General features: G+C 56.4%; 54 protein-coding genes, 2 tRNA genes and 1 riboswitch (2 of these 57 running past the window's edge). Of the genes, 37 read left to right on the forward strand and 19 right to left on the reverse strand.

What is annotated here, in order from left to right; genetic code table 11:
• The 3 genes from nrdI to KCQ76_RS06140 form a co-directional block, all read left to right on the forward strand.
• A protein-coding gene (nrdI, locus tag KCQ76_RS06130) for a class Ib ribonucleoside-diphosphate reductase assembly flavoprotein NrdI (RefSeq protein ID WP_046203662.1) crosses the window boundary here: on the forward strand, positions 1 to 257 show its 3' portion. Its footprint begins 187 nt before the window's first position; 257 of the gene's 444 nt are visible here — the last part of the coding sequence; its start codon lies off the left edge, out of view; the stop codon is at positions 255 to 257.
• 13 nt (positions 258 to 270) lie between these two features.
• Positions 271 to 1,323, forward strand: coding sequence for a class 1b ribonucleoside-diphosphate reductase subunit beta (gene nrdF / locus KCQ76_RS06135; RefSeq protein ID WP_082089941.1), 1,053 nt, complete (start codon positions 271 to 273; stop codon positions 1,321 to 1,323).
• A 288-nt stretch (positions 1,324 to 1,611) separates the two neighbouring features.
• The gene (locus KCQ76_RS06140) at positions 1,612 to 2,643 is read left to right on the forward strand and encodes an ABC transporter substrate-binding protein (protein WP_082716649.1); all 1,032 of its coding nucleotides are present in this window, start codon (positions 1,612 to 1,614) and stop codon (positions 2,641 to 2,643) included.
• A gap of 159 nt (positions 2,644 to 2,802) precedes the next feature.
• Here the strand turns inward: KCQ76_RS06140 and KCQ76_RS06145 are convergent, their stop codons facing one another.
• From KCQ76_RS06145 to gyrA, 8 genes are all read right to left on the reverse strand, one after another.
• A complete protein-coding gene (locus tag KCQ76_RS06145) occupies positions 2,803 to 3,183 on the reverse strand; it encodes a hypothetical protein (protein ID WP_046203661.1) in 381 nt (126 codons plus the stop codon).
• Between the two features lie 686 nt (positions 3,184 to 3,869).
• Positions 3,870 to 4,202: a hypothetical protein gene (locus tag KCQ76_RS06150; RefSeq protein ID WP_046203660.1), complete on the reverse strand. Its 333-nt coding sequence runs from the start codon at positions 4,200 to 4,202 to the stop codon at positions 3,870 to 3,872.
• A gap of 104 nt (positions 4,203 to 4,306) precedes the next feature.
• The gene (locus KCQ76_RS06155; RefSeq protein ID WP_082089939.1) at positions 4,307 to 4,465 is read right to left on the reverse strand and encodes a methionine/alanine import family NSS transporter small subunit; all 159 of its coding nucleotides are present in this window, start codon (positions 4,463 to 4,465) and stop codon (positions 4,307 to 4,309) included.
• A gap of 3 nt (positions 4,466 to 4,468) precedes the next feature.
• Positions 4,469 to 6,193 carry a sodium-dependent transporter gene (locus KCQ76_RS06160; protein ID WP_052722386.1) on the reverse strand — a complete coding sequence of 575 codons (1,725 nt, stop codon included), beginning with the start codon at positions 6,191 to 6,193 and terminating at the stop codon, positions 4,469 to 4,471.
• A 372-nt stretch (positions 6,194 to 6,565) separates the two neighbouring features.
• Positions 6,566 to 6,638, reverse strand: a tRNA-Ala gene (locus tag KCQ76_RS06165).
• Between the two features lie 41 nt (positions 6,639 to 6,679).
• Positions 6,680 to 6,756, reverse strand: a tRNA-Ile gene (locus tag KCQ76_RS06170).
• A gap of 150 nt (positions 6,757 to 6,906) precedes the next feature.
• A complete protein-coding gene (locus KCQ76_RS06175) occupies positions 6,907 to 7,389 on the reverse strand; it encodes a DUF3566 domain-containing protein (protein WP_046203657.1) in 483 nt (160 codons plus the stop codon).
• Entirely contained in the window at positions 7,389 to 10,001 is a 2,613-nt protein-coding gene (gene gyrA / locus KCQ76_RS06180) for a DNA gyrase subunit A (RefSeq protein ID WP_046205270.1), read from the reverse strand. Before gyrA ends, KCQ76_RS06175 begins: the two co-directional genes overlap by 1 nt.
• Before the next feature lie 179 nt (positions 10,002 to 10,180).
• Here gyrA and KCQ76_RS06185 point away from each other — a divergent pair, with 179 nt between their 5' ends.
• Positions 10,181 to 10,399, forward strand: coding sequence for a CopG family transcriptional regulator (locus tag KCQ76_RS06185; RefSeq protein ID WP_046203655.1), 219 nt, complete (start codon positions 10,181 to 10,183; stop codon positions 10,397 to 10,399).
• A complete protein-coding gene (locus KCQ76_RS06190; protein WP_046203654.1) occupies positions 10,396 to 10,731 on the forward strand; it encodes a hypothetical protein in 336 nt (111 codons plus the stop codon). Before KCQ76_RS06185 ends, KCQ76_RS06190 begins: the two co-directional genes overlap by 4 nt.
• A gap of 56 nt (positions 10,732 to 10,787) precedes the next feature.
• Here the strand turns inward: KCQ76_RS06190 and KCQ76_RS06195 are convergent, their stop codons facing one another.
• Both KCQ76_RS06195 and KCQ76_RS06200 read right to left on the reverse strand, forming a co-directional pair.
• On the reverse strand, positions 10,788 to 11,153 hold the full coding sequence (locus KCQ76_RS06195; protein ID WP_046203653.1) for a hypothetical protein: 366 nt from the start codon (positions 11,151 to 11,153) through the stop codon (positions 10,788 to 10,790).
• A gap of 118 nt (positions 11,154 to 11,271) precedes the next feature.
• Positions 11,272 to 11,640, reverse strand: coding sequence for a hypothetical protein (locus tag KCQ76_RS06200; RefSeq protein ID WP_046203652.1), 369 nt, complete (start codon positions 11,638 to 11,640; stop codon positions 11,272 to 11,274).
• A 373-nt stretch (positions 11,641 to 12,013) separates the two neighbouring features.
• Between KCQ76_RS06200 and mvk the strand changes: the two genes are divergently transcribed.
• The 6 genes from mvk (at position 12,014) to KCQ76_RS06230 (ending at position 19,184) form a co-directional block, all read left to right on the forward strand.
• Positions 12,014 to 13,087 (forward strand): mevalonate kinase, encoded by a 1,074-nt coding sequence (gene mvk, locus KCQ76_RS06205; RefSeq protein WP_052722385.1) that lies wholly within the window; start codon positions 12,014 to 12,016, stop codon positions 13,085 to 13,087.
• Positions 13,054 to 14,226 carry a diphosphomevalonate decarboxylase gene (gene mvaD, locus KCQ76_RS06210; protein ID WP_231725438.1) on the forward strand — a complete coding sequence of 391 codons (1,173 nt, stop codon included), beginning with the start codon at positions 13,054 to 13,056 and terminating at the stop codon, positions 14,224 to 14,226. The genes mvk and mvaD overlap by 34 nt, the downstream gene beginning before the upstream one ends.
• A gap of 5 nt (positions 14,227 to 14,231) precedes the next feature.
• Complete coding sequence (locus KCQ76_RS11085) at positions 14,232 to 15,461, forward strand: phosphomevalonate kinase (RefSeq protein ID WP_046203651.1); 1,230 nt, start codon at positions 14,232 to 14,234, stop codon at positions 15,459 to 15,461.
• On the forward strand, positions 15,458 to 16,744 hold the full coding sequence (locus tag KCQ76_RS06220) for an alpha-hydroxy-acid oxidizing protein (RefSeq protein ID WP_046205269.1): 1,287 nt from the start codon (positions 15,458 to 15,460) through the stop codon (positions 16,742 to 16,744). Before KCQ76_RS11085 ends, KCQ76_RS06220 begins: the two co-directional genes overlap by 4 nt.
• A gap of 140 nt (positions 16,745 to 16,884) precedes the next feature.
• A complete protein-coding gene (locus KCQ76_RS06225; RefSeq protein ID WP_046203650.1) occupies positions 16,885 to 17,994 on the forward strand; it encodes a hydroxymethylglutaryl-coenzyme A reductase family protein in 1,110 nt (369 codons plus the stop codon).
• Between the two features lie 20 nt (positions 17,995 to 18,014).
• On the forward strand, positions 18,015 to 19,184 hold the full coding sequence (locus KCQ76_RS06230; RefSeq protein ID WP_046203696.1) for a hydroxymethylglutaryl-CoA synthase: 1,170 nt from the start codon (positions 18,015 to 18,017) through the stop codon (positions 19,182 to 19,184).
• Here KCQ76_RS06230 and KCQ76_RS06235 read toward each other — a convergent pair.
• Entirely contained in the window at positions 19,181 to 20,272 is a 1,092-nt protein-coding gene (locus KCQ76_RS06235) for a phosphatase PAP2 family protein (protein ID WP_046203649.1), read from the reverse strand. The two genes, KCQ76_RS06230 and KCQ76_RS06235, sit on opposite strands and share 4 nt — an antisense overlap.
• A 250-nt stretch (positions 20,273 to 20,522) precedes the next feature.
• Positions 20,523 to 22,121, reverse strand: a complete 1,599-nt coding sequence (locus KCQ76_RS06240) for a hypothetical protein (RefSeq protein WP_052722383.1) — start codon at positions 22,119 to 22,121, stop codon at positions 20,523 to 20,525.
• Between the two features lie 101 nt (positions 22,122 to 22,222).
• Here KCQ76_RS06240 and KCQ76_RS06245 point away from each other — a divergent pair, with 101 nt between their 5' ends.
• The 4 genes from KCQ76_RS06245 to KCQ76_RS06260 all read left to right on the forward strand — a co-directional run bounded on the left by KCQ76_RS06245 (position 22,223) and on the right by KCQ76_RS06260 (position 25,476).
• Positions 22,223 to 22,762 (forward strand): peptidylprolyl isomerase, encoded by a 540-nt coding sequence (locus tag KCQ76_RS06245; RefSeq protein ID WP_012730722.1) that lies wholly within the window; start codon positions 22,223 to 22,225, stop codon positions 22,760 to 22,762.
• A 131-nt stretch (positions 22,763 to 22,893) separates the two neighbouring features.
• Entirely contained in the window at positions 22,894 to 23,733 is an 840-nt protein-coding gene (locus KCQ76_RS06250; protein ID WP_052722382.1) for a rhomboid family intramembrane serine protease, read from the forward strand.
• Between the two features lie 89 nt (positions 23,734 to 23,822).
• Positions 23,823 to 24,056: riboswitch (cobalamin riboswitch) on the forward strand.
• A 265-nt stretch (positions 24,057 to 24,321) separates the two neighbouring features.
• Complete coding sequence (locus tag KCQ76_RS06255; RefSeq protein WP_046203693.1) at positions 24,322 to 24,567, forward strand: CbtB domain-containing protein; 246 nt, start codon at positions 24,322 to 24,324, stop codon at positions 24,565 to 24,567.
• Positions 24,568 to 24,621: 54 nt separating this feature from the next.
• Complete coding sequence (locus KCQ76_RS06260) at positions 24,622 to 25,476, forward strand: CbtA family protein (RefSeq protein WP_046203648.1); 855 nt, start codon at positions 24,622 to 24,624, stop codon at positions 25,474 to 25,476.
• Between the two features lie 293 nt (positions 25,477 to 25,769).
• Here the strand turns inward: KCQ76_RS06260 and KCQ76_RS06265 are convergent, their stop codons facing one another.
• On the reverse strand, positions 25,770 to 25,928 hold the full coding sequence (locus KCQ76_RS06265; RefSeq protein WP_156441648.1) for a hypothetical protein: 159 nt from the start codon (positions 25,926 to 25,928) through the stop codon (positions 25,770 to 25,772).
• A 459-nt stretch (positions 25,929 to 26,387) separates the two neighbouring features.
• Here KCQ76_RS06265 and KCQ76_RS06270 point away from each other — a divergent pair, with 459 nt between their 5' ends.
• Positions 26,388 to 26,996 (forward strand): histidine phosphatase family protein, encoded by a 609-nt coding sequence (locus tag KCQ76_RS06270; RefSeq protein ID WP_146003252.1) that lies wholly within the window; start codon positions 26,388 to 26,390, stop codon positions 26,994 to 26,996.
• Positions 26,997 to 27,036: 40 nt separating this feature from the next.
• On the opposite strand, the gene crgA is transcribed toward KCQ76_RS06270, so the two are convergent.
• Together crgA and KCQ76_RS06280 are read right to left on the reverse strand one after the other, a co-directional pair.
• Positions 27,037 to 27,309 (reverse strand): cell division protein CrgA, encoded by a 273-nt coding sequence (gene crgA / locus KCQ76_RS06275; protein ID WP_046203692.1) that lies wholly within the window; start codon positions 27,307 to 27,309, stop codon positions 27,037 to 27,039.
• Positions 27,310 to 27,570: 261 nt separating this feature from the next.
• Positions 27,571 to 29,241, reverse strand: coding sequence for an LssY C-terminal domain-containing protein (locus KCQ76_RS06280; RefSeq protein ID WP_231725437.1), 1,671 nt, complete (start codon positions 29,239 to 29,241; stop codon positions 27,571 to 27,573).
• 409 nt (positions 29,242 to 29,650) lie between these two features.
• Between KCQ76_RS06280 and KCQ76_RS06285 the strand changes: the two genes are divergently transcribed.
• The 9 genes from KCQ76_RS06285 to KCQ76_RS06325 all read left to right on the forward strand — a co-directional run bounded on the left by KCQ76_RS06285 (position 29,651) and on the right by KCQ76_RS06325 (position 44,621).
• Complete coding sequence (locus KCQ76_RS06285; RefSeq protein ID WP_046203647.1) at positions 29,651 to 31,147, forward strand: methylmalonyl-CoA carboxytransferase subunit 5S; 1,497 nt, start codon at positions 29,651 to 29,653, stop codon at positions 31,145 to 31,147.
• Positions 31,148 to 31,190: 43 nt separating this feature from the next.
• Entirely contained in the window at positions 31,191 to 32,774 is a 1,584-nt protein-coding gene (locus tag KCQ76_RS06290; protein ID WP_046203646.1) for an acyl-CoA carboxylase subunit beta, read from the forward strand.
• Between the two features lie 10 nt (positions 32,775 to 32,784).
• A complete protein-coding gene (locus tag KCQ76_RS06295; RefSeq protein WP_082089806.1) occupies positions 32,785 to 33,072 on the forward strand; it encodes a hypothetical protein in 288 nt (95 codons plus the stop codon).
• Positions 33,073 to 33,099: 27 nt separating this feature from the next.
• Positions 33,100 to 33,471, forward strand: a complete 372-nt coding sequence (locus KCQ76_RS06300) for a biotin/lipoyl-containing protein (protein WP_046203645.1) — start codon at positions 33,100 to 33,102, stop codon at positions 33,469 to 33,471.
• Positions 33,472 to 33,795: 324 nt separating this feature from the next.
• The gene (locus KCQ76_RS06305) at positions 33,796 to 33,987 is read left to right on the forward strand and encodes a CsbD family protein (RefSeq protein WP_046203644.1); all 192 of its coding nucleotides are present in this window, start codon (positions 33,796 to 33,798) and stop codon (positions 33,985 to 33,987) included.
• Positions 33,988 to 34,089: 102 nt separating this feature from the next.
• Entirely contained in the window at positions 34,090 to 34,743 is a 654-nt protein-coding gene (locus tag KCQ76_RS06310; RefSeq protein ID WP_060942032.1) for a methylated-DNA--[protein]-cysteine S-methyltransferase, read from the forward strand.
• 84 nt (positions 34,744 to 34,827) lie between these two features.
• On the forward strand, positions 34,828 to 38,166 hold the full coding sequence (gene lysX / locus KCQ76_RS06315; RefSeq protein WP_082089805.1) for a bifunctional lysylphosphatidylglycerol synthetase/lysine--tRNA ligase LysX: 3,339 nt from the start codon (positions 34,828 to 34,830) through the stop codon (positions 38,164 to 38,166).
• 303 nt (positions 38,167 to 38,469) lie between these two features.
• A complete protein-coding gene (gene gltB / locus KCQ76_RS06320) occupies positions 38,470 to 43,083 on the forward strand; it encodes a glutamate synthase large subunit (RefSeq protein ID WP_046203643.1) in 4,614 nt (1,537 codons plus the stop codon).
• Complete coding sequence (locus KCQ76_RS06325; protein ID WP_046203642.1) at positions 43,083 to 44,621, forward strand: glutamate synthase subunit beta; 1,539 nt, start codon at positions 43,083 to 43,085, stop codon at positions 44,619 to 44,621. Before gltB ends, KCQ76_RS06325 begins: the two co-directional genes overlap by 1 nt.
• Before the next feature lie 77 nt (positions 44,622 to 44,698).
• Here the strand turns inward: KCQ76_RS06325 and KCQ76_RS06330 are convergent, their stop codons facing one another.
• On the reverse strand, positions 44,699 to 45,307 hold the full coding sequence (locus KCQ76_RS06330; RefSeq protein WP_046203641.1) for a malonic semialdehyde reductase: 609 nt from the start codon (positions 45,305 to 45,307) through the stop codon (positions 44,699 to 44,701).
• A 372-nt stretch (positions 45,308 to 45,679) separates the two neighbouring features.
• Here KCQ76_RS06330 and KCQ76_RS06335 point away from each other — a divergent pair, with 372 nt between their 5' ends.
• Positions 45,680 to 45,856, forward strand: a complete 177-nt coding sequence (locus KCQ76_RS06335) for a hypothetical protein (RefSeq protein WP_221914815.1) — start codon at positions 45,680 to 45,682, stop codon at positions 45,854 to 45,856.
• Between the two features lie 19 nt (positions 45,857 to 45,875).
• On the opposite strand, the gene KCQ76_RS06340 is transcribed toward KCQ76_RS06335, so the two are convergent.
• Positions 45,876 to 47,110 (reverse strand): IS3 family transposase gene (locus KCQ76_RS06340; protein WP_172953431.1). Its coding sequence is split into 2 segments (ribosomal slippage): positions 45,876 to 46,822 and positions 46,822 to 47,110, totalling 1,236 coding nucleotides; the frame shifts between segments, so codons are not numbered across the junction.
• Between the two features lie 56 nt (positions 47,111 to 47,166).
• Here KCQ76_RS06340 and KCQ76_RS06345 point away from each other — a divergent pair.
• The 7 genes from KCQ76_RS06345 to KCQ76_RS06370 all read left to right on the forward strand — a co-directional run bounded on the left by KCQ76_RS06345 (position 47,167) and on the right by KCQ76_RS06370 (position 53,026).
• Complete coding sequence (locus tag KCQ76_RS06345; protein WP_221914816.1) at positions 47,167 to 48,333, forward strand: FtsX-like permease family protein; 1,167 nt, start codon at positions 47,167 to 47,169, stop codon at positions 48,331 to 48,333.
• A gap of 8 nt (positions 48,334 to 48,341) precedes the next feature.
• Positions 48,342 to 49,061, forward strand: a complete 720-nt coding sequence (locus tag KCQ76_RS06350; RefSeq protein WP_046203639.1) for an ABC transporter ATP-binding protein — start codon at positions 48,342 to 48,344, stop codon at positions 49,059 to 49,061.
• A 27-nt stretch (positions 49,062 to 49,088) separates the two neighbouring features.
• Positions 49,089 to 49,478 (forward strand): SdpI family protein, encoded by a 390-nt coding sequence (locus tag KCQ76_RS06355; RefSeq protein ID WP_046203638.1) that lies wholly within the window; start codon positions 49,089 to 49,091, stop codon positions 49,476 to 49,478.
• 1,017 nt (positions 49,479 to 50,495) lie between these two features.
• Positions 50,496 to 50,726, forward strand: coding sequence for a hypothetical protein (locus KCQ76_RS06360; protein WP_046203636.1), 231 nt, complete (start codon positions 50,496 to 50,498; stop codon positions 50,724 to 50,726).
• Between the two features lie 508 nt (positions 50,727 to 51,234).
• Positions 51,235 to 51,363 (forward strand): hypothetical protein, encoded by a 129-nt coding sequence (locus KCQ76_RS10995; RefSeq protein WP_257994329.1) that lies wholly within the window; start codon positions 51,235 to 51,237, stop codon positions 51,361 to 51,363.
• Between the two features lie 1,006 nt (positions 51,364 to 52,369).
• Positions 52,370 to 52,825, forward strand: coding sequence for a hypothetical protein (locus KCQ76_RS06365; protein WP_221914817.1), 456 nt, complete (start codon positions 52,370 to 52,372; stop codon positions 52,823 to 52,825).
• A 3-nt stretch (positions 52,826 to 52,828) separates the two neighbouring features.
• The gene (locus KCQ76_RS06370; RefSeq protein ID WP_046203634.1) at positions 52,829 to 53,026 is read left to right on the forward strand and encodes a type II toxin-antitoxin system RelB family anti-toxin; all 198 of its coding nucleotides are present in this window, start codon (positions 52,829 to 52,831) and stop codon (positions 53,024 to 53,026) included.
• 418 nt (positions 53,027 to 53,444) lie between these two features.
• On the opposite strand, the gene KCQ76_RS06375 is transcribed toward KCQ76_RS06370, so the two are convergent.
• Entirely contained in the window at positions 53,445 to 53,969 is a 525-nt protein-coding gene (locus KCQ76_RS06375; protein WP_221914818.1) for a VOC family protein, read from the reverse strand.
• On the opposite strand from KCQ76_RS06375, the gene KCQ76_RS06380 reads away from it, so the two are divergent.
• The 4 genes from KCQ76_RS06380 (at position 53,968) to KCQ76_RS06395 (ending at position 55,997) form a co-directional block, all read left to right on the forward strand.
• Entirely contained in the window at positions 53,968 to 54,453 is a 486-nt protein-coding gene (locus KCQ76_RS06380; protein WP_046203633.1) for a MarR family winged helix-turn-helix transcriptional regulator, read from the forward strand. The two genes, KCQ76_RS06375 and KCQ76_RS06380, sit on opposite strands and share 2 nt — an antisense overlap.
• A gap of 121 nt (positions 54,454 to 54,574) precedes the next feature.
• The gene (locus KCQ76_RS06385; RefSeq protein WP_046203632.1) at positions 54,575 to 54,802 is read left to right on the forward strand and encodes a hypothetical protein; all 228 of its coding nucleotides are present in this window, start codon (positions 54,575 to 54,577) and stop codon (positions 54,800 to 54,802) included.
• A 71-nt stretch (positions 54,803 to 54,873) separates the two neighbouring features.
• Positions 54,874 to 55,167, forward strand: coding sequence for an RNA-binding S4 domain-containing protein (locus KCQ76_RS06390; RefSeq protein ID WP_046203686.1), 294 nt, complete (start codon positions 54,874 to 54,876; stop codon positions 55,165 to 55,167).
• Complete coding sequence (locus tag KCQ76_RS06395) at positions 55,167 to 55,997, forward strand: VOC family protein (protein WP_052722236.1); 831 nt, start codon at positions 55,167 to 55,169, stop codon at positions 55,995 to 55,997. The genes KCQ76_RS06390 and KCQ76_RS06395 overlap by 1 nt, the downstream gene beginning before the upstream one ends.
• A 1,589-nt stretch (positions 55,998 to 57,586) precedes the next feature.
• On the opposite strand, the gene KCQ76_RS06400 is transcribed toward KCQ76_RS06395, so the two are convergent.
• A protein-coding gene (locus tag KCQ76_RS06400; RefSeq protein WP_052722235.1) for a sugar transferase crosses the window boundary here: on the reverse strand, positions 57,587 to 57,671 show its 3' end. The gene runs 1,568 nt beyond the window's last position; only the last 85 of its 1,653 coding nucleotides appear in the window; its start codon lies off the right edge, out of view; its stop codon occupies positions 57,587 to 57,589.

Consider the following 57,671-nt stretch of genomic DNA (forward strand, 5'->3'; position numbering starts at 1 on the left):
TCGCCCGAGCGGTTCCGCGTCAGGTTATTCGCTTTCTCAACGACGAACAGAACCGACGCCTGTTACGCGGAGTAATAACCAGCGGGAACACAAACTTCGGAGCCGCGTTTTGTTGCGCAGGCCCTGTGATCGCGTCGAAATGCCATGTTCCGGAGCTCTATCGATTCGAGTTATTAGGGACGAGTCGTGACGTTGAAAAAGTTCGGAATGGATTGACGGAGTTCTGGAAGCGCATTAAAGAAAAAGAAACCCTTTAGAGAGGAAAATGGTTTGTCTTATATCGATGATTCGATAACCCCGGCTGAATGGCCCAAATGTGCCAAAAAGCCATTGCGGCCGGTGAATTGGAATCGCCTACAAGATCCGAAGGACTTGGAAGTGTGGCAGCGGTTGACGGGAAACTTTTGGCTTCCTGAAAAGGTGCCTTTGTCTAATGATATTTCCAGTTGGAATTCGCTACCTGACGATCTACGCCAACTTACCGTGAAAATCTTTACCGGGTTAACGTTGCTTGACACGGTTCAGGCGACGGTGGGTGAGGTGAGTCAGATACCGGATGGCAGAACCGAGCATGAACAGGCGGTATATACCAACATCGCGTTCATGCAGTCCGTACATGCCAGGAGTTATAGCAGTGTTTTTAGTACGTTGTGCAGTACTCCCGAGATCACGGAAGCCTACCGGTGGGCAACTCAAAACACTGTCCTCCAACAACGTGCCACGACGGTGATGAAACACTACTATGGTCGGGATCCTTTAAAGCGGAAAGTAGCGGCCACGCTGTTGAGTTCACTGCTCTTATACGCAGGGTTTTATTTGCCATTGTGGTTGAGCTGTCGAGCTAAACTCATGAACACTGCTGACATGATTCGTCTTATCCTTCGCGACAAAGCTGTTCACGGTTATTATTCCGGGTATAAATTTCAGCGGGGGCTCGATGCCCATCTGGAGAGGAAAAATGAGCTCCAAGAGTTTACGTATTCCCTTGTGGATGAGCTTTTAAGTTTGGAAAAAGCTTACTCTGGTGAGTTGTATGGTGGCATCAATGTGCCCGATGACTCTCACCGGAGTTCAGAATCCTCATTCACCTCGCGTCCGAAATTTGCGGGTGTTATGGCTTTTGTCTATTACAACGCGAACAAAGCTCTCATGAATCTTGGTTATCCAGCCCTGTACGAGGATGAAGCGGAGCGGACGGAACCAGATATTTTGGCTGCACTCACGCCTGAGGCATCAGAAACTCATGATTTCTTCAGCGGTTCCGGGGCCTCCTATGTGATTGGGAAAACCGAAGCGACAGAGGAATCTGACTGGGATTTTTAGCAGACTCGCCGGGCGTGACCGAAGGGCAGTACATTGTCTATTTTCAATTATTTTTAGTGAAAGTGCTCTAGACTCACGTTGTATGTGAGCCGTCACGGAGAGGATTTTTTGGGGGGCTTTCATCGTTCGATCGAAGAAACCAGTGTTTAACGGATTTTTCTACCTTGTAGATATTTACCTTTTGTCACGTTAAGGCTAGCCTTAACGTAGGTAAACTCAGGTAGCACTGGTCAGCACGCAATGGGCAACAGAATACTTGTGGGCGAGCAAAATTTTCCAAGGAGAACGATGAAAATTCAACGTTTCACATCATTTGGTCATTATAAGCGTAAGTACACTTTCGGGCTTGCAGTGCTTACGTCTGCCTCGCTTCTGTTTGTTGGTTGCTCTAGTGATAGTAGTGACGCTTCGAACCGCAAAAGTCAGACTTCGTCCTCCGAAGCCACGCAGACTGGCGAGATCACACTGAAGAACTCGTGGGGCGAAGCGAACTACCCGGTGAAACCTGAACGTGTAGTTGCGACAGGCACGGCTGTGGATAACTTGCTCGCTCTAGGAATTAAACCAACTGCCGTTATTCACACCCCTACTGACAAAGAACGGCCATGGCAAAAAGATAAGCTTGACGGGGTTGAAGTCATCGATGCAACAAATGATGGTGAGTTGCCCGTCGAGAAGATCGCAGCTGTACACCCAGATTTCATTGTCGGTGATTACTGGCGAATTACCGAACAAAGTTACGGGGTTTTGAAGGACATTGCGCCTACTTTAGGTGCCACCGGTACCCAGGGTGAAGAAATAGGTTGGGCTTCACAATTAAAGCAGCTGGGTAAGCTCTACGGTAAGGAAGAAAAAGCCAAAGAGATTATTGATGCCGATCACAAGCGCTTTGAGGAAATGAAAAAAGCTATCCCGGGTTTGAAAGGAAAGACTGGGATTGTGGCTCAGTTCGTTGGGGATAGTCATCAGTTCGGCGTCGTGACAGATCCGAAGGAACCGGGCAACGCTTTCGTCTATGACTTGGGAATGTCTGTTCCTGAATCAGTCCAAAAGCTACCGTCAAACAGCTCAGGGCGTGCAATGGTGGCAAGTGAAAACATCAGCGCTTTAAATGCAGACTTCATGGCAATTTACGCCCAGTCTGGTTCAGATGAGGAGATGCGACAGATTCCCGGGTACATCGACTTGACCCAGGTTAAGAAAAAGGCGACGAAAGTCGGGGATAGCGCTCTTGTGCAGGGACTTAACGTCCCGAGTTCATTAAGTCGTGAATGGTTGCTCAAAGAGCTACGGCCAGAGTTAGAAAACGCCGCTAAGTAGTCCGCCTCACCCAACCTCTTATAGCGGGGTGCAAAACAAAATCCGATAGGCGATGGCTCTATCCTCAGTTGAGGGTAGAGCCATCGCAGTAAGGACAAGGAACATCTGCCCAGCTTGCAGGCCCTTAAACCAGGATGAGAATCTGTGCCCCAAAGCGAACTAGCGATCATTCCGAGATTTGATTAACGGATGTATAACGCACATGATCACTAGACCCAGAGCTGGATACACCAGAAGCGCTGGAGAAAAGATCTCTGGCGAGTCTTGTTGCTGGTCCATCACCGACTGACAAAAAAGCGTTGCGGCTAACCCCACAATACCTAGCACTGATTTAACTTGTGCTGATGTTTTTCGAAAGATGCCGGCAAAGATAGCGCCGAAAATGGCGCCCACACCCCCGACAAAGAGCATGTCTAACAAGGTAGAAGATGCAGTCGTAGCGTTATCTGTGCCGATGATTGCGCCTACTACAAAAGCCACAATAATCATGAGAATTCCGGCCACGCCTACGCTCAGAATTCGTTTTGTCGCTGAACTCACGAATTAAACTCCTGTCCTTGGGTTGGGGAAAATGATTTTTCCTTGTCGCCACACCTGTGTGAGTGCATTAGCCATGTAGCCGCTCTCTACGAAGGTCGTAAATATGCCGGGTGGAACCTGGACTCTTCCTACATAGGGAAACGAATATCGATAGTGTTAAGAACACTGAACATAGTTCACCATGTTCAATTCCAGATGTCTATAGAAAAAGAAAAGTTACCCTTATAGAGGTAGGTAGTAGGATGACGTGTGTGAGTAGTAGAAGGTGTTTTCTGAGAGTTTCAGCTGGGTCCTTTAGACTTGGCCACTTAGCGTCGCCTTTTAATCATCGTTGATGGCATCACTGTCTTTAGCTGCATGCATCAACTGCCTGAGGACCCGCGTGAGACTGCCAGGCAGTGCAATTTCAGCAACGACCATTTACCTCCGGGCGTGCATACATGTCGGTAAGAAAAGGAATCCCCGCCGTGGTGGCGGGGATTGGTGGGGCGTGTGGTTACCAGACGGGTCGCCAGAAGTTAATCATTTTTCTCCACAGTGGTGGCTGCTGGTATTCGTCCGTGGCTTTCTCGGGCACGGGCAGGTTGGCGCGTTTATAGGCCGTCCGTGATGGGATTATTCCCATCTTTTCACAACCTCTGATTGCTTTTTTGAGGTTGCGTATATTGCGGGCTCGCGGTGTTTCGTCAGTCCACGTTGTTGTCATCATTCCCACCATCCTTTTCCCCAATAATATTGGATTCATTATCATCCATCTCGTAGAACTGTGCAATCAGACTCTGTTCCGATGACCTGGCTAGCGGGCTTTCTGATAAGCAGTCTAATTGAATTTCCGCCGCTCTCCGGCACTGTTCGGTGGCCTTATCGTTGTCTACGGTCTCTACCGCCCAGGTGAATCGTCTCCACCATTCACTGCGGTTGTCACTGTTTGTCTTTTGTTGCAGCGTCAAGATAACAGCAATCAGGCCGCCACCGGCAATGATCAGTTGCACTAGTCGAAGCCACGCTTCTGTATCCATGCCGTTTACCCCCTGTCTACTCGGTGAGTGTTGTTGGACATGGAGTACTGACGCGTTTTTAGAGCGATGGTTCCGGAGTGGCCACACAATTCCGCGGTTATCGTCTACGCCTTGGTGTACTGCGGCAAGTCGTCGAGATCCGTCGTCCCCAACTTTCCGCTGTTTTCATCCGGGTGCTTGGTTAAGTGAATTGCAGCAATGATTAACAATCCCCACACCAGAGCTAAATAGAGGATCATAACGATGATAGTGACAGCATCCATGTCTTAGACCTCCTTCAGACCGGCAGCCTCAAGCCGACGCTCACGGTCGCGAATAGATTCATAGGGGTTATCCAGATGCTGGCCGAAGGGCGCTCCCTTCCCAGTCAGCGGCACTCCATAATCGCTGACCGGTGGGCCGTCGAGAATCGTTCTGCGTGGCCACGGCACCAGCGACATCAGGAGAGCGCCACCATAGAAGAGCACGGCCAAGCCCCAGCCAAAGATAGCCACCTTGGCCGTCGGATAGCCTTCGTATCCATCTCGCACCAATGTGATGATCTCCAGCACAAACGTCGTCCCCAATACCAGCGGGGTAAGCACCAAAAGGCAGAAATCCCACCATCGCCCAAGCTGCAGGCTGCTGATCTGGTTGACGTGTTGCCGCAGCTCCGGCAAGCGGCGAAGCACCCAGCCGATGACAATGATCGCCACCACGGCGATGACCACAATGCCGATGACGTTCACGAACTTATCGACGATATCCAGCGTGGCAAGGCCCGTCGACACTGGGAAAAATACGAGCGACGGGACTGAGCAGGCCACACAGACATAAACGGCAGCGCGACGTCGGGAAAGTGCGAATTTTTCCTGCACTGAGGACAACACAACTTCCACGATGGTGACTAGCGACGTAAAGCCCGCGATCAACAGCGAACCGAAGAAGAGGACGCCGAAGATCGGGCCACCGGTCATGTTGTTGATGATCGTCGGGAAGGCGATAAATGCCAGGCCGATGCCGTTGGTGGCAACATCTGCGACGGCCACATGCTGGGTGACAGCCATAAAACCCAAGGTTGCGAACACGCCGATGCTGGCGAGAACCTCAAAGGCGCTATTGGATAGGCCGACCACAGCGCCGAGACCCGAAAGGTTTGCTCGTTTCTGCAGGTAGGAAGCCTGGGTCATCATGATGCCGAAGGCGATAGCCAGGGAATAGAAGATCTGACCATAGGCGGCAATCCAGACTTGGGGATCGAGCAGAGCGCTCCACTGCGGGGTGAAGAAGGCCTCGAGCCCCTCAGCCGCACCCGGCAAAAACAAGGCACGAATAACCAAAATGATGAACATGATGATGAGCAGCGGGACGAAGATCGAAGAGAGCAGCCCGGTGCCTTTACGAACACCCAGCACCATGACCGCCGTGATCGCTGCCCATACCAGGGCTAGCACGATCGCGATCGGCCACACCACATTCGCGCTGGTCAAGCTTGTGGTATCAGCGTGCAGGAACTCACCGGTAAAGAACTTCTCCGGGTCTGTTCCCCATGCCAGTTTCAACGAAAACCAGGTGTACATGGCCGCCCAGGCGAGGATCACGCAATAGTAGACGGCGATGATGTAGGTAATGCCGGTCTGCACCCAGCCGATGGCCTCGGTTTTCCGGGAGATGCGGCGCCACACCAGCGGTGCGGAGCCGCGGAAGCGGTGGCCGAGGACGTAATCGAGAATCAGGACCGGCACCCCTGCGGTCAGCAGGGCGATGACGTACGGGAAGAGGAAGGCTCCTCCGCCATTATCGTAGGAAATGTAGGGGAATCGCCAGATGTTGCCGAGCCCGATGGCGGAACCGATGGCAGCGGAGATAAACATGGTCCGGCCACCGAAGGTCGCTCTTTTTGCTGGTTTGTTTGCCGGGGCCACACCGCCGTGTCTGGGCGCGGGTCCCGCAGGGGAGTTAGCAGCAGAGGTGGGTTCGTCCCCGCTGGATACTGATGTCTTCTGGGGCATGGGTTGCTCCGTGATGTTCGTGCCTGCTCCTCGGGGTTTCCGGTGGCCGCAGGCGAGGGTTTTCGATTTTCCTTTCCGACGCCAACCGGGCCTGTGAAACCTGGATGTAGGCTGCGGCCCTCTGTTAGCGGGTCTGAATAGCAGAAGTCCCCGGTGCGGTTTTTCCGCAGGCCGGGGCAGCGTCTGGTTTAGGGTAGCCAGACGCTCAGTTAATAATTCGGTTGAAGTTTACTTGTGCGCTCACGGGTACAGAGCATACCGCATGGTCTAGGAGAGACTCCCATGGGATGGGTCATGCAGGAGTACCTGCGGGATGATGGTGGGAGATACGACAAAATCCCTGGCCACTAAAGTGTAACCAGGGATTTCCTGTGGAGCGTACGAGAATCGAACTCGTGACCTCTTGCTTGCAAAGCAAGTGCTCTACCAATTGAGCTAACGCCCCCTGTGGTTTTCACCACCCGAACCCCACCGGAGTGGTTTTCGTGGTGGGCCTAGGAGGACTTGAACCTCCGACCCCTTCGTTATCAGCGAAGTGCTCTAACCGCCTGAGCTATAGGCCCATGAACCGTGCAGAACTTTACCCAGGAAAACGGGGTTTACCAAATCTGCAGGTCACAGTGTGAATAGGTCGAATAAAAGTCGGCCCGCTGGGATTGATGTGGGGTCCGAGTGATGCGCACACGGGCCCAGGTCGTACGGACCGCGGATCGTTAGTCCCGTATCACCATTCTCACTCCACCAACGGCGCTCATCCGAGCTAACCCGTTGTAAATGGCTGCGGCAACAACGCCCAATAGTGTGCCGATGATGGCTTCGAAGACAGCGAGCGCGATGATCGCAATAATCACCATGCCCGTCGGAACTGAGGTGTCTGCGACGTCGTTAAGGGCGTCGTTCATGTTTCCCCATGCCCCCATCCCCGCCAAGAGGCAGAACATGAGAAGGGCAGCGAGTATCCAGACGAGGGCGATTATCGCGCTGACCGCCCCCGAGATCCGGGCAGCTCGGTGGAGATCAATATGGGTCACCTCCACAACGCGCTCGCCTTGAGGCGCGCCGGGCGTGCTGGGAGAGCTGGGCGCCGGACTGGCGGTCGGCTCGTCGGCTAAGTTGCCCGTCCAGCGGCGCGTGCCCAGATCCTGGTTAGCCTGGTTTCCCTCGGGCGTCAGCCCGTGTGGTCCCGGCCCCGTCATTACTTCCCATCCTTAGCGTCGGAGGAGCCGTCACCGTTGGAGCCGTCCTTGGAGTCAGTCGTGGACGGGTCGTTTGGAGCCGGTTCGGCGGGATCGGTGGGGGCGTTCCCCTTCTCCGCAGTTTTCGCCGCGTGCTCTTCGCCTTCGTCTTCCACGTTGCGGTCGATGGCGAGCAGCTCAGAGCCCTTGTCCAGGTGGACCAGCCGCACGCCCATCGTCTGCCGCGAGCTAGGCCGGATGTCCTTCACGTTGGACCGGACGACGGAACCGTCGGTAGTAATGCAGAAGATTTCGTCATCTTGGTCGACGACAAGGGCGCCGATCAACTTGCCGCGCTTCTTGTTGTACTTGAACGTGGCGACGCCGAGCCCACCGCGTCCCTTCGCCGGGTATTCCTCCATCTTTGTGCGCTTGGCGTAGCCACCGGAGGTGGCGACCATGAGGTAGGAATCCTCGCGGACGACGGTCAGCGCTAGCAGCGCGTCCTCGCCGCGGAAGCGCATGCCCTTGACGCCGGCGGTGGCGCGGCCCATCGGGCGCAGCGTGTCGTCGTCGGCAGTAAAGCGCATGGCCTGGCCCTCTTCGGAAACCAGCAGGAGGTCATCGTCGGCGGAGCAGAGCTGTGCGCCGATCAGCGAGTCGCCCTCGTTGAGGTTGATGGCGATCAGCCCACCAGACCGGGCGGAGTCATAGTCGGTCAGCTTCGACTTCTTCACGCGGCCTTGCTTAGTGGCCAGGACCAGGTAGGGCGCGTCTTCGTAGGTCTGCAGCTGGATCACCTGGGCGATGTGTTCGCCAGGCTGGAACTCTAGGAGGTTGGCGACGTGCTGCCCGCGCGCGGTCCGGGACGCTTCGGGCAACTCGTAGGCCTTGAGGCGATATACGCGCCCGAAGTTGGTGAAGAACAGGATCCAGTCGTGCGTCGAGGTCACGAAGAAGTGCCGGACGACGTCGTCCTGCTTGAGCTCAGCCCCGCGGACACCCTTCCCACCGCGCTTCTGGTTGCGGTAGAGGTCCACCTTGGTCCGCTTGGCGTAACCGGTGGACGTAATGGTGGCGACGACGTTCTCCCGCGCGATGAGGTCCTCTTCGGTGACATCCCCGGTGGCCGCGATGATCTGCGTTCGGCGGTCATCGCCGTAGTTGTTGACGATCTCCTCGAGCTCCTCGCACACAATCTGCCGCTGGCGCTCCGGCCGGGCCAGGATGTCCTTGAGGTCGGCGATGGTGAGTTCGAGTTCCTTCAACTCGTCGATAATCTTCTGCCGCTCCAGCGCAGCGAGTTGGCGCAGCCGCATCCGCAGAATGGCGTCGGCCTGGAGCTCGTCGATATCCAGGAGGTCCATCAGTCCGGTTCGTGCGATCTCCGGGGTCTGGGATGCGCGAATCAGCGCGATGACCTCGTCGAGCATATCCAGCGCTTTGACCAATCCGCGCAGGATGTGGGCGCGCTTTTCGGCCTCATCCAGGCGGTGCTGGGTCCGTCGGACGATGACGTCGATTTGGTGATCAACGTATAGACGCAGCAGCTGGTCCAGGCGTAGGGTGCGGGGGACGCCGTCGACAATGGACAGCATGTTCGCGCCGAAGCTGGTCTGCAGTTGAGAGTGCTTGTAGAGGTTATTGAGCACAACACGCGGCACGGCGTCGCGTTTCAGTGTGACGACGATGCGCATGCCAACACGGTCGGAGGATTCGTCGTCGATCTTGGAGATGCCTGCGATCTTGCCGTCGCGCACTTGTTCAGCAATGCTGGAGACAAGGTTATCGGGGTTGACCTGGTACGGAAGCTCGGTGATAACTATGATGGTGCGCCCGCGCTCCTCCTCAATGGACGTCACGCCCCGCATTTTGATGGAGCCGCGGCCGGTGGTGTAGGCGTCCTTAATACCTTTATCGCCGACGATGAGCCCGGCCGTGGGGAAATCGGGGCCCTTCACCCGCTCCATGACGGCCTCGAGCGTGGTGGCCTCGTCCGCGTCGTAATGGTCGAGGCACCAGAAAATCGCCTGGGCCAGCTCGGTGAGGTTGTGCGGCGGAATATTCGTCGCCATACCGACGGCAATACCGCCGGAACCGTTCATCAGCAGGTTGGGAACACGCGACGGGAGAATCGTCGGCTCTAGTGTTTTGCCGTCATAGTTGGGCTCAAAGTCGACGGTATTTTCGCGGATATCGCGAACCATCTCCATGGCCAACGGCGTGAGGCGACACTCCGTATAACGCATGGCGGCAGGGCCGTCATTGCCGCGGGAGCCGAAGTTACCCTGGCCATCGACCAGCGGATAGCGCATGGACCACGGCTGAGCCATGCGGACCAACGTGTCATAAATGGCGCTATCGCCGTGGGGGTGGAAGTGGCCCATCGTGTCCGCGACTGGTCGGGCGGACTTGACGTAGCTGCGCTCCGGGCGATAGCCGTTGTCGTACATCGCGTAGATGATGCGGCGGTGGACGGGTTTCATGCCGTCGCGAACCTCGGGGAGAGCACGTCCAACGATGACGCTCATGGCGTAATCGATGTAGCTCGATTGCATTTCTTCTTGGATGTCGATCGGGCTGATGCGATCGAAAAGGTCATTGCCCCCGGTATTTCCGCTGTCATCACTCATGCGCTCTACCTTACCTCACAGGGCGGACATGGGAGCTGTGCGTCGGCGGGTTGTTCGGGACCGATCTTTTCGACGGAGTACTTCTGCGGGGTTGCTGAGGCGTTTTATTGAGGACGTCGCCTAGTTGGTGGTATCGCGGTGGTATCACTCGAGGGCGGATAAATGGTTGAATAGTGAGTATGACAATGACCCTACGGCTCACGGAGAACCAAGACCGCGCCTTGACGCTGCTGGCAGAAATGACAGGCACCTCGAAGCATGAAGCTGTCGTCCGCGCGATCGTCTCGACGGCGGCGCGGACGGTGGACAACGAAGAAGTGCGGGAGCTGGCCAGATCCCGAGTTCCCGAATATGCGGAACTAGTTAAGAAGGTCCGGACTAAGAAGGTTCGACGATGACTGCGCCGGGAGTAGGCGAACCCCATGGGGTGGATGATGAACTAAATGCTCGGGCCGGTTTTGGCTCCCAGCCACTAACCGCCGAACAACTCCTTATTATTATCGACGAATTTCGCGCGGCGGCTGGGTCCGGCGTGTATCTCGTACGTCCGTGGGCGTGTGCGGCGATCGCTGCGGCCGGGCAAGGGCGTATCGGCGGAATACCGACGCACCGGAATGAAAGGGAGATGCTCGATGCCGTGGGTGAGGCGATTACGCGGCTGAAACCATTGAATAAGGCCAACGGAAAACTAGCTGAGCTAGTGATCGACATTATGACGATGCGACGCTGAGGCGGGGGTGCCCTTGCTGCTGGCTGTGCGAGCTGCGGTTTTGCGACTTGTGGCCGTCATTTCCATGAGCGAACGAAGTAAGCCACGTAGCAGGCGATTGTGATAGCCGAGAATATTGCTGCAGCGCCATTCCCTAAATGTGACTTACTGGTTAGACCGAATATGGCGATGATGACGGGAATCATGACTAGCAGCCCGTCCAAGGTGCCTACCCTAGCTCTACCTTTTACGTTGGCGTGGAAGGTTATCCACGCTGCTAGCAGGACAAAAGAGAGCACCACAAAAGCGACTGAGGATATCTGCCCTTTGAGGGAGAGAAATGACACCACTGCCAGTAATAATGTGGAGAACACCCCGGCGAGACTTTCAATAAATGCGGGGGAAGTTGGTTTAGAGGAATTGCTGGCTTCATTAGGTGACATTCGTAGACCTTAGCTGTCGTAGTTATTTACGGGAGCTGTGAAGGTGGGTCGTTAAGGTGCGCGTTCAGCGCGGGTACTCGGACCAACCTGACCCGGTAATTGGGCGTGGGCGCTGCTACTATGCGACGCTGGCCCGCTGGCTCCCTGACTGCTGGTTTCCAGAATCGTGGCTAACTTTCAGCCAAACTGCGTACAGGGCGCACCCAATGAAGAGCCCAATTCCGGCAGGCAGGATATAGACGTCTAAAAATCCCACCGGGCCCACGACGAAGTCGATAATGCCAACAACAGTAACGACGCCAGCTAATGCAATCCACACAGCTAAGTGCTGGACCTTAAAGAGCGCGAGCATGAAGTGATAAATCATTGCAGGCAAGACTGCTGCGAAAACGAATGCAGCTGCTCCGGAGGAGCGCGCTAAGAAAACAAAAGAGATAACAGTAATAATTGCTTCGATTAAGGGGAACTTGAAGAGAAGTGTGGACATGGTCGCGACCTTCCAGATTTATTCTCCGTCGCCGAGTGTTCCTCGCCGAGTGTTCCGCCCTTGAAAACACTGAAAACACTTCGGTTAGGTTTAAAATATACACGACAAACCAGTTACTCCGGGCTCGATTAGCCTCCTGGAGCCAGCGATAAAAGCCCTGTGCCAGCTGGAGCGTCGTCGTCGATAAGAAACGAGGACTACCCTGATTCGTGGTAGAGTAGCAGCGTTTGCCGTTGGCCACACTCGGCCGAGCCACGCCCGATGGGGTCCATGCCCAATGGGCTTTGCCCGACGGGATCTGAGGAGGTTTGTCGGGTGCTGTAGTTAAGGTGGAGCGACGGCAGGGTTTGATTCATTCCGTATAGGAGCACTGGTGCAGCCACTGAGACATTCCGACGCAGACGTTATTACTTCCTCGCGTCGCAGCGAGGCTCCCGATTATGCACGTTTGAATGAGAGTCAACGGTATAAACAACCTGCGGAAGGGCCTCATTACTCCGCGTTAGCGGACGAGGCCAGGGGGTTCGGTCGCGCTCACGCCAAGATCATTCTGTTTGGCGAGCACGCCGTTGTTTTTGGGGAGCCGGCCATCGCGTTCCCCATGCAGTGCCTGACCCTGCGCGCCACGGCTGAGCCGTGTGATGGGGAATTGTGGCTGACCGCCAACAATTACGACGGTCCTCTTGCCGACGCGCCGACGTTCCTGTCCCCAGTCGGCGCCACGATTAAAGCCTGCCTGGACCTGCTTGAATACCCGCAGTCGGGGATGCACATTTCGTGCCAAGGCAATGTCCCGCCGGCGCGCGGGCTCGGCTCCAGCGCAGCGGCGTCGGCAGCAATGGTGGATTCCATTATCGATTTCAGCGGCAAGGACGTCGATTACCACAGCCGATATGAACTTGTGCAGATCGGAGAGCGCGTTGCTCACGGCAGCGCCAGCGGCCTCGACGCCCACACTGTGCTGAACACCCACCCTGTGCTATTCCAGGGCGGACGCAGCGAACCCATCACCGTCAGCCTCGGATCGCCACTCGTCGTCGCTGATACCGGACAACCAGGCGATACGCTCTCGGCCGTCCGAGGTGTCGACGAAATACGCCGCACCCATAAGAAGCGTTTCACCAGAAATGTCGACGCCATCCGCCATCACACCGTCGAAGCGCGGATTGACCTCGCTCTCGACGACCGGGCCTCCCTGGGTGAACGGATGAACGCCGTCCACGAACACCTCGCTGACCTCGGCGTATCCAGTCCAGAGCTCGAAAATCTTATCTCGGCAGCGCGGAATGAGGGGGCGCTTGGCGCGAAGCTCACCGGCGGTGGGCGAGGTGGCTGCATCATCGCGCTATCCAAAGACGAAAACCACGCGATCGCCCTGTCCGACGCACTCCGCGCCGCGGGTGCACGTCGCACATGGCTCATGCACCCCTCGGAGTTCCAACGGTGACCACCACGCACCCCAGCATGGGCGATATCGGATCGATCACTCCGCACACCGCGCGAGCAACCGCTCACCCCAACATCGCGCTGGTCAAATACTGGGGTAAGCGCAATGCCGACTTAGTTCTGCCCGCAACCGGTAGTTTGTCACTAACGCTCGATATCTATCCCACGGATACCGTCGTCAACCCTGATCCGAGTCTGACCAGCGATATTTTCACGCTCAATGGTGAGCCAGCACCTGGTACGCCAACGCACAGGGTCAGCGCATTCCTTGACTTGGTGCGCAAGCGCAGTGCGGAACAGAACTCCGGACAACAGAACTCTGAGCTCGCGCACACGTACGCGCGGGTCAACTCCATCAACTCCGTACCCACCGGGGCAGGGCTAGCATCCTCGGCATCAGGATTTGCTGCACTCGCCACCGCGGCATCGAAAGCCTACGGACTCCCCGGCGACCCGCGATCGCTCTCACGGCTAGCCCGCCGCGGCTCTGGATCCGCCACACGATCCATCCTGGGCAACCTCGTCATCTGGCACCCAGGCGACGGTGACGACGACCACGCCGACCTCACCTCGTACGCGGAAAGTGTCCCCGGACCCGACCTCACCATGGTCATCTGCGTCGTCTCGGGCGCGCAAAAAGCCGTGTCCTCCCGCGTCGCCATGGCAGACACCATCCGGACATCGCCCTTCTTCGACGGGTGGGTGAGCAGCACACAGCGCGATCTTGTCGACATGCAACAAGCGCTGGCCGAGGGTGACTACACCCGAGTCGGCGAAATAACAGAATCCAACGCACTCCGCATGCACGCGGCGATTAACGGAAACCGTCCACCCGTCCGCTACCTAGCGCCCACATCCGTCGCCATTTTCGACGCTATCGCGCAACTACGGAACGACGGGCTAGAGGTGTACGGCACCGCGGACGCCGGGCCTAACGTCGTTGCGCTCTGCCAGTCCAAGGACCTCGACGCCACCCACGCAGCCCTCCATGAACGGTTCCCGGACCTCGAGCTCATCCCTGCTCGCGCCGGGGCGGGCGCTCGCCTGACGCCCATCGCGGAGACCAGCCCAGATGAGCAGACCAATGGAAATGGAGAGGACCCCGCACAGACTCCCGACGAATCGAACCGTCAGGAGTAACAGCCGTGACACAGACCTCCGTCCACGCCTCGGCACCCGGAAAGCTGTACATCGCCGGAGAATACGCTGTTGTTCACCCCGGGCATGCCGCGTTACTCATCGCTGTCGACAGGTATGTGCACGTCACGCTCACGCCCACCGGCACCGAAACCGGAACGCTACGATCCGACACGAGCGACCCCACCAAACCCGACGAAGCCCCGGTCCGGTGGGAAGCTAGCACCGACCCGACGGCAGCCGCGCGGTTCCACACCGACGAGACCGGATTCCACAAATATGTAGTGGCCGCAATCCTCACCGTCGAACGCTGGCGAGCAGAAAAAAACCTTCCCGCCAGCGGATACGATATCGACATCTCGAGCCACCTCGATGACGCCACGAGCGGCGCGAAATTCGGGCTCGGATCGTCAGCCGCAGTCACCGTCGCGACCATCGCCGTCGCTGCCCGCCACCACGGGCTACAGCCCAGGCCCGAACAGATCTACCGACTCGCAGCCATCGCAACAGTGCGGGTCACCGCAAAAACATCGGGAGGCGACGTCGCCGTCAGCGCACTCGGCGGATGGGTCGAATACCACTCGCCCGACCGAGCATGGCTAGAAGACCGCGCCTGGGGTTCTCGCTCCCGCACGACAACAATCAGCGAGCTGCTGACAGAGGAGTGGCCGGGATTATCACTCCGCCGCATCACGCCCGCCGCGCCGGGAATCCAACTCAGCGTCGGCTGGACAGGAACCCCCGCCGACACCACCGAGCTCGTCGGGCACGTCGTGAAGAAAACCGCGCTACCCGACGACCTTCTCCGGCGAAGCGACGCAGCCGTCGGTAATCTTGTTGAAGCGCTGACCAGCGACAACGGTGGGTGTGAAGCTGATCCGGGTGAAGTTAATCGGAGCGACGCCGATTCAGACGACTCGGCGACGTCTGCGACCGGGAACGCCCTCGCACAAGCCCGGCAGGTCTTGGGAGAGATCGCAACGCAACGAGGGGTGGCTATCGAAACCCCGGCGCTGCGAACCTTGATCACCACCGCGCTCGAGGAGGGGTGGTGGGCGAAATCATCAGGAGCAGGAGGCGGCGACTGCGGAATCGCGCTCGCCGCGCCGGGCGTCAACCCCCGTGCACTCCACGAGCGATGGACGGCGGCAGGAATTCGCCCTCTGAACTTGCATGTTTCGCCCATGGGAGCGGATACAGCTCCACATGACACACCAACGGAAGGAGATGGGAAATGAGTGGCAGCCGGAAAGACGACCACCTGGCCCTAGCCGCCAGGCAACAACGCGAGGCCCACGGCGAACCTCCACAGCCCGCCGACGCCACAACCCCAGCTCCCGATAACGCTTCCTCCGTACCCTCACCCCGCCCCGCCGGGAGTGGCTCGACATATTGTGCGTGGGACGACGTCCGCATCCTCCACCACTCGCTGGCCGGCATAGACCCAGGTCAAGCTGATATTTCCACCACCATCCAGACGGATCCAAGTGGCGGAGAAAACGCGAACGCTGGAACAAACGCGAGCGCCAACGCACATACAGCACCGACGCTGCACTGGGGGCTGCCGTTCTACATCAACGGCATGACCGGAGGATCCGAACTCACCGCAGGAGTCAACCGCGTCCTCGCCGAAACCGCGGCACGCACAGGAATCGCCGTCGCCACCGGCTCCATGTCCATCTTCCTGCGCGAACCCGACACTCTCCCCACATTCAGCATCCTCCGTGACCGCAACCCCCACGGCACCGTGTGGGCCAACCTCAGCGCCGACGCCACACCCGACGATGCCGCCCGAGTCGTCGACGCCCTCCACGCCGATGCCCTCCAAATCCACGTCAACGCCGTGCAAGAAACCGTCATGCCGGAAGGCTCGCGCGGGTACGCCTCCTGGCGACGCAACATCGAAGCCATCGTTAATGCGCTCCAGGCCACCCACACGCCCGTCATCGTTAAAGAAGTCGGCTTCGGCATGACCCGGAACACACTCCAGCAGCTCCACGACCTGGGTGTATCCATCGCCGACGTCTCCGGCCGCGGAGGAACCAACTTCGCGCGAATCGAAAATGACCGACGAACCGACCGCGACTTCTCCTACCTCACCGGGTTCGGACAATCCGCCGCATTCTCCCTGCTCGACGCGACCACCGCTGACCCCGACACGTTGCCCACACTCTTCGCTTCAGGCGGAGTTCGACAACCCTATGACGTCCTACGAGGCCTCGCCCTAGGGGCTGGCGCCGTGGGAGTCGCTGGAACATTCCTCCACACCGCATTGAGCACCGGCGTGGGGGACGCCACCCGCTCACCACAGGAACGCGCCCAAGGGATCGACGCCGCAGTCGACGCGTTGACCAGCCAAATCAACCGGTGGGCCGAGCATCTCCAGGCACTCTACGAAATGGTGGGCGCCACCAGCACGAGCGACTTGCACAACACCGATGCCCTCATCACCGGGTCCCTGGCGGAGTCGGCTCGCGCGCGGGGGATTGATCTCACTGCCGTCGCCAACCGTCGTCGATAAAACGAATAATCGGTACGCACGTTTTTCGTCAGGCTCCCTCGAGGGCAAAAATTTAAAAAACAATTCACGAATAAGGGCTCAGATAAAGCCCGATAAATAAACACCTGACAACACAATTACGAATAAGAAAAGGAAACGTTATGAGCGACAATTTATATGCACCCATCCCCATGTCATGGATCGGCCCCGTCCACATCTCAGGCAACGTTGTGTCGGGAGAGACCGCGGGTTGGGACTCCGCGGACGGCGCGCAAACCCAGCAACCCGGCACCAGTTACGAAGCTATCTCCATCCCCATGGCGACCTACGAAACGCCACTGTGGCCATCCGTCGGCCGCGGGGCAAAAGTATCACGCTACGTCGAAGGCGGAATCCGAGCCACACTCGTCGACGAGCGGATGACACGATCCGTATACTTCGAAGCTCCCAACGCCGGGGTTGCCCTCCGCGTCGCCACCGAACTCGACCGTCGCCGCGACGAACTGCAGGCCGTCGTCGCCCAGGCATCCCGGTATGCCAAACTCATCGATCTGCACGTCCAATACGCCGGAAATCTCCTCTTTGTGCGATTCGAATTCACCACTGGCGACGCCTCCGGCCACAACATGGTCACCCTCGCCTCCGACAACCTCATGCCGTGGATCCTCCAGCAGTACCCGGAACTGCGCTACGGATCCATCTCCGGAAACTACTGCTCCGACAAGAAAGCCACCGCAGTCAATGGCATCCTGGGACGCGGGAAGAACGTCGTCACTGAAATGCTCATCCCGCGGAACGTCGTTGAAGAACGACTCAAAACCACGCCGGAACAGATCGCGGACCTCAACGTCCGGAAGAACCTGGTCGGTACCACCTTGGCTGGCGGGTTGCGCACCGCGAACGCGCACTATGCCAATATGCTCCTGGGCTTTTACCTGGCAACCGGGCAAGACGCGGCCAACATTGTCGAGGGATCCCAAGGCATCACGCATGCTGAAGTGCGTGACGGAGACCTCTATTTCTCATGCAACCTCCCCAACCTCATTGTGGGTACAGTAGGGAACGGCAAAGGCCAGGGCTTGGAGGTTGTCGAAGAAAACTTGCGACGCCTCGGATGCCGTGAAGACCGCCCAGCGGGGGATAACGCACGCCGACTTGCAGTACTGTGTGCGGCATCTGTTTTCTGCGGCGAACTATCACTGCTGGCCGCACAAACGAATCCGGGCGAACTGATGGCCGCCCACGTGAAAATTGAAAGGAAAGGCGAGTGAACGCACCCGTGAACACAGCTGTGAACCCCATTGGCATCCATGACATCACCTTCGCCACGGGACACCACAGCTTCGCCCTCGAAACCCTAGCCGACAAACACGGGATCGACGTGGGCAAGTTCCACAAAGGCATCGGCCAAGAAGTCATGAGCCAGCCCGCTGCCGACGAAGACATCGTCACCATAGCAGCCACCGCCGCCAAGCGGATCATCGACCGCAACGGAACCGACGGAATCCGCACCCTTCTCTTCTCCACCGAATCTGGCGTTGACCAGTCAAAATCCGCCGGGGTGTACGTTCACGGGCTCCTCGGTCTGCCCTCCCAGGTGCGGACCATCGAAATGAAACAGGCGTGCTACTCCGGGGTCGGCGCGCTACAGGTCGCGCTGGGTATCGTCGCCCGCAACCCACAGGAAAAAGTGCTGGTTGTTGCCTCCGACGTTGCCCGCTACGACCTCAACTCAGGCGGGGAGCCGACTCAGGGCGCGGCAGCGGCTGCGTCCCTGGTCCAGGCCAACCCCGGCATCCTGGCCGTCGAGCCGGCATCCGGCGTGTACACCTACGATGTACAGGACTTTTGGCGGCCCAACGACCGGCACACCGCCCTGGTTGACGGCAAACTCTCCATCGACGCCTACCTCAACGCCGTTCGCGGAGCCTACGACGATTTCATCGATCACGGTGGGGCCGACTTCGCCGCGATCGACCGCTTCTGCTACCACCAGCCATTCACGAAAATGGCGGTGAAAGCGCACATGGCGTTGCGCGAACACGTGGGGCTGTCCGCAGATAAAGCCGAAACCGCCGCCGAGCTCGAGACCACCATGCACTACAACCGCATGATTGGTAACTCCTACACGGCATCCGTGTTCCTGGCATTAACGTCGCTGCTCGAGACCGAATCCGACGACCTCGCCGGAAAACGCGTCGGCGTCCTGTCCTACGGCTCCGGTGCGGTTGCCGAGTTCTTCACCGGCACCATTGTCGACGGGTACCAAAAGCTGCTCCACGCCGATGAGCACAAGAAAGCGCTGGATTCACGCGAACCGCTCACCTACGACGCTTACCGCGATCTTCATCCCGGAACGCGCGTCGCCGACATTACGGATTACGACACACCGGAGGTCACCGATGCGCCATTCCGTTTTGCCGGCGTGAAAGATCACTCGCGGATTTACCAGCGTCGCTAAGAAGTGCGAACCGGCGTACCAGCGTCGTTAGTAATGGTCGTGGAATTCAACCGGCTGGCAACCCACGTCGTCAACCACAATCCGACCAAAATGAGGCCGTAGGTCAGGATGAAACTGGCGACCGTGTCAGTAGCCCAGTGGGCACCGATGATCACGCGGCTGGCAGCCATGAGAATTCCCCACACCGTTCCGACCCACAGCGCAATCCGCCAGGCTTTGCCACCGAGCGGGCGCAACACGATAGCCAGGGCTGCAAGAGTGGTGCCCTCTTGAGTGTGGCCGGACGGGAATGAGCGGTGCCCATTAGGCAAATTGATGTGATACCACGGCTGATAGGGGCCTTTTCCGGCATCAACCTCATAGGGGCGGAACCGACCCCACAAATCCTTCATTTGGTCATTGATTCCATGCCCAGCCCACACTATTGCGAGCATAACGACAGCCGAGATGGCGATAAGGCGCAAGGTCTCATCTGACAGATTTCGAATGAGCAACCACGCAACCATCGAAACGATAATAAGAAGGACAATAGCCATAAACAGTGCAGGGGCGAACTGAGACCAGCTCATCGTGTCAGAATCATCATTATTGGCCACGCCGATGGGCGTTCCGGCTGAAAGGTTTGCACTCCATGAACGACGATATGATTCAGCCTGCTCAGACCAGCCAAGAATCGATAAGAAACTAGCCCACGTGAGCAAAATGCTTCCGAGCCCTCGCGCGATTTCTGGAAGAGAGGAGCGGAGGAGACATCCCGCAAGAACCTGCATAGCCAGAGCGCTCAGCACCGCCGGTGGGAACTCGCCGTAGGACTGGAAGAGCGTGCCAAATACGCTGTCATGGTTGATGACAGCATCACTGACCTGCTTGTCAGTGAAAGTGAAGATAATCAGCAAAACGGCGGCCACGCCGAGTAACGCGGTGACCGCCGTGGCATTGACACCACCCCCGTCGTGTTGACGACGTGGGGTCGTGCCCGGGTTTTCGCTCGGCGGGGGAGTAGTGCGAGCCGCATCCGGCTGCGATTCTGATGCCCAGGCCTGGCTGTCATGGGCCTGGTGAGTGGGGATACTAGGTGCTTGTGCCATACGTATGGTGTACCAAGCTTCTTTAACGTCCCACTGACGTAAACATGAACACTAAGTGAAGCTCGGGGGAACCAATGGCGGGTGGTGGTGTGCCGCACCGCCGACACACTTTTGTCGTAAAACCCAAAAACCCGCCATACGCCGGAGCGATATGGCGGGAACCCGACCACCTAGGAAAGCTTCCTAGACGGTGGATCGGGGGTTAGACCGGGCATTGGATCGGGGGTTGGACCCGACCGTGAAGATAGCCCTATTTCTTGTCGTCCTTGAGGGCGTGGCGGCCAGCTCCATTCTGGGAGTTGCCCTTACCATTGTTGCCCTTCTTCTGGCCACCGTTGTTCTTTGGTGCGCCGGGCTTCTGAGCACCGTTGTTCTTGGTCGCATTGCCCTTGCCAGAACCCTTACCAGCTTTAGCCTTGGCACTCGGTGCCTGAGGAGCGCTGTTCTTGGGGGCGCTGTTCTTGGGAGCGGACTTCTTTCCGTCTGACTTCTTAGCGTCCTTGGCCTTCTTCTCCGCCTGAGCCTTGACGTCCTTAGCTTCCTTCTTCAGGTCTTCAGCTTTATCCTGAGCGGCTTTCTTAACCTCGTCGGCCTTATCGTCGGCGCGGGAAGCAGCGTCCTTGGCATCAGCTTTAGCCTGCTCTGCCTCATCCGCGGCCCGGTCGGCAACGTCGGAAGCCGCAGCCTTAAGGTCTTCCGCCTTGTCTTTGGCGGCGTCCTTCAGCTCTTCAGCCTTGCTCTGGGCAGCTTTCTTAACGTCGTCGGTCTTCTCCTTGGCCTGGTCGGCCTTCTCAGCCGCCGCGGCCTGAGCGTCGTCCTTAGCTTCGGCGGCCTTCTCCTTGGCATCCTCCACTTTGTCCTCTTTGCTGTCGGCAGAGGAGTTCGACGTCGGGGTTTCCGTCTTGTACACCAAGCGGGGCTCGTCGTTGTTCTTCGGCGGTTCCGTCGATACGTTCTTGGAGGAACGAGACTTGTACGTTGCCCACCCGCCGGCAACGAGTGCAACGAACAGGACGATAAATAAAGGCTTCTTGCTGCGCTTCGTCTTCTTCCCAGCCGCTTGATCCAGTGAATCGGTCACGGAATCGGGCAGGCGATCGCTGACGGAATCAGGTAGGTTGTTCGACGCAGCGGCTGCAACATTGCTGGCGGTCTCTGCAGCTTTGCCCCGAACGTCGGACGCGGTGTCCTGGGCTTTTCCGGCGAACTCGCTCGCTTTGTCCGAAGCCTTGTCCGCGAACTCGCTGGCCTTATCAGTGGCCTTGTCCGCAAACGCTGCGGCCTTCTTCTGGAAAGCCTCAGCGCGCTTCTGAAGAGCATCAGCCTTCTTTGCGTTCTGCTTGCGGGCCTTGGAGGCCTTTTTATCCGCCTTCTTCTGAACTTTCTTAGCCTTCTTCTCTGCCTTGGCGCGGGCCTTATCTAACTTCTTTCCAGCTTTATCCGCTTTGTCGGATGCAAGGTCATAAGCGCGTTCGCTCTCTTCGCGGATGCGATCAACGACAGCCACGGCAGTGGGGTTTGCTGAAGCGCGCATCTGCTCCAGAGTGGACTTCTTCTTTGACATGGCTGAGTTCTCCTTGGATGAGCTTTCGGAGGACGCTTTCTTGTCCTTCTTCCCCTTAGCCTCGGAGGAATTATCGGAGGACGAATCGTTGGCGTTCTTATCTACCTTACCGTTATCGCCCTGACCACGCGGTTTCCCGGGGTTAGATTCCCTCGCTTTTGCGTATTCAACGAGCCGCTCAACGGGATCGAAGTCGCGAGCTTCCTTATTCTCTTTTCGCTGTTTGCGGGCGTCGGAGAGGTTGCGTGCCGCGCGCAAAAACATGGTTGTGTCCGAGGAGTTCATGGTTCTTCCTTACCGGTTTCTTGGTTAGAGGCGGATCTTTATAACGTGTCTTTTACTACTGTAGTGGGGTGAGGGGGCGGTTCGTCTAGTAACTACGTACAATGAGTGTCGTGAGTACGCAGAAGACAGCAACCGCGATTTTGCACACTAATCGTGGCGATATTTCTATCGACCTCTTCGGTAATCATGCTCCCCAGACCGTCGATAATTTTGTCGGGTTGGCTAAGGGCACGAAGGATTACTCGGAGCGCAATGCTTCGGGTGGAGAAGAGGGCCCGTTCTACGATGGCGCAATTTTCCACCGCGTCATCGACGGTTTCATGATCCAGGGTGGGGATCCGACGGGAACAGGCCGTGGTGGTCCCGGTTACCGCTTTGGTGACGAATTCCACCCCGAACTGCAGTTTGACCGCCCGTACTTGTTGGCCATGGCGAATGCTGGCCCGGGCACCAACGGTTCTCAGTTCTTCATCACCGTCGCCCCGACGCCGCACCTGAACAACCACCACACCATTTTTGGTGAGGTCACCGATGCGGATTCTCAGAAGGTCGTCGACACGATCGCGGAAACTAAGACGGATCGCTTCGATCGTCCCTTGGACGACATTGTGATTGATTCCGTGGAGATCGTCGAGAACTAGTTCGAGCCGTCGGCTTTGTGTCGTCGGCGGTGTACTATCGCGACGACTAACGACGAGTAACGCGACGGCCGTGTCAGTGCGTGTAGCGTCTCGGTACGTGTACTGCGTTGGTACGTGTAACGTGTGATGACGTGCTGACACGGACGATTCGCCAAACCCCTGTGACCTCGGGCGCGCTGATTGCCTGCATTGTTGTGTACCTGGTGACGGTTGTGCAATCCGGGTCCCTGGAAGGCAACACGCATGAGTCGTCCTTGGCGGCGTCGTGGTGGTTGTATTTACCCGCGCTGACGCCCGACAACGAAGCTCTCCTCCGCGGGCTAACTTTCAGTTTTCTTCACTCCGGTGTGACGCACCTCCTGTTCAATGGGGTCATGCTGTGGGTGTTCGGGGTCGGTATTGAACGCACCTACGGTTCGCTGGCGATGGCGATCATTTTTGCAGGCACAAGCTACGGGTCGGCTGCCATGATCCAGTGGCGCGACCCACTGTCACTGACTGTGGGGGCATCGGGAGTGATTTATGGCCTGATGGCTGTTGCCGCAGGCATGTACGTGAACAATAAACCGCAAATGAGAGCTCTTATTGTCCTCATTGTGGTGAACTTGGGGTATTCATTAATAACTCCAGGCATCTCATTGTGGGGCCATATTGGGGGATTGTTGACGGGTGCACTGATGGCCGTTGCGATCTACGGCGCTCACATCATGACGGGCGTTCGCGGGCCAGGCCACCGTGTAGGGCGGTTCGTCGCTGCTGGTCTAGGAACCGCTGGTATGGCGCACGGTGCTGGCTCGATGTCGAGTGGCACCTCATTGCTCGGAGGTGCTGGAGGTGCCATGTGGGGTGGCTCCGGTGGATTGCAACGAAGGCTCCTTGCGCGGCTGTCCGCCTCGGTGGCTGTATTTGTGGTCGGGTGTGGAGCGATGGTGGTCTACCTCGCACAGGTTCATTCCGCTTTGGGGGCGTAAGCGCGCTGGGCGTGTAACCGGGGGCATGACCGTGGGGGGATAATCGCTCGAATTGGGTGTATTTCCCGATGAAAATCGGCGTCTGGGCTACCAAAAGGCGGGGATGAGGTCTACAGTTGTTGTGTACAAGACGATGAGGAACCCGGTGAGAATCCGGGGCGGTCGCGCCACTGTGACTTCGTTAGCAGTCGGGTAGTACGCCTGGTCAACCTGGTCGTTCCAGGCAGGAACTATCCGAATATTGGATCCGCTGAGGTGAAAACCCCAGGTTGTGAGCATGCTTAACGAAGCAGCCAGATACTCGCGTTTTGTATTTACTTTCTTTGTTACGCGTCATATCAAAAGGAGTTGCTGCTGTTGGCTGAACTATATTCTTTTCTCTTGTGAAAGTAGGCGGAGGTTAACTCACGCCCATCACAATTTCTCAAACTAGGAAAATTCTTTTCTTCTAGTGTTGTTACTCCATAACGAAACGCCCAGGCAGGCGCGTGGTCTCGTATGCCAGGGCGTTTCTTCACTTTCATTGTTGAGGTCTACACTCGCGTAGGAATACGTATTGTTTATTTTCCGGAAGAGGAAGTGTTCATTATGACCGATTCATCACTTCGTGCGGCCCAGCCCGCATCCCCATCGCGTTCGTCGGCACGTGCGCTTGCAGAAGCGATTGATGTCCCGTCATCATTTGTGTGGTTGTTCTCTGCACTGGTTATTGGCTTGTTGGTGTACTACTTCATTGGTATCGATCAGGGCGCTACCAGTGTCTTCGGTAATGACATGCACATCCACGAGTGGGTGCACGATTCCCGCCACTTCTTGGGATTCCCCTGCCATTAATCTTCGCGTCGGTATCAGGTTTGACCTGGTGGACGCCCATATTTGGAGTTAAAAATGGAACGCCAATTCGTTCTACGCTGCGGGGGCTTTGGTTTACTGGCCGGACTGTTGTCCTTCATCTTTGCCAGGTTGTGGGCAGAGCCCATCATCAGCCGGGCCATTGATTACGAGGAAGGGCGTGACGAGGCGCAAGATGCCCTCGATAAAGCCGCTGGTATTGCCACCGATGGTGGCGATGAAACCGAACTGTTCAGCCGCACAATTCAATCGACCGTGGGTATCGGTACTGGCATGGTTCTCATGGGACTAGCGCTAGGTTTGCTGTACGCGGTTGTGTTCAGCTTGTACCTCCGGTACGCCAAGCCAACTAACATTCGTGGTGCGGCCATCGGTGTTGCAGCTGCAATGTTCGCCTGTCTCTACATCGTTCCCTGCTTAAAGTATCCGTCGAATCCGCCCGCTATCGGTAACCCGGACACAATTAAACAGCGCACGTGGCTCTTCCTCACGATGATTATCGTGTCTGTGATCGTCATGATTGGGGTTGTTTTCCTGCACAAGGCTTTGTCCGCGCGCATGGACTCATGGATTGCTTTCCTCATTTCGGCAGCCGTTTTTGCTGTCATCATGTACGCGTTTAGTCGGCTGCTCCCACCCCTAGGGCATTTGCAGGCTAGCGTCGACGAGTTTGGTCGGCATAATTCTGAGACACCTCGCCCGCTGACAGATCCGGACGGGAAGATCGTCTACCCAGGGTTCCCTGCAGATGATCTTTACTATTTCCGCGTCTATTCATTCATGGCCCAGTGCATCTTTTGGGGTGTGATCGGATTTGGTACCGCGTTGGTGTCCAAGAAGGCCATCCACAAAGCCGCTGTTCAGGCTGAGAAAGAAAAAGTCGCGGCCTAAATTCTGGCCCTACAACCGTTCGGCGTAGCTATGTAGTGCAATACGTAGCTACGCGTTGCCATATTGGTGGACATATCGTGTGTGCCGGTAGATATCCGTGGGATCATCGGGATAGGTGAACTGTCTGTACCGACACCGGCTGACACACAACTAATTAGTTGTCAACATAGCTTGCAGACAACCAACGAAGACCTTATTGTGAGAAGCAGCACCACCGTATGGTGGTGATGTAAGGAAATAAAAAAGTAGGCCACCGTGCGGCTACACGTTGACCTACTCGGGGCAAACCCCTCTTAGCAGAGTTTCTCGATCAGATCGAGTAAAGCTGCTAAGTGGCCAGCCAAAGGCCCATATTTCAAAGCCAGGGCGAGGATCCGGACGATCACGGCCCTGGCTTTGCTTATGCCTTTCAGCCAGCCTTTACGGCCCCTGGGGATAGCTTTCCTATCCATACCATCACCTCCTTCCGTTAAATTTGGAGGTCCCCTTCATCGCTGATAGGAGGCCCCACGTGCTTCACGCGGGACAGCCGCGCAGCAACGAAAGGGGGCTTGACATCACGTCAAGGCCGAAAGTAACCATAGCAAATTCGAACGCTCCATGGCCGGCCATGAGAAGTGGGGTTGAACAGCAATGAACACAGCGCACGTGTGTGCCCATACGCCTTCACACGCCCCACTAATCAGCTCGCTAACATGCGCTGAGCTGCGGTACGCCGAAGATCACTTTCCGTTCTTGGGGTGAAGGAATCTCACTGCACCCCTACGGGCCACGAGGCCGGCAACAAAGTTGTAGAGAGCACGCAGTGATTGAGTGACCATGCCACAATCACAATGTGCCAAGAAGGCAATGCGTTGCATTAATGGAAAAGCCGCCTCGTGGTGGGACGATCTCAGTGGGATAATCTCAGCATGAGGCGTTTTCATCGGCAGAGCCGCACCCCTATCCACGTGGTGCGGCTCATCGTTGTCTCGGCACCGCTCGCGAGCGCGCATCTGCCGCGATTCGCGTCGTCAGAAGATGCAGTTCGGTGGGCAGATTATCGGCACACGCTGCGTCGTTACGAGGAATTCAGTGATATTAACGACGCGGGTTCGTGTAAAGAAGACGCGGACGGCCCCACCCCTTCGCGCGTTTTCGTCGGCAACCCGGGCCCGTGGGACGTGGGGGAGTGGGCGGGAAAGCCTTTGCCTCTCGTGTCGCCAATGAAGATTGCGCAGTGGAGGACAAACCCGGACTATGTCGGGCATGGTGGGGAATCCCTACGCACCTATATCGACCGCGTGGCGAAGTGGGCTGACGAGCTAGAACCAGGGGAGTACGTCACGGTCAGCGACCAATCCTTGGGGCGCGCACTACTCGTCCATGCCCTGGGCGCCCAGCCCGACGCCTTTTGGCGCTGCGATATTCCCCCCGAGTGGCAGATGCGATTCCACCGTCGGCACAGCGGGGACAAAGAAATGTGGACTCTTCGCGGCCTAGCACCCGTCGATCCGGCGTCGTCGGGAATGCTGCGATAATGCTGCGATAAGGCGGTTAGGGCCCGTTAGGCAGTTGTGCTTATTTCCACCCCATAGTCATTAAGAGCCCGACGACGAAAAGCCCGAAACCGATGGCGTAGTTCCATGCATTGAGGTTCTGCATGAACGGGATTTGCGGCCCAGCAATGTAGTTGACCACCAGCCATAAAAGTCCAGCAATGATGAAGCCGAACATGATGATGCGGTACCACAGCGGGGTGGACGCATTGTTGAGCTTGACGGGGGTACGGGTGGACGTCGATGACGACGCGGGCCTCGACTCTGAGGACTCAGTTACCTTTGACTTCGGCATATCAACCTTTCTGACTCCGCGTGGCAGTGCGTGAATGATGGTTTTGTCTGCCATGCAAGGTTAAGGGCAGCGCATACATCGGCGGTATGTGGCCCTGTTACACGATGTCGTGGACTCCGACATAACAGCTTTAGCGTCACCATAATACGGTAATGCTGGTGAAACCACTGACAGGGTGTCGGTAGGGCAAGTATTGAGGCCCCGGGCTAGTGAAATGAAGGCGAGATGTGAGGCCCCGCAACTCCATGGTTGTGCAGGCCTCTACCGCGAATGATCATCAATCGGCAGATGAATTTTTCTCACCGGCCCCCACACGGCAGCTGGTTCGTGGCCACGTATCCAGTTACGGACGTCGTCGGAGGATAGTGCTAGCAGGGCAATAATGGTCGCTGTTGTGAGAAGCAAGTTGTTGTGACCAGCTGCGATCATGCGCATTCCATTGCGATCAAGGATAGAAATCACGATGGCGATGGTGAGGAACAGCATCAGAGCATCACGCGCGTGCGTAAATCCGCCGAGCGTGAGCAGAACCAGGATCAGGGTGCCCAACGTTAATAAGCCGACGTACCATTGCGTGGCGACGTAGGCGGTATGGTGGCTGAAGCCCATGTCCTGCAACGTTCCGGGGATAAATCGATGCTGATCCGCTTTGTATAGCAGTACGACACTTTGCCACGCGACGACGAGGAATAGCATCCCCATGGACAACATCAGATTCGGTGGCCGCGGTGTACGCTGCGCATTTTTGGGACGTCGGGCAGCGCGTTCCTCATCGGAAATATCGTCGTCGTAGTGCGTAGATGCCCGGCCTGTGTAGCGGGTTCCGTTGATTGTCGAGTCCACATTGTCCGAACCACGTGCCATGATCGGCTCAGCATCGTTGCTTTCCTCGTTGGTGGTTTCAGTTTCGGCTTTTTCCGGGACGTCGCTGGCGGTCTCAGTAATGTCCGACGGAGTGGTGGCTGCGGTGGTTTCCGACGGGGTGTCGCTCTCAGCGGTGGCTTCCTCGATCTCGTCGGGCAGTTCCTCGGGCGTTCCCTCCGCACTAGCGCTGTCGTTTACGGCAGAACAAGAGTGCAATCCGACCCGACTGACGTCGACAATGGGAAGATCCCCGTCAGTGTGTATTTTGTCGCCGCCGCCGTTGACATGGTGATAGCCCGTCGAGAAATCCTCAATCATGGATACCGAACTCTCGGGGACATAAGAACGAACGGTCGATACGACGTGGTCGCGTTCCCTATCGATATCGGCAGCAATGCGATGGGTTACTTGTAAGGTGAAAAAACTAACGCCGACGGCTGTGTCATAGCTGGCGGAACCGACCCAGTCCACGCGGTGGCCCCCTGGAAGAGGCCAGTCTTTAGGGCATCGCCAGAGCCGAATGTGGTGTCGTCGTGAGGGGGAACCATCCACTTCCTGCTGGTAGGCGAGGTCTTGCTCGCGATCGAAGAGGATAAGCGGACTCACCGGAGCCGCAGGATAGGACGCTCGAGTAATGGAGCTCCATACAATTTTTGCCGACGACCGAAACGTCACCGGGTCGGCCAACGTCCAGCCTGCTTCAGTCATCGAGCGGTGGAGCTGCTCGGCAGTGCCGTCGAACGCGATATTAACCGGATCACCCAGTAATCCATCCGAAGTCCGAGTGCGTCCGATGAAGTAATTGGGGACGTAAATTCGCGTCAAAATTCGGTGAAGCCGGGGGAGGGTGAGATAAGCAATTACGCCCCACGCAGGGATGATTAACAGCAAACGAAAATCTAAAACAAAGCTAAGTTTGAAGTATTCTCCCGCTAACCAAATGGCAGCTAAGCCTGCGAGCAGGAAAAATGTGTTATCGATCCGCTTCTCCCGCGGTGTGCGGGAAGACAACTTGCGCAACGACGTCAAATCACTGGCATGCGACCACATCGACGACAAAGATGGCATAGCCATACCCTAGTAAAACCACATGCGCTCCGTAATAATCAACCGCATAGGAACCGCAAACCTGCCGCATGTCCACCGCATCGGATTCGCATCGGGGATCACAAATCCCCCGCGTAGGAATCAGTTACGCAGAAGACAGAGGGTGCATATGCCGGAATGTGATCAATTGCTCCCGAACGTGATCGAAGATAGGCATGATGCCTGTTTCGGGTGTATACCGCCCCCGGAACGGGGTACCGTCCTCACATAAAGACAGCAACGCACCGTCGCAAACCTGAATATTTATGACGAGAAAGGACGCGACGCCCCCCTCCAAGTTGGGTTAATCACTGTTCAAGTCCAAGAGTGCGGTAAGTCACGACGGTGAGCTGTGGTGCAACAGCCAACAAATCGACTTAACGTAGTGGCCATGACCACGCGAAAAATTGGAGTGACCGAACTGGCTCTGCGTGATGCTCACCAGAGTCTCATGGCAACACGCATGGCCCTCGAAGACATGGTCGATGCCTGTGAGGATATAGATAAAGCCGGGTACTGGAGCGTGGAATGCTGGGGTGGCGCAACGTTCGACGCCTGCATCCGCTTCCTGAACGAAGACCCGTGGGAGAGACTTCGCACATTCCGCAAGCTCATGCCCAACTCACGCCTTCAGATGCTGCTTCGTGGCCAGAACCTTCTGGGATACCGTCACTACGAGGACGGCGTCGTCGATAAGTTTGTTGAAAAATCGGCTGAAAACGGCATGGACGTCTTCAGAGTTTTCGACGCGCTCAACGACCCCCGCAACCTTGAGCATGCCATGCAGGCTGTAAAGAAAGTGGGCAAGCACGCGCAGGGCACCATCTGCTACACGGTGTCCCCGCTGCATGATGTGCAGGGATACATTGACCTAGCAGGGCGTTTGCTGGACATGGGCGCGGATTCGATCGCGCTCAAAGACATGGCAGCGCTGCTCAAACCGCAGCCCGCGTACGACATCATCCGTGGCATCAAGGACACCTACGGCGAAGATACGCAGATCAACGTCCACTGCCACTCCACCACCGGCGTCACGATGGTCACCCTCATGAAGGCCATTGAAGCCGGTGCGGATGTCGTCGACACCGCCATTTCCTCCATGTCCCTCGGCCCAGGGCATAACCCCACCGAGTCTCTCGTCGAAATGCTCGAAGGAACCGACTACGAGACCGGGCTCGACATGGATCGGCTCATTAACATCCGCGACCACTTCAAGACAGTGCGCCCGAAGTACGCGGAATTCGAGTCGAAAACACTGGTCAACACCAATATTTTTCAATCGCAGATTCCGGGCGGAATGCTCTCCAACATGGAATCGCAGCTCAAAGCCCAGGGCGCGGGCGACCGTATCGACGAGGTGATGAAAGAAGTCCCCGTTGTTCGGAAGGCTGCCGGATACCCGCCGTTGGTGACGCCATCGTCACAGATCGTCGGCACTCAGGCCGTGTTCAACGTGCTGATGGGCCGCTACAAAGTACTCACGGCTGAATTCGCCGACCTCCTCCTCGGATACTACGGCGAAGCCCCAGGTGAGAGGGGTAAAGACCTCATCGAACAAGCCAAGAAGCAGACCGGCAAAGAGCCCATCACCGAGCGCCCCGCTGACCTCCTTGAGCCCGAATGGGACAACCTCGTTGAGGAAGCTGACAAACTCGACGGCACCGACGGGTCCGACGAAGACGTCCTCACAAACGCCCTGTTCCCGCAGGTCGCGCCGGGATTCTTCAAGGCTCGCCCCGATGGCCCCAAGAACGTTGGCAAGACTAAGGAGCAGCTCGAGCGCGAAGAGGCGAAGGCCTCTGGCGACGCCACTGCCATCCGCGAACCGATTACGTACAAAGTCACCACAGGCGGCCGTAGCCACACTGTCTCCGTGGAACCCGCATAAACCAGTTGATCACCGCGAAAGACAGCAGAAACGGAGCAAATAAATGAGTGAGCAACCTCACGATCCCAGCATGCCTGAGCGCCTCGAACAGCTGGAAGAAGAAAAGAACCGCATTCGCCTCGGCGGTGGACAGGCACGCCTGGACAAGCAACACGACCGCGGCAAGATGACCGCCCGCGAGCGCATCACCAAGCTTGTCGACGAAGACACGTTCCAGGAAACCGGAATGTTCGCCAAGCACCGGACCACGCACTTCGGTATGGACAAAGCCGACGCCCCCGCCGACGGCGTCGTCACCGGATCTGGCGCGGTCTACGGACGGCCAGTGCACATCGCATCCCAGGACTTTAGCGTCATGGGTGGGTCCGCTGGCGAAATGCAATCCAACAAAGTGGTCGCCATGATGAAGGCCTCCGCGACTACCGGCACGCCGTTCGTCTTCATCAACGACTCCGGCGGAGCGCGAGTGCAGGAAGGCATTGATTCTCTCTCCGGATACGGCCGCGTGTTTTATAACAACGTGCTGCTCTCCGGGCTTGTACCGCAGGTCTCCATCATCGCCGGCCCGTGTGCTGGTGGTGCTGCCTACTCGCCGGCACTAACGGACTTCATCATCCAGACCCGCAAGGCCAACATGTTCATCACCGGCCCCAAGGTCATCGAGTCCGTGACGGGCGAAAAAGTCACTGCTGAAGAACTCGGTGGTGCCGATGCCCATATGAGCACATCAGGCAACATTCACTTCGTCGCCGACGATGACGAGCAAGCCATCCTGATCGCGCAGAAGCTCCTGAGCTTCCTGCCGCAAAACAACACTGAAGAGCCACCCATCGTTGATCCGGACGAGGTTGTCGAGCCCGACGAATCTCTTCGCGATATCGTCCCCGTCGACGGCCGTAAGGGATACGACGTTCGCGATATCATCCGCAAGATCGTCGACTACGGCGATTTTCTCGAGGTCCAGGCCGGATACGCCCAAAACCTTGTTGTCGGATTTGCCCGCGTTGTCGGCCGGACAGTCGGTATCGTCGCTAATCAGTCGCAAGTGATGTCTGGTGTTCTGGATATCAACTCGTCGGACAAAGGAGCGAGCTTCGTTCGCTTCTGCGACTCCTTCAACATTCCGCTGCTCACCCTCGTGGACGTCCCCGGCTTCATGCCAGGTGTTGCACAAGAGCATGGCGGAATCATTCGCCACGGTGCGAAGATGCTGTTCGCTTACTCGGCGGCCACCGTGCCGAAGCTGACTGTGGTCCTCCGCAAATCTTATGGCGGATCGTACCTGGCTATGTGCTCCAAGGACCTGGGCGCGGACCGCGTCTGGGCATGGCCCACCGCGGAAATTGCGGTCATGGGTGCCGACGGGGCAGTGAACGTCGTCTTCCGCAAGGAAATCAAGAAAGCCCAGGAAGAGGGTGGCGACGAAGCCGCAGCAGCTAAGAAGGCCGAACTAGTCCAGCTCTACAAAGACACCTTCTCGACGCCGTACATGGCGGCGTCCCGAGGCCTCGTCGATGACATCATCGATCCCGCGGACACCCGTCGTGAAGTTGCCCTGGCCTTGGAGCTGTTGACCAACAAGCGTGAGAACCGGCCGTCCAAGAAGCACGGCCTGGCCCCCAACTGATCGGAGAAGCATGAATACAGACAATGCATCCTCTGCTGAACTCAGTCAGTTGTTGGCTCGCCTGTCCAACCAGCTGGAGAAGCTCTCCCGCAACGTCACCAAGCTGGAAAACGAAGTTGCGGCACTGAAGCAACGCTCTGACGAGGAAATTCCTGAAGATGTCTTGATTGCGATCAGTGCGGCCGTATCCGCCTACATGGGTAACCGCGGAACCGTGCGCGCAGTTCACTTCTTGCGCCATCGCAGCTGGTCGCAGCAAGGTCGGCAGGCAGTTCAGCACAAGGCGAAATGGCAATAAGCCACGAATAGAAGGAACCCGAAAAGAATGAAACTGACAGTTACCGTCAACGGCGTCCCCTATTCCGTGGACGTAGAAGTTGAACATGAAGAACGCCCCACACTCGGCACCATCATCACTGGTGGCAATAGCAACGGGCCAACCCCCACCGCGCCGACGACGTCATCTGTCCAGGGTGTTAGCGCCAATTCCGTCACGGCGCCCCTGGCCGGCTCCGTCAGCAAAGTGCTTGTTGAGGAAGGCCAAGCCATTACGGCCGGCGAAGTGATCGTCGTCCTCGAAGCCATGAAGATGGAAACCGAAATTACAGCCCCTAACGACGGCACCGTTACCGCACTTCACGTGCAACCCGGCGACGCCGTCCAGGGTGGACAATCTCTGCTGGAGATCGGGGAATAAAACCTACATCTCGGCAGACGCTGCTGTCCCGGTCGCCTCCGGTTGCCGGAACGGTGCGCCACCTGCTTAGGTACCGAAATGGTCACAAGTTCGTAGGAAATGTCTGGCAACCACCAGTGGTGCGAAATCCGTAGTAAAGTGTCATGGTGTTAGGCGATGTGCACACGAGCGTGCCATCACCGCCGCCCGCCTGCGGGAGTTATCCACGCAGACAACTGGCGACGGTGGCCACGTCGCGATATCACAACCCCGTTCTTATGAGCGTGGGTACCCGACATGGATGCCGCTCGTTGCGTCGCAAAGCTAGAACAGAAGGAGAAGCCTATGGGTATTTCTGACGACATTAAGAACAAGGCAGACGAAGCTGGCGGAAAGGCCAAAGAAGCTGCCGGTGACGTTACTGACAACAAAGACCTCAAGGCTGAAGGCAAAGGCGATCAGGCCGAGTCCAAGATCAAGCAGGGCATCGAGGACCTGAAAGACAAGGCCTCCGAGTTCCTCAACAAAGACAAGTAAGTCGGGGACTTACCCTTTGAGGTCCTAACCGATTTCAGAGCCGGGTTATGAGCGCAGACGCGCTGGTAACCCGGTTTTTTAATACCCGCTATCGTTGTCCCCATGAACCACCGGAGCACATCCACGCCTGCCGAATACAGCGACGGCCCCACTGGACGTCGCGAAGACCCGGCCGACCGGGACTATCGGACACAACGTTTCCCCACACCATTCGGCGATATCGACGTCACCATCAATGACCACGCCATCGTGGCAGCGCACTACATCATGCATCCGGGAACCACAGATCCCGATGTCACTGGTCCCGACGTCACTGATTCCGCTGCCACGTCGGACATGAGTGAAGCCCAACGTCGCCTTTTTACACAGATCGGTGAGGAGCTCGACGAGTACTTCAGCGGAACAGGGAAGGCTTTTACCCTCCCGCTCGACGTCGAGGATGATTCCACCGAGTTCACGAAGTCCGTGCGCGAAGAGATGGCCCAGATTTCGCCCGGTGACGTGCTCACATACGGTGAGTTGGCAGAAGCCGCTGGCCGGCCGCGAGCAGCGCGCGCAGTCGGATCAGTATGCAGAACAAACCCCATTCAGCTCTTCATTCCCTGCCACCGGGTCGTCGCAACTGGGGGTTCTCTCGGCGGGTACATGGGAGGGGCTCGCGGGCTCGTCCTCAAACAACAGCTACTCGACAGGGAAGGCGTCCCCTTTACTGCCAATGGGAAGGTCGACTTCCAGGAACTCGGTCGTCGGCAATAAACGCAGTTTCACTGACCAATCATAGGTACGCGCCAACGACTGGTAGTCTCACAAGGAAATCACAGGGTATTAGGGGACAATTCTATGGCTACAGGTTCAGGGCGGGTGCAAGATAAGACTGTGTTCGCCACGTTTATCAAAAGATTCCCGCCGTTTTTTGGTACCTTGCTCGCTGTGTATTCCTTCATCGCGCTTCTGTTCAGCGCGGTCAGGCCGGTCCGGCATCAGCTGCAGAGCATCCGGGAATTCTTCGACTACGTGATCCTCCCCATGCCAGAGGTGTCAATATCATGGGCCCTTGCCCTGGGCCTGCTGGCAGGAGCGATTCTCGCCCGCAAACGCCTGGCCTGGTGGGTCAGCGTAATTCTCCTCGTGATCCTGAACATCGAGAACATCCTGCTCTTCGTGCTGGGGGTCAACGGCTACGACACCGGCAGCACGGTCACGACGGTTGAGCTCAACGTGGGATTCATCGTCCAGGCAGTCATGTTGATCGGCCTTCTGGCTACTCGCTCCGCCTTCCCGGCGCGGACACGGCACGCGGCCATCAGAAAAGCCCTCGCGGTCTATGTCATCGGGGAAGGCCTGGTCACCGCCAGTGGTTGGTTACTCGTCGAACTTTTCCCGCACACTCTGTCCCGCGGTAATCGTTTGCAATGGGTTCTCAACAAGTCCTTTGCCTTCTCGTTGGTCGATCAAAAGTTCTTCGGGGGCCACCCGGAATGGATCGTGTCATTTGTCATCACCCTGGCCAGCGCGATCGTGTTCCTCCTGTCCGTGTGGACCCTTTTCCGCAGCCAGCGCGACAATAATGCACTTACTCCCGACGACGAGACAGCCATTCGCGCCATGATCGCCCGGTGGGGAGAGGACGATTCCCTGGCATACTTCGCGACGCGCCGCGACAAATCGGTCATTTATTCTCCCGACGGGCGGGCAGCGGTCACGTACCGCGTCGAACTGGGTGTATGTATTGCGTCGGGAGATCCCATCGGCAACCCCGCTGCCTGGGATCAAGCCGTGGACGCGTGGCTGCACCAGGCGGTGATGTACGGGTGGACCCCGGCGGTGATGGGGGCATCCGATCGGGGCGCACACTGTTATTCATCCCACGGACTACAAACCCTCCGATTGGGCGACGAAGCCATCATCTACACCGATAGCTTTTCACTGAGTCAACCCGAATTTAAGGCAGTGCGTCAGGCCGTCGCCCGGGCTCGGCGAGCAGGCGTGACCGTGCGGATCCGTCGCCACGGTGAACTTACCGATGAAGAGATGGCCAGCGTCCAGCGCGATGCCGACGCATGGCGCGACACCAACAACGAGCGCGGCTTCTCTATGGCACTCTCGCGCCTGGGGGATCCGGCCGATTCCAATAACCTCCTGGTCGAAGCCATCCAAGACGCCCACCATTCACCAACCGGCGTGGCCCGACGCGTCGGCGAACTCTCCTTCTCCCCGTGGGGGCGCACCGGAGTGTCGCTGGACCTCATGCGTCGGTCACCCGACTCACCCAATGGCACCGTGGAAATCATGGTGTCGGAGCTCTGCAACGCCGGATTAAACGTCGGAGTCACACGAATCTCGCTGAACTTCGCCATGTTCCGCCAGGTCTTTGCGACGGCCCACGAACTCGGCACCGGCCCCGTCATGCGCCTGTGGAGGAGCCTCCTGGTCTTCCTGTCGCGATGGTGGCAGATGGAAGCGCTCTACCGATCCAACGAAAAATACAACCCCACCTGGGCACCCCGGTACATCTGCTTCAAAGATAACCGCGCCATCGCCCGCGTCGGACTGGTGTCCGGCATCGTTGAAGGGTTCGTGCCCGCGCCCCTGTCGCGTCGTAAACCCCCACTGACCCCCGTCGGATCCGTGAAACGAGAAGGCGCCGCCGAAGCACTCGAGCTCGCACCCCGCCTCATGGAGGAGGCCCGCGCCGGGCGCGCAGTGCACCACCGTCGCTCGGAACAAGTCAAAGTGCGCCTGGAAAAAGCACAGCGTTTGCGCGATGAAGGGGTGAGCCCGTGGCCCACTGCCATCCGGCCGACGCATACTTGTGCGCAGATTGCCGGCATGGATGATGGTGTTGCCGCCTCCATTTCCGGCCGTATTATCGCCCGGCGCGACTTCGGTGGCGTCATGTTTCTCCAGCTCCATGACTGGTCGGGCGACACACAGGTAATCGTCGAACAAGCTCGGTGCAGCGATTATGAGGCCTGGCGCAAGGATCTTGACCTTGCCGACATTATCCGCGTTGAGGGCGAAAAGGGTGTCTCGCGGAAGGACGAGCCGTCGCTTCTGGCCGACCGTATCCGGTTTGAAGCGAAATCCCTGCACCCGTTGCCCAACAAAACTGATGGGCTCACCGACCCTGAAGCGCGGGTGCGGTCCCGGCACATCGACCTGACCGTGAATGCTGAGTCGCGCCGGGCGTTGACGGCGAGGTCCGCGGTGCTGCACTCGATGCGGTGCGACCTGCACAGTTCGGGGTATTTGGAGGCGGAAACTCCCATTTTGCAACCTATTCATGGTGGCGCGAATGCACGGCCGTTTATTACGCACATCAACGCGTACAACATGAACTTGTATCTGCGTATCGCCCCCGAGCTTTTCTTGAAGCGGCTCATGTGTGGCGGAGTCAATCGTGTCTTTGAGCTGGGCCGCGAGTTCCGCAACGAAGGCGTCGATGCCACGCACAACCCGGAGTTCACATCATTGGAAGCGTACGACGCCCACGGTGACTACGAAACGATGATGACCCTGACCCATGAGCTCATTGTGAACGCGGCGACTGCGGTGCATGGGAAGCCCGTCGTGACGGCACCCGACGGCAGCATGGTCGACATTTCCGGCGAGTGGCCCGTGAAATCCGTGCTCGATGCTATTACCGAGGGCGCGCGGGCGGACGGAATCTGGGACGGCCCGGTTATTTCGGTGGATACGCCACGCGAAGAATTAGATGCCCTGATGGAACGGGCAGGCATGCCACTGCGCCCAGATGCGGACGACGGCACCATTATCGAAGAGCTCTACGACGAATTCGTGGAGTCGCGGACGAAGTTCCCCACGTTTTATAAGGACTTCCCGGTGTCCGTCTCCCCGTTGACGCGTCGGCACCGCAGTAAGCCGGGGTTGACGGAACGCTGGGACCTCGTGGCGTGGGGCGTCGAACTGGGTACCGCGTACTCGGAGCTGACCGATCCTATTGATCAGCGTCAGCGGTTAGAGGAGCAATCGCTTCTTGCCGCCGGCGGGGATCCCGAAGCTATGGAGTTGGATGAGGAATTCCTTCGTGCTTTGGAATTTGGCATGCCCCCGACCGGTGGCCTGGGAATTGGCGTGGATCGTATCGTCATGTTGATTACGGGGTCGACGATCCGCCAGTCGCTGGCCTTCCCGCTTGTTAAGCCCGATAACAGCTGACATAACCACTACATCCATGAAACCTTTAGGAAACATTGCTGAAACATTCATGATGTAGAGGTAGTAGGGCAGAACGTGGAGTTCACCACCCATGTGAGTCTCCTGCGATAAAGTACCAATTTACCCCTGAAATAAACCAGAATGCCCACGTCGTTTTAGCGGTGGGCCCGATCTCGTCACGGTTGACCCCGTGCGAGATCCATTGATCCTATTCACTGTGCACAACCCCGCACGTGGTAGATCTCACCGACAGACCACGGCTAACCAGGCTCGTTACAGCCATGTGAACGAAAAGGCGACCAGATGACGACTGTTCCCTCACGCCAGGGTCTTTACGACCCATCCTTTGAGCATGACGCTTGTGGCGTCGCGTTTGTTGCGAATATGCACGGTGACAAAAGCCGCCACATTGTTGACAAAGGAATTCAAGCACTTGTTAACCTCGAGCATCGTGGTGCTGCAGGTGCGGAGAAAAACACCGGCGACGGTGCCGGGATTTTGATTCAGATTCCAGACGCTTTTTACCGCCGTGAAATGGCCAAGCAGGATATTGAACTCCCACCCGCTGGCCAATACGCGACCGGCATCGCCATGCTGCCCGCTGCCCGCATGGCGGCGCTCGACGCAGTGCGCTACGTCGAAGACATCATTAAAGAAGAAGGTCTGACGCTCATCGGTTGGCGTGATTGCCCCGTCGACGATTCCTCAATCGGCGCCATGGCCAGGGATGCGATGCCGCTCTTCCACCAGGTCTTTATTTCGGGAACCAAGGATGACGGCGCTCCCCTCGAGGGCATTGACCTGGACCGCGCCGTGTGGTTTGTGCGCAAGCGCGCCGAACGCGAACTGGGTAGCAAGGGTGCTGGTGCCGGGTCGGGCGAGGACACTGTGTATTTCCCCTCGTTGTCCGCCCGGACCGTTGTGTACAAAGGTATGCTGACCACCCCGCAGTTGCGGGAATTCTACCTTGACTTGCAGGATCCCCAGGTGGAATCAGCCATTGCTGTGGTTCACTCCCGTTTTTCGACAAACACGTTCCCATCCTGGCCATTGGCCCACCCCTACCGCATGGTTGCCCATAATGGCGAAATCAATACGGTGCGCGGTAACGAGAACTGGATGCGAGCCCGTGAAGCGGTAGTTGATTCTGAAGTGCTGGGCCCGATAGACCGGGTACTCCCGATCTGTGATCCCGGCGGTTCGGACACGGCCCGGTTCGACGAAGCCTTGGAGCTTCTGCACCTCGGTGGGCGTTCGCTGCCCCACGCGGTGCTCATGATGATCCCGGAGGCCTGGGAACACAATGCCGATTTATCCGACGACGTCCGCGCCTTTTATGAGTACAACTCGTGCCTGATGGAACCGTGGGACGGCCCCGCCGACGTCGTCTTCACTGACGGCACTGTCATCGGCGCTGTTCTGGATCGCAATGGTCTGCGACCTGGCCGTATTTGGATTACCGACGACGGCCTGGTCGTGGGCGCGTCTGAGGCAGGTGTTTTGCCCATCGACCCAGAGCACGTGGCGGAACGCACCCGCGTGAAGCCGGGCGAGATGTTCTTGGTGGACACCTCTCAGGGTCGCGTCGTCCCAGATGAGGAGATCAAAACTGATCTTGCCTCCCAGGCGCCCTATGGCGAGTGGGTATCGCACAACCTTGTGCGCAAGGAGGATCTTCCGGACGCGGATTACCACTGGATGCCTCACCACCGGGCCGTGTTGCGCCAGCGTGTGTTCGGTTTCACCCAGGAAATCGTGGACATCATCGTCAAGCCCATGGCGCTTAATGGTGCAGAGGCCATTGGTTCGATGGGTACCGATACGCCGATCGCGGCGCTGTCCGATCACCCGTCGTACCTATTCGACTTTTTCAAGCAGCGGTTTGCGCAGGTCACGAACCCGCCACTGGACTCCATTCGTGAGAAACTCATGACTTCGCTGTTCACTCACTTGGGTGCCCAGCGGGACATCATGCACCCGGATGCTGATGCCGCGAAGCTCATCCACCTCGACGACCCCATTTTGCGTAACCGTGATTTAGCGCGGCTAATTCACGCCAATGATGGTGGAGAGTTCCCGCAGTTCGACGTCGCGATTATTTCCGGGTTGTATGCCGTGGCTCATGGTGGCCGTGGCATACAGGAGGCTTTGCGACGCATCCGTCGTGAGGTGTCGGATGCCATTGCCGACGGGAAAACGCTGATAGTGCTGAGCGACCGCGAGTCGGATGAGCGCTTTGCGCCTATTCCGTCGCTGTTGTTGACCTCCGCTGTCCACCAGCACTTAGTGCGTGAGCGGACACGTACCCGCGCCTCCTTGATTGTGGAGGCCGGCGATGTGCGCGAGGTCCACGATATCGCCATGCTGATCACCTTTGGCGCCGACGCCATCAACCCCTACATGGGCTTTGAAACAATCGATGAGCTGCGTAAACAGGGCTCCTTGGGCGATATGGACCTCGAGACCGCGTTTAATAACTACACGAAAGCGGCGGTCAAGGGCCTGCTGAAGGTGATGTCGAAGATGGGCATTGCTGCGGTGGCGTCGTATCGCGGAGCGCAGCTAGCCGACGTCGTGGGCTTGAATCAAGAGTTCTTGGATGAGTACTTCACGGGTAGTTTTGCCCCGATCGGCGGCGTTGGTTTGGAGGCTATTGCCGAGGCTGTTGGGGACCGCCACCGCGAGGCGTTCTTGCCCCGCCCTGAGGAGCAGGCACACCGCGAGCTGGAACTGGGCGGCGAGTACAAGTGGCGTCGTGAGGGTGAATACCACCTATTCAACCCGGAGACGATTTTCACCCTCCAGCACGCCACGCGCACGGGCCGCTATGAGGTCTTTAAGCGGTATACCGAGAAGGTTAATAATCAGTCCAAACGGTTGGCCACGATCCGCGGGTTGTTTAAGTTCAACCCCAACCGTCCGCCGGTGGATATTGACGAAGTTGAGCCCGTGAGCGCGATTGTGAAGCGCTTTTCGACGGGTGCGATGTCGTATGGCTCGATTTCCGCGGAGGCCCACCAGACCTTAGCCATCGCTATGAACCGCCTGGGCGGCATGTCTAACTCCGGCGAAGGTGGCGAGGATTCCGACCGCTTCACGAAGGACCCGAATGGCGATTGGCGCCGCTCCGCCATCAAGCAGGTGGCGTCGGGCCGGTTCGGTGTGACCAGCCACTATCTGAACAACTGCACGGACATCCAGATCAAGATGGCCCAAGGCGCGAAGCCTGGCGAGGGCGGTCAGCTGCCCCCGCACAAGGTGTACCCGTGGATTGCGGAAGTGCGCATTACCACTCCCGGCGTCGGGTTGATTTCGCCACCGCCGCACCACGATATTTACTCGATCGAGGACCTCGCTCAGCTCATTCACGACCTGAAGTGCGCTAATCCGGATGCGCGGATCCACGTGAAGTTGGTGTCGGAGCAGGGCGTTGGCACGGTTGCCGCGGGTGTGTCCAAGGCGCACGCGGATGTAGTGCTGATTTCCGGCCACGACGGTGGCACCGGTGCTTCCCCTCTCGGGTCCTTGAAACACGCGGGTGCTCCGTGGGAGCTGGGCTTGGCGGAGACGCAGCAGACGTTGCTGATGAATGGTCTCCGTGACCGGATCACGGTGCAGTGTGATGGCCAGCTGAAAACCGGCCGTGACGTCGTCATTGCTGCCCTGCTGGGCGCGGAAGAGTTTGGTTTTGCGACGGCTCCTCTGGTGGTTGAGGGCTGCATCATGATGCGTGTGTGCCACTTGGACACCTGCCCCGTGGGTGTGGCGACGCAGAACCCGGACCTGCGGGCGAAGTTCAGCGGCCGCGCCGAGTACGTGGTGAACTTCTTCCAGTTCATTGCGGAGGAAATTCGCGAGTACATGGCGGAACTCGGTTTCCGCACGATCGACGAGATGGTCGGCCACTCCGAGATCCTGGGCGTCAACCGTGAAGTGGCAGATAAGCACCCGGATGCGGCGAAGCTCGACCTCTCGTCGATTTTCGAGCAGCCCGATAGCCCGTTCATGTACCAGGACAAGCACTGCACGAAGACGCAGGACCACTCGCTGGACAAGGCGTTGGATAACCAAATCATTCGCGATGCGCGCGAGGTCATCGACGCGAAGGGCGAGTGCGAGCCTCTTGAGCTGTCGTACCGGATTTCCAATGTGGACCGTTCCGTGGGCGCCATGGTCGGCTCGGAAATTTCCCGCGTCGGTGGCGCCGACGGCCTGCGTGAAGGCGCATTGACCGTGGAATTTGAAGGATCGGCCGGTAACTCCTTCGGGGCGTTCTTGCCCCACGGTGTCACTCTGGCCTTGACCGGCGACGCCAACGACTACGTCGGTAAAGGATTGTCGGGTGGACGCATTGTCGTGCGCCCCGATCCGCACTATGTCTCGGCCGTGGAAAAAGCCGGCCGTGACGTGTCGGGCGACATCATCGCTGGCAATGTCATCGGTTATGGTGCGACCTCGGGCGAGCTGTTCGTCCGTGGCACGGTGGGCGAGCGGTTCTGTGTTCGTAATTCGGGCGCGACCGCCGTCGTTGAGGGGATCGGTAACCATGGGTGCGAGTACATGACGGGTGGCCGTGTGGTTGTCCTCGGTCATGTGGGCCGCAACTTTGGCGCCGGTATGTCGGGTGGCATTGCTTTCCTTCCCGACGATGGTATCCCCGCTGGTCAAGGCGGTATCCGTGACCGTATCGATACGGCGTTGTCTGATATTGAGGAACCCACCGCGGAGGATGTGGCCTGGCTGGATCAGACTGTTGCAAGTTATCGGGAGTGGACTGGTTCGACGACCCCAGTCGGAACATTTCTGAAGGTGATGCCGCGGGATTACCGCCGCGTGCTCACGATTATGGAGAGTTGTCAGGCTCAAGGACGAGATGAGGCAGCAACTGCCGAAGCGATTATGGAGGCTGTGCACTGATGGCTGACCCACATGGATTTCAAAAGTATTCCCGTCATGACAAAGCCCACCGGCCGGTTCCGCTTCGGCTGTTGGACTGGCATGAGGTGTACGAAAAACAAGACCTAACGGATCTGCGCCAGCAGGCGACGCGGTGCATGGATTGCGGGATCCCGTTCTGCCACGACGGTTGCCCACTGGGGAACATCATCCCGGAGTGGAACGACTTGGTTCGTTTGGGCCGGTGGCGTGAGGCCTTTGACCGCCTTCACGCGACCAACAACTTCCCGGAGTTCACGGGCCGTTTGTGCCCCGCGCCGTGTGAAGGGGCGTGTGTTCTGGGCATCAACGATGATCCCGTCACGATCAAGAACGTCGAGCTGGAAATCGTCGAATATGGCTTTGAGCATGACTTTGTGAAGCCCATTCGCCCGTCATTTTCGACGGGCCAGTCGGTCGCCGTGGTGGGCTCCGGCCCTGCCGGGTTGGCGGCCGCCCAGCAGCTCACCCGCGCCGGCCACGACGTCACCGTGTTCGAGCGCCACGACCGCCTGGGTGGTCTGATGCGCTACGGGGTGCCCGAGTACAAGATGGAGAAGAAGTGGGTCAACCGCCGCCTGGAACAGATGGTGGCGGAGGGAACCCAGTTCCGCACTAACATTTCCCCGTCCGTGAGTGACCTCCAAGGCTTCGACGCCGTGGTGTTGGCGATCGGTTCGACCATTGGCCGCGACCTGCCCATTGAGGGCCGCGACTTAGAGGGCGTCTACCAGGCGATGGAGTACCTCCCGGAGGCCAACAAGGTCCAGGAAGGGGACAGAGAAGTATCGACGATCGACGCGCGCGGAAAGAACGTCGTCATCGTCGGTGGTGGCGACACGGGCACGGACTGCTTCGGGACGGCGCTGCGTCAGGGCGCGAAGAGCGTCGTGCAGTTCGATATCGGCCCGAAGCCGCCGCGGACACGGGCGGCGTCGACGCCGTGGCCAACCTTCCCCCGCAAGCTTCGCGTCGCAACGGCCCACGAAGAGGGCGAGTATGAGGTCTCCGGCGAGGAAGAAAAGGAGCTCGTGGAAAAGCTCGGCCTGGACGCCCGCGTGAAAGGGCACCCGCTGGGCAACCGCCAGTGGAAAACGAACACGGTGGAGTTTATCGGCACCGACGGAAAGATCACGGGGCTGAAGGGCACCCTGGTGGACCGCACCCCGGAGGGCACGATCCCCATTGAGGGTTCCGATTTCGAGATCGACGCGGATCTGGTGCTGCTCGCGATGGGCTTCGCTTCTGTGGATCGCGCCGGGATTGTCGACGAGTTGGGCCTGGAGATCGACGGCCGCGGCCGGATTGTTCGCGACGAGAACTTCCGCGCGGAGGTGCCACTCACGGCTGGGTTCCGGGCGCCGGTGTTTGTTGCTGGCGACGCAGGCCGAGGGCAGTCCCTCATCGTGTGGGGGATTTCGGAAGGCCGCTCGGCAGCTGCCGCGGTGGATCGCCAGCTCATGGGCGAGTCCAGTTTGCCGGCCGCTATCATGCCGACGGACGTGCCGATGCGGGCGTAGCTGCTGATGTGGGTGTAGCCGGGCCGCGGCAGCTGGGACCCGGCGGTGGCTAGTCGGCAGTGGATAATCGGTAGTGGTTAGTCGGCGATGCGGAAGACGTCGGCGTCGTCCATCCGTGGTCCGCGCGGGTGGTGCGAGTCGGTGTCTGCCGGGACTCCGGCGATGATGACCATGATGGCTTGTTCGCCGTCGCGAAGAAATTCTTGTGTGACGGCATCGGCGTCGAAACCGCCCATCGGGCCGACGCCTAGTCCGACAGCGCGGAGGCCCAAGATGAAGTAAGCCGCCTGCAAGTTTGCGGACTGAAGAGCGACGGCGGTGCGTGCTTCTTTGTTGTTTTCATACATGTCGCGGGGGCCGTTGCCACCGGCGGGGAACTGCTGTGGCAGATTGTTATGGAAGTTCGTGTCTGCAGCCATGATGAACGCGAGGGGCGCCTTTTCGGTCTTGGCTTGGTTGCTGCCCATCATGTGGCGGACGAGGCGGGAGCGCTTGTCCTTGGGGACCTCGATGATACGCAGTGGTTGGCTGTTCATGGAAGTCGGGCCCCATTTGACGAGGTCGCGTACGGATTTGATGACCTCGGGGTCGATGCTGGTGTCCTCAAATGCGCTGGTGGTGTGGGCGTCGCGGAAGAGGACGTTGAGGGCTTCGTCGTTAATAATGAATGGTGCTGTAATTGACATGTCATTTACGACTACGCGGGTGGGGAGGGCGTGTCAACTGGAATATGCTCTGGAAGACGATCACGGGCTTGTGATCGCCTTCACTATGTCAGGTATCTTGACATCAACAAGACCGGTTCCGCTGACCAAAAGGTAGCCCAGGGTCGGTCCTCACTTTTCTTTCGCTTCCCGACTTTGGAAGTTATACGAGGAACAAGGGGCGAAAAGGCGGCTTAAGTTGCAAAAGGCGGGGGTACATTTTGGGCATTTCATGCGCCCAGGATATCTGAGTTAATCCATGATATTAGTTTACGTAGTAGTTATCGTGTTTCTATTGTTCGGGATATGTAGAAGGCGTCCACTGTACTAAAAGAGCTGAGAGATCTGCACCCGATGGCGGTGTCAATCCTCATTGTGACTGCGGTGTCCTCGTGGATGCTCACGCTGTCATTAGGTTTGACGATTGTTGGTGCTCAAGCTTCAGGGACTGACGCTGGGGAACAGTTCGCTGCAATAGGTGGTTTGCAGATTGCCTTAACGTGTATGTCGGTCATCTTGTGTGCGCCCTGAAGTGCCCCGGGTTTTGTTCCTAGGCATTTGCCTTGATTTCTATTATTGCTTGCGGCGGGTGCTGGTCCCAAAATTCGGTTTCCACTTCGACCGGGGTTCGGTATCCCAAGCTTTGGTGAAGCCTCGTCTCGTTCCACCATGACACCCACTCAAACGTCGCGATTTCCACCTCGACAACCTCATCCCACCTGCGAGTATGGATCAGCTCGTTTTTGTAGGAACCATTAACGTTTTCCGCCAGAGCATTGTCATAGGAATCCCCGACAGTTCCGGTGGAAGCGGCAATCCCGTGCTGGGCAAGACGCTCGTTGTAGACAACGCTGACATACTGCGAGCCGTGATCCGAATGATGAATGAGACCTGTTGTTTCCTCAGCAGACGCGATCGCCTGGTTGAGAGCTTGCAGCGGCAACGCTTCGGTGCGCATGGAATCTGATAACGCCCACCCAACGATCCGTCGGGAGTAAACATCGGTGACAAACGCGGCATACACAAAGCCTTTCTTCGTGCGCACGTAGGTAATATCAGCCACCCACAGCTTGTTCGGGCCTTCGGCTTTGAATTCTCGCTCCACCAAGTCCGGGCGTAAATCCGGCCTTTGAGGTGTGCGAGTGGTCATAGGCGAGCGGCCTTTGCCTTTGCCTGATACACCGGCTAGACGCATCAGCCGCGCGGTTTGTTCACGACCGATATCGATTCCGTCACGATGAAGAGCATGCCACATTTTCCGCACACCGTAGATGCCGTAATTATCCCGATGGATAGCACTAATGCGTTCAACCAGCACAGCATCACGAAGGCGGCGAGCACTTACCCCACGGGCCTTGGACTGACGATACCCACGCGAGGTGATGAACCCACCAGCGCGGTTTTTCTTCAACGTCTTACAGATGAACTCGACAGAGAAACGATTCCGGTATTCATCGATGAACCGGATCATTTCCGACGTTTTGGGTCGAGTTCCGACGCGAAAAAAGCTGAGGCAGCCTTTAAAAGTTCATTGGTGTCGCGTAGCTCTTGATTTTCACGGCGAAGCCTCGCGTTTTCGGCGGCCAGATCTTCAGGCACGGGTTCTGGGATGTTTCCCGCACGGCGGGCCTGTTGGGTCCATTGACGGGCTGTGTGCCATGACACCCCCAGCTTTGGGGCTACTGCCTGGCACGCGGCTTGCATCGACATATTTTCCGCCAAGATGCGGTCCTCTACAAGACGGACCACACGATCCTTCGCATCCTGGTCAAATTTTCTTGGCATATTCCAGATTTTCCCATCTACTCAAACGGAACAAAACCTGGGACACTTCACCCAGCGTGGTAAGACTAGCTATTCGTCAAGATTCCCGGCGAGTGGCGTTGTGGCAGGTTATCGGAGCGTCACCGCGTCAGGCCCGGTGGCGTTATGTGCTGTTGGCTTCTCTATCATCACTAGTCGGATCACTGCTAGGCGCACTTCTCGGTTATATTTCGTGGCCTGCCTTCACTGATCTGGTGAAGCGGACCGGTTTCTTACTGACACCGGGGCTAGAGTCGAATTCGATCAGCATCGGTGCCCTCGTCTCTGGCCCCTTAAGCTCTTTCGGAGTTGTCTTTTTGGCAACACTCTTTGGATCGGCAGCCATGTCTAAGATCGATCCCGTCCAAGCTGTTGCAGAAACTCCCGAGCAACGAGGCAAAACTGGGTACCTACGTTTATTCCTTTCGATAGCGATCGTAGCTGGTATAGCTACCGGCTATATAGCAATCGCTAACACCTCACCGGTCACCAAGCCAGATACTTTAAGTGGCCTGATCTCCGCATATTGGGGAGCGGCCCTCGGCTTACTGTTGGCATATGGCATCTCTGATAAAGCATTGGTTCGTCCTGTTGTGAGACTTGTCGGCGCTTTGTTTTCTTTTACGAAGTCCGATTCATGGTTTATCGCTAAGACATCCGCGTGCCGACGATCGATTGTCTCAACGTCGGTGATTACTCCGTTGGTTGTTGCTGCTGCTTCTGTTGGGTCTGTATTTGGCATGGTCGCTCAAACCAAGAATGTTTCTGTCGCCCTCGGTCAAAGCGAGGAGGATTTACAAGTTAGTCCCCCCGGCCAAATTATTTTAGTTTTCGGCCTGCCAGTGATTATTGCTGCGTTGTCCGCGATTGTCTCTGTATATTTGACGAGCCGACTGAGAAATCATGACATTACACTTCTTGAGGTCCTCGGAGCCCAGCCCTCAACAATCCGTGTTGCAGCAGTCTGTGAATCGCTCATTTATTATTTATCTTCGACTGTCATAGCATTCCTCATCCTAGCGGTTAACGCGTTTGTTATGGGCAAGGTACTCGCTGCGGGTCCTGTTCCACATGCGTCGCCAGTCTGGTTCGGGAGCGAGACGTTTCTTTTACTCACCGCAAGTTTCATACTCTTGTCGATTTCAATAATTGTACCGACCATGCGAAGCTCTTCAGAACTAAACGTCACGACATTAACGAGGTAGATCCCATAATGAGCAGTCTTGTAGAGGTTTCAAACCTCAAGAAATCATTCCAGATAACCAGACGGGATTATGATGAAATTCTCAAGGGGATTAATTTCTCCGCGGGGGAGGGTGAATTTGTATCGATAGTTGGGCCGTCGGGTTCAGGAAAATCCACGTTTTTGTACTGCATGTCTGGACTAGAAACGTTCGACTCCGGAAAATCAATACTCTGTGGTAATGACCTTGGCTCTATGTCGAGGAACGATCGAAGTCGTGCACGCCGACGCAATGCTAGCTTCATATTCCAGGATTACAACCTCATCGACTCCATGACCGCGCTGGAAAATGTGGAGTTAAGTCTAAAGTTCTCGAAGAAACGAGTCTCCAAGAGAGACATCCGAAGAGAATTTGAGCGTTTCGGGATCGGCGACAAGCTAAAGTTTTATCCAGCACAGCTTTCAGGTGGTCAGCGGCAGCGCGTGGCGATCGTTCGAGCTCTTCTTATCAGACCGCGTGTTCTTTTTGCTGATGAGCCCACCGGCGCGCTCGACTCATCGTCCACCAACGTGGTGATCGATGAACTTTCTCGCCTGTCGTCTCGGGGTACAACGGTGATCATGGTTACTCACGACCTAGAAATTGCAGCACAGGCGGATAGGGCAGTCGTCATCTCCGATGGAAAGCTCGTGAGGAATTTGGGTTCGCCGACAGCTGCGTCGTTGTTCTCCGCAATCGAAGCAAGATAAGTGGGGTGAGAAGACGAAAGGAACAAAATGCAAGTGGTGGCAGCTCTAATCGCTTCGGTCGGTCTTGTGATCGTGAGCGTTTTGTGTTTGACCCTCCCCGGAAACGCGGTCTCGGGAAAGGTTCCGAGAAACTCGGCGATCGGTATCAGAACAGCGGAAACGAAAAAATCTGACCAAGGCTGGGATGCCGGACACCGTGCAGCAGCACCGATTCTCAAAAGAACGGGAATCGTCGCGTTAATTCTTACAGGAGCACTTCTCTTTTCCTCTTTCTTCAGAGGTGAAATGAGTGTCGTGGCCGTCACTTGCGGAGTGCTTGGTTATGTTGTGGTCATTAGTGGGCTGTGCTGGGCAGCTGTAGTCGCCAACAACGCAGCCAAGGAGATCAATCACCAGAAGGAAACGGGCGGGGTATAAATAGTCCGCCCCATGACGGCGTTTAGACGTATGTGATCCGCTGTTTACCGGCCTTCTGTTTACCCGCTTTCTCATCTACCAAGTTGATCGGTGATTTTTGCTAGATCACACGATTAAAGGCTAACTCTGCCACGTCAATTTTACCCCGGTGTCATCATTTGTACGGAGCTTTATGTTTTTGATCCAGAAATCTTCGCTATTATAAGTGGGTAAAGGCCACCCCATTGGAGGGAATACATGAAGCGCGTAAAGATTTCTCCAAACGCCATTGTTGTTCTGCTTTGTGGCGTAGCTATATCGCTCTATCTTGGATTTGCGCATCATTCCGTTGTGGGAGCGATTATATTTCTCGTCATCACTGCTATAGGAACTTTCCTGGTAAATAGGTCTAAAACACGACGGGGGTGAGATCGGGAGCGGTCCACTCGTCTTCGCTGTTAAAGGCTTACGCGCGGTCGGCCCATGCCTGGCGTGAGCTGCATCCTGGGTTCGAACTCAATCACACGCCGTGGGCGTACATTAGAACCACAAATCAAACAGCAAAAGAAACTGCCACAATAACGGTGACGACAATAATAAGTGCCATAGCTACATTTTTAAGGTTCAGCCTGTCCTTTGATGCGAAGAGGCTAATTAATGCCACGCCCATAGATGGATACACAATTTTAACGTAATTGTCATGGACCCACCCGGCTTGTGAAAAAACAGTCGCGAATACAAGGCAGACCAAGGCTAGAACGAATATGAATCGACGTATATTACCGCTCGTCAATTTTTGAGCGCCCGTACGATTTTCCACAACGGTCTTCCTCCCTCAGCGTTCCTTCGTGGCGGCAGCCGATTAGTGGTAGTCAGTAACTCACACAAATCTAGTATAGGTTACCCATTGATAAGTTCGTATAGTTTACAAAAGATTTTCGACTACCATGCGTATTAGATGGCGTCTCTGCCTAGAATTTCACCCGACTCGGTTTCTGGCCTGGCCACACATATGAGAGACAGATGGAAAGGATGAGTATGATGAGCAAACAATCCACTCACCCTCCCGCGCAGCGGATTGCCCGGGCAATGTTCTTATACTTGGTTATCGCTGTGTGCGTTATGGCCATTGAGTGGTGGTTGATCAGTGCGCTTAACGTCGAGAACCGTGTCACCGTTTTTGCCATCATCGGGACTATGACCTGTGTAGCAATTGGAACAGTCATAGGGCAGTGGACTCGAAAACGGTGGCAAAAAGAAAAAGACTAACCACACTCGTACCGGAAGCCAGTGCGGTACTATCCTCGCCACACTCATGTGCTCGTATGCAGCTGGCTACATGAGTTTTCCGGTGACGGCTATTCGTAATTGGTCAATTTATCAAGTTAGCCAGCCTCGTTGAACCCCCCCGGTCAGGCAAAGGACGTCTTTTCCGCAGGGCGCGTCGAGGTTAATCGTCAGGTTGAAACTCATAGGGGCACATGCTTGTGGCATCATGACGTTGGCCTCGTCCATCCGTGGTGCGTGCGTGTTTTAAAAGAGGAAAGACTTCGGGCGACAAACGCAGCCAAACCCCAAATTAATGCTAGCTACTACCACGCATTTTCTCAGGAGAAGTAAAGAGCATTTCTAACCACTTACAAGCAGGGCGGAGTTACCTAGACCGTGCTGGAGATGAGACATGACATGTCCAGCACGGTCTGGCCCGGCCCTTTGACCCATTCAAAGGGTAGGCAGTGATACGTCAACAATGTTGTATCGTAGAAAGGAAACTAACATGTTTGACGCTCTTGTTCAGAATATCCACCACATCCCTGAGGTCATCAAGCCGGCTGCCGAGTTGATTCCTGACGCAATCCACAGTGCCCCGGCACCACAGGACGCTCCGGCACCACAGGGTAAGTAGTGAATACTACTCAAGAGTATAGCCCCGCAGGTCACCCTGCGGGGCTATATTTTTGTTTGCGTCCGCTGACTACATCACCAATTACAAATACCCCTCGTAGAAAGTGGGCGCGGGTATGGCAAGCATCTACTAGAACTGAGCGGCTGGGACACTACTTCCATGCTTTATCAGTGGTGACAAGTTGCATTCCGTACATTCTGAAGTGGGACATAGTCTCTTCGTTGTTATGATCTAAACGAAGCTCCATCGTGACGAAAGTCTTCTCTACTTGTTACAACGAAAATCGGCAGACCGCCGGTGATAAGCGACGCCACTCGACCAGGTGCCAGCCCCCCTTTGGTGGAAGCGGAAAATAGTGGTTCACATGCCGATAGCTTCAGGACTAATTTTTCGTCCTCTAGCAGCTGTCAGATATGAATGTGTCGCCTCGGTAGTAATAGAATCCGCACCTACCAGCCATCGTTTCCGTCGATAAGCTGTCGTTGCCGAATCCGGCACCCCTTGAATTGATCAATGAACATTGCATCGGCGTGACGACGACCCCACTGCAGTCATTCGTGGGTACTGAAGATGCCCCGGGGCCAGCCGCGATGTTGAGAGAGGAATTGACCTCCATGGTACTGCTGGCTTTGATGTTCCTACTGGCTAGCGGCCATATAGCCCTTCATATAAGGTGCCCAAAGGCCATGTGTTCAACTTATTGACGCGGGCCTCATGTTTTAACAACTGGGGGCGGTTATTCGAGGGGCGAATTCACGCAGTAATAGATGTCCTCAGGGGATAATACGTGCTTGCACGTGCCCAACGGAAACAATCTTTAAGGGTAGGTGCCGCACTGATGGGCGAGGTAACGACGCGGGGATTTCGTTCTAGGGCTGCCGCAGTGCGCTAACCAGTCTGGTTATTTTGTGTCTCAGAACTATGTGTCAAGCAAACTTGACATTGAAGTGGACTATTTATACCTTCTAGATGTCAAGTATGCTTTACTTCAGGGAGTTGAGATACCGTGGATTTTGTACGCACTCGATTCGGACGGGCAAAGTTTGGGGGAGGTCAAAAACTACTGATCACACTCTCCATTTTAATGGGTAGCGTTCTTGCTACTGTATTTGGGGTTTTGGTTGCTTTGACACAATTTACCGACAATCGGATTCTTGTCGCTGGTTGTTTCTTTGTCGTTCTTGCCGCCGCGATGAGTACGATTGCGTGGGCTCTCATGGTTGATCGGAGCACCATCGACGGCGCTATCGACCAGCCTGAAAAATCAATTGAAAACCATTGGTACTTACATGCGGCACAGGATACCTTACATCTTGGTCTTGTCTCGGTGGGAGTTCTCGGAACCGTATCAACTTTCTGGGATTTCTCGGTCTCTGGATCTATGCTGACCATCTATCTTGGAGCTTTCCAAATAGTCGCTTTCAGCATTAGTTATCGTCTCCGCAAGTGGCGCGAAAGCTGAGCTGTGGAAAACCGAATTAAAGAACTGCGTGACGAACGCGGTTTATCGCAGCAGAGGGTAGCTGAGGCTCTGGGAGTCTCGCGGCAGACGGTTATCAGCATCGAAAAAGGCCGCTACGATCCTTCCTTGCCTCTAGCTTTTCAACTGGCCGAATTTTTCTCCTGCCGAATTGAAGACATCTTCACGCCAGAAAGAAGCTAGTCTCCGCTTCGACTGTTTTATAATTCAAAACAGCAGTTCTATCTCAAATAATCTGAACTATCACCTAATAATATAAGATAAAATATTTCATTTTAAGAATAAGTAAGACCGTATTATGATCGTATATACTGAAAGATAAGAATTTCTTTCATTGAGCGATCAATGTTTAATAAGCGATGATCTAACATCGACGGGGTTCCTATTCATAGGCAAAAGATAGTACCAGTGCTGAATAATTATTATGTTATGTTCATTTTCTCTTATCTCAATCATTTGCTCGACGGTGCAAATCGAGTGGTATCTATCAATGCCGTTCTCGAGGTGTGATAGTAACTAAAAATAAAATTAGCAGATGGAGGTGATTTTATATACATTCTTAAAAGCGAGGGCTTAAAAATATTCAGGAAAAATTTTTCTGTCAACGAGGGGGTGTTAGGTTGCGCATTGTGTTGATAAGTGAGGTGTATACAACGCTTGGCTTACGATGGTGCCAGTCGGTATCACTGTGGCGCTTATCCTGCGGAAGGGGTTGTTCTGTCGGTTCATATAGCCACCATAGATTGTGCCAAGGATCGAGAATTCGTGCGATTTTATATCCACCATAGAAATCAGATATTGGGGTTACGATGTGCGCATCGTGTTCGATGGCTTTGTTGAGGCATGTAGCGGGGTTTTTCACATAGACTTGTAAGAGGGAGGATGTGAATGGCCATTCGGGTTTACGTTCGAATAGCATGATGGTGGAGTTTCCTATATTCACTCCTGCATGGATGATTGACCCATCTCGATCAGGAGTACGAACGTGTGATAATTCCTGACCTCCGAACACCACTTCTACGAAATGTATATAATTATCAGCATCGGGGACGATGGCGAAGGGGTTAACTGTGTTGCGTCCGGCTGGTGGCGTGATGTTCGATTGGTGCATATAGTCATAAAACATGACTAATTGCGATAATGTCAAGTATCAGGACGGTGCTAGTTTCCTTTTGGCAACGCTTGGACGTCGTGCCGAGCGGGCTTGGAACGCTTTTCTCGCGAAGCGTAGTGTCACCACCGCACAGTTCGCAGCTATAGCTGCCTTAAGCGAAGGAGAAAAGACTCAGGCTCAGGTGGCAATGGTTACCGCAGTTGATCCCCGCAATATGGCGGTGACTATCAAGGGTCTGATTGAGAAGAACTGGGTTCAGGTGCGTCCAAATCCGGAGGATGCGAGGTCTAGGCTTGTAAGCTTAACTCCGGTAGGGGAAGAATGGTGGAGTGCTCTACAGCCTGAGCTCCGTCGAGAGCGAGAGAATTTTTTTCAAGCACTAACTGACGATGACTTCGTGATCTTGGAGAGGCTACTTAGAAAACTCGAAGCGTCTCATGCGGTTCCTTCTGTCGGTGCTGTTCGGCGATCTGTTTATCAACCCACAAAAGATTAGTTTGTTTTATACCTTCATATGGAAATATAATAAACAATGGCGATGGAAAGAATAGGGATATTTGGTTATATCGTAAAGTAATTCGCTGGTTACTAAATCTGAGTCAGGTGGGGTGTATTTTATGAATAATAAGTCCACTCATCCTCCAGCGCGGCGTATCACTCGAGCAATGCTCTTAGCCCTAGTTATCGCTGTGTGCGCGATGGTTATTGAGTGGTTGTTGCTCAGTGTGCTTAACGTCGGGAACCGCGTTATGGTTTTCGGCATAATCGCAACTGTTACCTCAGTAGCACTTGGAATAGCCATAGGGCAGCGGACTCGGAAACAGTGGCAGAAAGAAAAGGACTAAACACACCTTTCCCGGGGTCCCCAGTGCGGCACCGTCTCCGCCACACGTACATGCTCGCATACACTAGCGGCATGAGTTCTTTTCCGGTGACGGCTATTCGCGATTCGTCAATTAAGCTCGGTCAATTCATTAAACTGGCTAGCCTCGTTGAAACCGGTGGTGAGGCAAAGGAAGTGATTTCCGCGGGGCGCGTCGAGGTCAACGGCCAGGTTGAAACCCACAGGGGGCACATGCTGCATCACGGTGACGTCGTCACTATCGGCTCTGTAGGAGCAGAAGTGGGTGGCCCCGATGACGAGGATGACTACTTCGATGAAGCCACCGCCGACGACGATTTCGACCCGGAAAAGTGGAGGAACATGTAATGCCGGCCTTTTTCGCTAGTGAAGGCATGCCCTTCTGGAACGAACTGCGCACCTATGACCTCGAGCGCTCCTCGGACTTTTACCGAGGCTTGTTCGGTTGGGAGATTGATAGCGCGGACAGCAGCGGCTACTACTACGCACGCAAGCAGGGAATGCCCATCGCGGGCATCATCCCGGTGTCATCAGACACAGGTAGCGCTGCCCAGCATCAACCGAACCGATGGATGCTTTCTTTTCTTACCGACGACGTTCGCGCGGTAGCCGATCGATCTCGCGAACACGGTGGAACCGCCGGTGAGCCCGTCGACGGGCCGCGGGGGCCGATGGTGGCCGCGACGGATATCGTCGGCGCACAATTAGGGTTCATCCATTCGGTGTCGGAGCCTTTCATTGCTGGCGGGGAGCCGGGCACGCCTGTGTGGCATGAGCTCGCGGCCATTCTCCCCGACGGGGTGAGTATCGATGACGTCGCGACGTATTACACGCAGGTGGCGCGGTGGAACACTATGCGCCACGGGGAGGGTACCCACACGGTCATCACTGCTGTGAGCGAAGGAGGAGCATACGCGGGGGTGTGGTTCCCCGGGGAGCAAGGAGCAGCCGAGTTGAACGCGTCGGGGTCCCGGTGGGCGACGTATTTCGGGGTCGAGAACATTGTCGACGCCGCCGAGTACGCGCAGGCACACGGTGGGGACATCATCGTCCAGCCGCAAAACACCGAGTTCGGTCAGATCGCGATCCTGGCGGACCCCACTGGCGCTGCGCTGACGGTATGCGAGGCTCCGGAGAATGTGGAGGAACCCCATGAAGGGGACAACATTTTCGGCTGAATAAAGCGCGGGGAGCCTCCGCCCGCATGTCCGGTAGGGGTACACCTCAAGGAGGAAGATGACGTTGGGGGTGCGTGTTCGGGTGGCGGTCGGGATCTAGACCTAGACATGGCAGCGACGGAAGCTCGGCGACGGTGGCGACATGTTTTTGGTCAGTTTCCGACCAGGACACGTGGTAGGTGTATTTGCTGATATCCACCTAGATTGGGTCTGTTCCTCAACTCTCAGGGGCACTTTACTATTGAGTGTTACAGGGGTGCAGGTTTACGTTGCCTTTAAAGTTTTAAACCTGTAAAACTCCCACTGGTACGGTAAAAGACGTAGCGCATGATTAGCGACGATCAATGCGAAAAACGGTGTGTGAAAACCACAACTGTGGATATGGCGCGGAAGCCCCCTAAAACGCTCGATACGTGCGTCTGCTCACCTATCAGCAACTTCGGCCAAAGAGAAAAGTTAACACCAGGAGTAAGGCAAGCGGACAAGTACGCCAGCGACTAGTCTCGGCGGGCTTGGTGGTGGATATAGTGAGGTGTCTAATCGGCGGTATTGCACGTTGGCGCCTGAATCAAGAGGTGACGGCATTTATCATATGGATATTCCGCTGAAATGCATGGATCATGATCAGTAGCCAATGGATCCCAGAGGGAACCCTCTGCCATCGCTCGACACATTAACGGCTCTTACACGACTGTTAAATTCCCTAGGGACCGTCTCTTCGCCCAAAGCTAAATCACGCCATAGCCTAGATACAGAAGCTCCTTCCATGGCGGGCTCGTCAACGTCTTTAGCCACACACGAAAGGCTATACAAACCCCATTCATCTTCATTAAATGGGTAAGTGCCAAAGTCTCGCATATCCCTACGGAAATCTAGCATCATGATTTCGCGAATTACTTCATTTCCTCCATGTGTAATTTCGTCAGTTACATAGAGTATCTCTGTGATCTCTCGAGCCTTATCTATCCTTTTTAAATACTGTTGATGGAATCGTTTAAGGTCAGACTCTCGAGCGAGGAAATAAGTTGTAAAAAGAAGAGTCTCGCCCAACATATTAAATCGGATCACCGTCTACAGTGAAAGCTCCAGAATTCTTATATCTAGTCTGAGTTTGACAGTGCCTTTTATGCGCATTTTTTCCGAATTTATTCGTGTATAAATCCGCATCTTTCTCAGCTTTTTTAGCACTCTTAGGATGATTACCGTAAATCAATCCTACTTTTGGGTTTCCAGGTCCGTTCTTCACTACTTGGCACTTCACTGTGTACATGCCCAGTTCATTTTTTGTCTCAGCCGAAAAAGCTGGAGCTGGGCTAACGAGCGGTAGCGAAATGGCAACCGGAATAGAGAGAATCCACCTGGAGGTTTTAGACATACTTCTTAGCAAAGTTCTACCCTATCTACTCTTAGGTTTCCGCGGATGATCCAATTAAAATTTGACCTGATACCTGGAGCAATCGTCTTGCAGACGCTGTTTTCAGCGCCCAAAATCGGTACACCTTTTGCGTTATTTAACTTAGGTTGGTCGAGAAATCGGCTATGGCCCGTGGAACTGATGGGGTACATTCTCACTCGCACCTCACCTGAACTCAGTACGCCCCGTCGGAGGTGAGCACGGCCCGTCCCGTCTTCCACAGGATCATGAGGTCCGCCATGAAGCTCCAGTTCTCAACG

Source organism: Corynebacterium parakroppenstedtii (genome assembly GCF_019754935.1).
Classification (GTDB): domain Bacteria; phylum Actinomycetota; class Actinomycetes; order Mycobacteriales; family Mycobacteriaceae; genus Corynebacterium; species Corynebacterium parakroppenstedtii.

Coding starts and splice junctions, on each gene's coding strand:
- KCQ76_RS06140 (WP_082716649.1), top strand. CDS start 1,612: ATGAAAATTCAACGTTTCACATCATTTGGTCATTATAAGCGTAAGTAC.
- KCQ76_RS06150 (WP_046203660.1), bottom strand. CDS start 4,202: ATGGATACAGAAGCGTGGCTTCGACTAGTGCAACTGATCATTGCCGGT.
- KCQ76_RS06155 (WP_082089939.1), bottom strand. CDS start 4,465: ATGGATGCTGTCACTATCATCGTTATGATCCTCTATTTAGCTCTGGTG.
- KCQ76_RS06160 (WP_052722386.1), bottom strand. CDS start 6,193: ATGCCCCAGAAGACATCAGTATCCAGCGGGGACGAACCCACCTCTGCT.
- KCQ76_RS06175 (WP_046203657.1), bottom strand. CDS start 7,389: ATGACGGGGCCGGGACCACACGGGCTGACGCCCGAGGGAAACCAGGCT.
- gyrA (WP_046205270.1), bottom strand. CDS start 10,001: ATGAGTGATGACAGCGGAAATACCGGGGGCAATGACCTTTTCGATCGC.
- KCQ76_RS06185 (WP_046203655.1), top strand. CDS start 10,181: ATGACAATGACCCTACGGCTCACGGAGAACCAAGACCGCGCCTTGACG.
- KCQ76_RS06190 (WP_046203654.1), top strand. CDS start 10,396: ATGACTGCGCCGGGAGTAGGCGAACCCCATGGGGTGGATGATGAACTA.
- KCQ76_RS06195 (WP_046203653.1), bottom strand. CDS start 11,153: ATGTCACCTAATGAAGCCAGCAATTCCTCTAAACCAACTTCCCCCGCA.
- KCQ76_RS06200 (WP_046203652.1), bottom strand. CDS start 11,640: ATGTCCACACTTCTCTTCAAGTTCCCCTTAATCGAAGCAATTATTACT.
- mvaD (WP_231725438.1), top strand. CDS start 13,054: ATGGCTCATGCACCCCTCGGAGTTCCAACGGTGACCACCACGCACCCC.
- KCQ76_RS06220 (WP_046205269.1), top strand. CDS start 15,458: ATGAGTGGCAGCCGGAAAGACGACCACCTGGCCCTAGCCGCCAGGCAA.
- KCQ76_RS06225 (WP_046203650.1), top strand. CDS start 16,885: ATGAGCGACAATTTATATGCACCCATCCCCATGTCATGGATCGGCCCC.
- KCQ76_RS06235 (WP_046203649.1), bottom strand. CDS start 20,272: ATGGCACAAGCACCTAGTATCCCCACTCACCAGGCCCATGACAGCCAG.
- KCQ76_RS06240 (WP_052722383.1), bottom strand. CDS start 22,121: ATGAACTCCTCGGACACAACCATGTTTTTGCGCGCGGCACGCAACCTC.
- KCQ76_RS06245 (WP_012730722.1), top strand. CDS start 22,223: ATGAGTGTCGTGAGTACGCAGAAGACAGCAACCGCGATTTTGCACACT.
- KCQ76_RS06255 (WP_046203693.1), top strand. CDS start 24,322: ATGACCGATTCATCACTTCGTGCGGCCCAGCCCGCATCCCCATCGCGT.
- KCQ76_RS06260 (WP_046203648.1), top strand. CDS start 24,622: ATGGAACGCCAATTCGTTCTACGCTGCGGGGGCTTTGGTTTACTGGCC.
- KCQ76_RS06265 (WP_156441648.1), bottom strand. CDS start 25,928: ATGGATAGGAAAGCTATCCCCAGGGGCCGTAAAGGCTGGCTGAAAGGC.
- KCQ76_RS06270 (WP_146003252.1), top strand. CDS start 26,388: ATGAGGCGTTTTCATCGGCAGAGCCGCACCCCTATCCACGTGGTGCGG.
- crgA (WP_046203692.1), bottom strand. CDS start 27,309: ATGCCGAAGTCAAAGGTAACTGAGTCCTCAGAGTCGAGGCCCGCGTCG.
- KCQ76_RS06280 (WP_231725437.1), bottom strand. CDS start 29,241: ATGCCATCTTTGTCGTCGATGTGGTCGCATGCCAGTGATTTGACGTCG.
- KCQ76_RS06285 (WP_046203647.1), top strand. CDS start 29,651: ATGACCACGCGAAAAATTGGAGTGACCGAACTGGCTCTGCGTGATGCT.
- KCQ76_RS06290 (WP_046203646.1), top strand. CDS start 31,191: ATGAGTGAGCAACCTCACGATCCCAGCATGCCTGAGCGCCTCGAACAG.
- KCQ76_RS06295 (WP_082089806.1), top strand. CDS start 32,785: ATGAATACAGACAATGCATCCTCTGCTGAACTCAGTCAGTTGTTGGCT.
- KCQ76_RS06300 (WP_046203645.1), top strand. CDS start 33,100: ATGAAACTGACAGTTACCGTCAACGGCGTCCCCTATTCCGTGGACGTA.
- KCQ76_RS06305 (WP_046203644.1), top strand. CDS start 33,796: ATGGGTATTTCTGACGACATTAAGAACAAGGCAGACGAAGCTGGCGGA.
- KCQ76_RS06310 (WP_060942032.1), top strand. CDS start 34,090: ATGAACCACCGGAGCACATCCACGCCTGCCGAATACAGCGACGGCCCC.
- lysX (WP_082089805.1), top strand. CDS start 34,828: ATGGCTACAGGTTCAGGGCGGGTGCAAGATAAGACTGTGTTCGCCACG.
- gltB (WP_046203643.1), top strand. CDS start 38,470: ATGACGACTGTTCCCTCACGCCAGGGTCTTTACGACCCATCCTTTGAG.
- KCQ76_RS06325 (WP_046203642.1), top strand. CDS start 43,083: ATGGCTGACCCACATGGATTTCAAAAGTATTCCCGTCATGACAAAGCC.
- KCQ76_RS06330 (WP_046203641.1), bottom strand. CDS start 45,307: ATGTCAATTACAGCACCATTCATTATTAACGACGAAGCCCTCAACGTC.
- KCQ76_RS06335 (WP_221914815.1), top strand. CDS start 45,680: ATGGCGGTGTCAATCCTCATTGTGACTGCGGTGTCCTCGTGGATGCTC.
- KCQ76_RS06350 (WP_046203639.1), top strand. CDS start 48,342: ATGAGCAGTCTTGTAGAGGTTTCAAACCTCAAGAAATCATTCCAGATA.
- KCQ76_RS06355 (WP_046203638.1), top strand. CDS start 49,089: ATGCAAGTGGTGGCAGCTCTAATCGCTTCGGTCGGTCTTGTGATCGTG.
- KCQ76_RS06360 (WP_046203636.1), top strand. CDS start 50,496: ATGATGAGCAAACAATCCACTCACCCTCCCGCGCAGCGGATTGCCCGG.
- KCQ76_RS10995 (WP_257994329.1), top strand. CDS start 51,235: ATGTTTGACGCTCTTGTTCAGAATATCCACCACATCCCTGAGGTCATC.
- KCQ76_RS06380 (WP_046203633.1), top strand. CDS start 53,968: ATGACTAATTGCGATAATGTCAAGTATCAGGACGGTGCTAGTTTCCTT.
- KCQ76_RS06375 (WP_221914818.1), bottom strand. CDS start 53,969: ATGTTTTATGACTATATGCACCAATCGAACATCACGCCACCAGCCGGA.
- KCQ76_RS06385 (WP_046203632.1), top strand. CDS start 54,575: ATGAATAATAAGTCCACTCATCCTCCAGCGCGGCGTATCACTCGAGCA.
- KCQ76_RS06390 (WP_046203686.1), top strand. CDS start 54,874: ATGAGTTCTTTTCCGGTGACGGCTATTCGCGATTCGTCAATTAAGCTC.
- KCQ76_RS06395 (WP_052722236.1), top strand. CDS start 55,167: ATGCCGGCCTTTTTCGCTAGTGAAGGCATGCCCTTCTGGAACGAACTG.